We start from the raw sequence: 55,571 nt of genomic DNA, 5'->3' as shown, positions 1-55,571 counted from the left end.
GGCCTCCAGCACGGCGCCGGCCAGCGTGGCGATCTCCAGCCCGCCCAGGGCGGCGAGCGCGTCCATGGGCTCGGTGGCGCCGGCGTTGGCGTCCAGAGCCTCCTGCAGCACGGCGCGCTTGCGGGCGATGCCGGCATCGTCCAGGCCGGTGCCGGCACCCGTGCATTCGTCCAGGCCCACGCCGCACAGGCGCGCCAGCAGCAGCGCGGCGGCCGAGGTGTTGCCGATGCCCATCTCGCCCAGCAGCAGCGCGTTGCCGGGCAGCGAGCGCACCACGGCGCGGCCGTTGGCGATGGCCTGGGCGCACTGCGTGGCCGTCATGGCGGGGCCGGCCGACGCATCGGCCGTGCCGGCCGCCACGCGGCAGGCGACCAGGCGCGGCTCGCCCGGCAGATGGCGGCGCGGCGCGAATTCCCGCGCCACGCCGCAGTCGGCCACCGTCAGCGCCAGGCCGTGCTGGCGCGCCAGCACGTTCACCGCCGCGCCGCCGGAGAGGAAGTTGGCGACCATCTGCCAGGTCACGTCGCTGGGGTAGGCCGAAACGCCGCGCGCCGCCAGGCCGTGGTCGGCCGCGCAGACCAGCATCTGCGGCTGGTCGAGCACGGGCGTCTCGGTGCCCAGGATGAGGCCGATGCGCAGGGCCAGGGCCTCCAGCCGGCCCAGGGAGCCCAGCGGCTTGGTCTTCTGGTCGAGGCGGTGCTGCAGGCGGGCGGCGAGCGCCGCGTCGTCGATGTCTGCGAGGGTGTCGGTGGAACGCATATCGTGAGGGAAGGAGAAGGTGAAAGCGGCAGCGCAGGCACGGGCCGGCGCTAGTGGAAACGAAGCCGCACGCCCGGAAGGATCAAGCGCTGCAGCCCTTGGTTCCGGGTGCGGCGAGGCGGTCCAGCACGCCCGGCGCGAACCAGTCGTCCAGGCCCGCGGCCAGGCGGTCGAAGACCGTGTCCAGCGTGGGCGCGGCGGCGCCGAACAGGGCGCGCAGGGCCTGCGGATCTTCGAAGAGGCCGTGCAGGTAGAGGCCCAGCACGTTGCCCTGGGCGTTCTGCCAGGCGAGACCCGGGATGACTTCCCGCGCCACGTCGCCCGCGGCCGCCATGGCCGGGTGCTGCGCCGTCTGGCCGTGGTGGATCTCGTAGCCCGCCACCGCCACGCCGGACAGCGCCTGCCAGGCGCCCTGCACGGCGCCGAAGGCTGTGCGCGTGTGGCGCACGGTCTTGTCGGCCGCGAAGGCGGTGACCAGGGGCAGGAGGCCCAGGCCAGGGGCGTTGCCGTCCACGCCGTGCGTGTCGATCAGCGCCTCGCCCAGCATCTGCAGGCCGCCGCACACGCCCAGCACGCGGCCGCCGCGCGCCGCATGGGCGGCGATGGCCGCATCCAGGCCCTGGGCGCGCAGCCAGGCCAGGTCGGCCGCCGTGGCCTTGGAGCCGGGCAGCACGACCCAGTCGGCGCCGCCCAGGTCGGCCGGGGAGCGCGCCCAGAGCAGGCGCACGCCGGGCACGCCCTTGAGCGGCTGGAATTCATCGAGGTTGCTGATGCGCGGATAGGCCACCACCGCCACCGTGGTGTGCAGCACGCCCTGGGCGCCGGCGGCCGGGGTGTGGCGGGCGGCGTCGTCGAACACGCCGTCTTCCTCGGGCAGGCCGTGGCCCCACTGCATGGGCACGGTGGCCACCACGGGCACGCCGGTGCGCTCGCGCAGCATCTCGGGCGCGGGCGCGAGCAGGGCCGCATCGCCCCGGAACTTGTTGAGCACGAAGCCGTGGATCAGCGCCTGCTCCTCGGGCGGCAGCAGCGCCCAGGTGCCGTAGAGGTGGGCGAAGGCGCCGCCGCGGTCGATGTCGGCCACCAGCAGGCAGCGGGCGCCGGCATGCCGGGCCACGCGCATGTTGACCACGTCGCTGGCATGCAGGTTGATCTCGGCGGGCGAACCCGCGCCCTCGATCACCACCACGTCGTTCTCGGCGCGCAGCGCGTCCAGCGCGGCGGCGATCTGCGGCCACACGCGGGCGCTGCGGCCGCGCCACGGCAGGGCCGAGAGTTCGGCGCTGACCTGGCCCAGCAGCACGACCTGGCTGCGCGTGTCGGCCTCGGGCTTGAGCAGCAGCGGGTTCATGCGCACCTCGGGCGCGGTGCGCGCGGCCAGTGCCTGGAAGTACTGCGCGCTGCCGATCTCGCCCCAGGTGCCGGCGGCCTCGCCCTGCCTGGCGGCCACCACGCGGGCGTTGTTGCTCATGTTCTGCGCCTTGAAGGGCGCGACCTTCAGGCCCTGGTTGCTGTACCAGCGGCAGAGCGCCGTGGTCAGCCAGCTCTTGCCCGCCCCGCTGGACGTGCCCAGCACCATCACGCAGCGCGCGGCCATGTCAGCGCGCCCCTGCACGGGCACGGCGCGGGGCCGGCAATCGGAGGGAAGAGAGCGGTGGAGCGGCGGGCGGGCAGGCGTTCACGGGCGATGGGTGGGGCGCACAGGGGCAGAGCCCGCCATTGTCTCCCCTCGGCAGCCCTCCGCCGCGCTGCCCGGGCCCGGAAAGTGCCGTATCAGGCCTGCGATGGCTGGCCGTTGGAGGCCGACACGCCGCCATCGACCGGCAGGACCACGCCGGTGACGAAGCGCGCATCCTCGCTCGCCAGGAAGGCGATCACCGCGGCGATCTCCTCCGGCTCGGCGCCCCGGCCCAGCGGAATGCGTTCGGCGAACTTCGCCAGCAGTTCGGGGTTGCTCTTGATGTCTTGCGTCATGCCCGTGAAGGTGAGGCTGGGTGCCACCGCATTCACGCGCACGCCGTCCTTGCCGTGGTCCAGCGCCAGGGCCCGCGTGAGGTTGGAGACCGCGCCCTTGGAGGTGTTGTAGAAGCTCATGTCCCAGTCGCCGCCCAGGCCCGACACCGACGAGGTGTTGACGATGCACCCGCGCGAGCGGATGAGGTGCGGCAGCGCGGCGCGCGCGCCGTGGAACACGCCCGACACGTTGGTCGCCAGCACGCGGTGCCAGTCTTCGAGGCTGGCCTCGGTGGCCTTGCCCTGCACGGCGATGCCGGCGTTGTTGACCATCACGTCGAGTCGGCCGAAGCGCTCGACGGTGGCCTCGATCAGCGCCTGCACGGTCTCCCACTGCGACACGTCGGCCGGGTGGGCCAGCGTGCGGTCTTCGGGCAGATCGGCGCGAGTGGCGGCGAGCTTGTCGTCGCTCAGGTCGGCGATGGCGACCATCGCGCCTTCCTGCGAAAAGCGCCGCGCGGTGGCCGCGCCGATGCCGGAACCCGCGCCGGTCACGATGACGACCTTGCCGGCGAAACGCTGCGCCGCGAGCAGTGCGGCGGACGGGAAATCGGTGGTGCGGGTGGACGAGGTGGATGCAGAGCTCATGGGGCGGTTCCTGTCGAAGAAGCGTGGGACGGGGCCGGCCAGGGCGCGGCCTTGGCGGGCAGGGACGCTCCATCCTCTGCGGGCCCTGCCCCGCCCTGCGGCCGACAGCTCCCCATCGGGCTGTCAGCCGCCGCGCCATGGCGGCGTGCGCCCGGGCAGCGCTGCAGGGCGCTGTGCGCCCTCGCCCGCCCCCTCGCGCATACCCTGAAAGCATTCGATCAGCGAACGACCGCGCGCGATCATCGTTCGCAGGTGCTGCGTGCTGGATTGTGGGCAGGTGTATCCGGCTGTTAGCTTCCCGACCCGGGCGGCCCGGCACTGCCCGGCATGCCGACATCCATAACGACATCACAACGCAAGGAGCACCGAATGACATCCCTTTCCCCCCGGCCCGCACGCCGCCTGCCCTGGATCGCCCTGGCCGCGCTGGGCGCCGCCTGCAGCGCCCAGGCCCAGCAGGCCGCCACCTCCAGCGTCACGCTCTACGGCAGCATCGACCAGTACCTCAACTACATGCACAGCAGCTCCGGCGCCACCGTCAAGAGCCTGGAAGACGGCGCCCTGCTGCGCAGCCGCATCGGCGTGCGCGGCAGCGAAGACCTGGGCGGCGGCTATGCGGCCAGGTTCAACCTGGAAGGCGGCCTGAGCGCCGACACCGGCGCCAGCGCCGACAGCTCGCGCTTCTTCGACCGGCAGTCGTGGGTGGGCGTAGCCACGCCGGTGGGCGAATTCCGCCTCGGCCGCCAGAACGGCCCCATCCTCACGCGCGGCGGCTACATCGACTTCACCACGCGCACGCTGGGCTCCATGGTCAACAACTTCGGCGTGCCCTCGCGCTACGACAACGACATCGCCTACCTCTCGCCGCGCATCGGCGGCGTGGCCGGCGAACTGCACTTCGCGCTGCCCGAAGTGCCGGGCAGCGTGGCGCGCCAGTCGGTGATCCAGGGCGCCGTGGACTACATCAACGACTACATGCGCCTGGGCTACATCGGCCTGCGCGGCAGCGCCCCCGCCAACGCGCCCTTCCAGCGCGACGTGGTGTACGACAACCTGTTCGCCAACTGGATGTACGGCAAGGGCACGGTCTATCTGACCTACGTGCGCAGCAACAACAGCACGGGCAACGCCGTCAGCAACAACGCCGGCAGCATCCTGGGCAACGTGGGCGGCCTGGTCGCGGGCACCAACCCCGACGTGAACCGCTTCTACCGCATCTGGCAGGTCTCGGCCGACTACCAGGTCAGCGCCAAGCTGCGCGTGGGCGCGCTCTGGGGCCGCATCGAAGACACCTCCGGCAGCGGCCGCAACGCCAACGGCGGCGCCATCGGCGCCTACTACGACCTCTCCAAGCGCACCACCCTGGTCGCGCTGGTGGACACGCTGCGCAACGGCGCCAACGGCGGCTTCCGCCCCTCGGGCTCGGCAGGACTCAAGACCAACTTCGGCACGCCGAACGACGTCAACGGCCGCACCATCAACGGCGTGCAGCTGGGTGTGCTGCACCGGTTCTGATCGCAGCGATCAGCGGGCGGCCACCTGCCACGCCGCCCGCAGCGCCGCCTGCGATGCCGGCGGCAGCACGCCCAGCCGAACGCAGCCGGGCAGTCCGAAAGATGCACAGTCGCGCAGCTTGATGCCCTGGGCGCGCAGGGCGGCCAGCAGCGCCGGCACGTCGTGCGCGCAGGCCTGCGGCAGGCGGGCGGTGAAGTAGTTGGCCAGGCTTCCGGGCAGCACGGCCCAGCCGAGTTCTGCGCAGAGCGCGGCCTGCGCGGCCTTCCATTCCTGCAGCGTATGGCGGGTGGCGGCCAGCCATTGCTGGGTGGCCGGATCGGCCCAGGCCTGGAGCAGCGCGACGCCGTGCGCGCCCAGCGGCCACGAGGGGGCCAGGCGCTGCAGCGCCGCTGCATCGGCCGCTGCGGCATCGCCTTCCGGCGCGATGGCGTAGGCGGCGCGCACGCCCGTCAGGCCCAGGGCCTTGTTGGGCGTCCAGAGCTGCCAGGCGCGGGGCGGACAGGGGCGCGGGGCGGCGTGCAGGTTCAAGGGGCGGTAGGCGCAGTCGATCACCTGCCAGCCTGCGGCGGTGGCACCGCCATCGGCATCCAGCGCCGGATCGGCGCGGCCCAGCGGGCTGGAGGGCTCGCAGGCCCAGTGCAGCACGGGGCCGGCATCATCACTCCATTCAGCGCCCTGCCCCGCGCGATCCACCCGCAGCCCCCAGGCCTGGGCGGCGCGGGCGTAGTCGCCATAGCTGTGTTCAGGCAGCAGGGCGGCCTGCACGCCGCGCTGGGCCGCCAGGGCCGTGACGCGGTGGATGAACTCGCTGGCGCTGGCGGCGATCACGATGCGTTCTGGCGCCACGCCGTGGAAGGTGCCCAGGCGCTCGCGCAGCGCGGTGTAGGCGGGATCGGGGTAGCGCACGGCATCGGCCGCCTGCAGCGCGGCCAGGGCCTGCGGGCTGGGGCCGCAGGCGTTGGCGTTGGTGGAAAAGTCGTGCAGCGGCACGCCCAGCGCGTCGGGGCCGCCGTGCTCGGGGGACATGGCTAACGTCACCGCTTTCACGGCAGGCTCGCTATCAAGAAGATAGCTATCAGCGCAAGCGGGACAAGCGCCAGCACCACATTCGATGCCCAATGCGCGGCCTGGTGGGTGTCGGTGGGGCCGGCGGCGCGGCCGGGCCCGTTCAGCACATAGGCGCCGGGCTTGCCCAGCCGTACGCCCAGCGCCAGCGCCATGGCGGCCATGGGCCAGCCGCTGTTGGGCGAGGGGGTGAGGCGCGCCTGCGCCGCCAGCTGCGGCCAGCGGGCGCGCGGCAGCGGGCTGCGTGCCAGCGCCCACAGCAGCGCGGCGGTGAGCCGGGCGGGCAGCCACGAGAGCACGTCGTCGGCCCGCGCCGCCCATTTGCCGGCCCATTGCCACCAGCGCCCGCCGCGCTGGCCCGGGTAGCCCCACATGGCGTCGGCGGTGTTGGCGAAGCGGTAGAGCGCGGCGCCGGGCAGGCCCAGCAGCGCGAACCAGAAGAGCGGCGCGACCACGGAGTCGTTGAGGTTCTCGGCCAGCGATTCGATGGCGGACTCGCGCACCTGGACCGCGTCCAGCACCGCCACGTCGCGGCTGACCAGGCGCGAGAGGCGCTCGCGGCCCGCGTCGAGCGATTGCGCGAGCGCGGCCTCCACGGCCAGCACCTCGCCGCGCAGCATGCGCCAGGCCAGCAACGGCTTGAGCAGCAGGCCGATGGCGAGCGCCGCGCCCCAGGCCGGCGCATGGCGCAGCACGGCCCACTGCAGGCCCCAGGCCGCTACGGTCACGATAGCGGCCAGCGCGCACCAGGCCAGGGCTGCGAGCCAGAAAGTCTTCAGATCGCGGCCCGGCGGCGCGTGGGCGGCCTCGGGCGCCACGCGCTCGCCGGCCCACTGCAGCGCCTGGCCCATCCAGACCACGGGGTGACAGCGCACGGGCGGCTCGCCCAGCAGGCGGTCGATCAGCAGGGCCACGGGCACGGCGGCGGCCAGCGCCCAGGCGGTGTGAGCGGTGTGGGCGGCATCAGCCATGGCCAGCACCCTCCTCCTGGGACGGCGCGTCTTCTTCGGCGGGATCGGCCTGCAGCCAGGGCGCGGGCGCCCCCCAGGTGCCCTCGAACACCACCGAAGCCAGCGGCGCGCGGCGCGCCCAGCGTTCGCGCTGCAGCATGGGCTCTTCGTAGAAGCCCTGCACCGGCCCCAGCGAGATCAGCGCCACGGCCTGCGCGCCGGCCGGCAGGCCCAGCAGCTTGCCGACCGCGTCCGGGTCGAACATGGAGACCCAGCCCATGCCCAGCCCTTCGGCGCGGGCGGCCAGCCACAGGTTCTGGATGGCGCAGGCGACCGAGGCGAGGTCCATCTGCGGCAGCGTGCGCCGGCCGAAGACATGGGCCTCGCGCCCGTCGGCCAGAGCCACGGCGAGCAGCTCCGCCGCGTCGCACAGGCCTTCGACCTTCAGGCGCATGAAGGCATCGCGCCGCTGGCCCAGGGCGTCGGCGGTGCGCTGGCGCTCGGCCTCCACGGCGGCCTGCAGGCGCCGGCGCAGCGCCGCATCGGCCACGCGGATGAAGCGCCAGGGCTGCATGAAGCCCACGCTGGGCGCGTGGTGCGCGGCGGCCAGCAGGCGCGAGAGCACCTCGGGCGCGACCTGCCCGCCCGCGAAGTGGCGCATGTCGCGCCGCTCGCGGATGGCGCGGTAGATGGCGGCGCGGTCGGCGGCGCCGTAGGCCGTGCGGGCGGTGGCGTCTGCGGGGGTGGTCGGTTCGGGCATGGGCATGGGCGGCAGGGCGCGCTCGGGCACGCGGTCGTCGTTCTCCATCAGTCCTCGATGCCGCGCTGCGCGGGCACGCCGGCCTGATAGGCGTGCTTGACCAGCGCCATCTCGGTCACGGTGTCGGCCAGGTCGATCACTTCCTGCGGACAGCGCCGGCCGGTGAGCATGACGTGGACGTGTTCGGGCCGGGAGCGCAGCGTCTCCAGCACCTCTTCGAGCGGCACCCAGCCGTAGATCAGCGGATAGGTCACCTCGTCGAGCACCACGAGGAAGAAGTCGCCGCCCAGGATGGCTTCGCGCGCGCGCTGCCAGCCGGCGCGGGCCAGGTCGGCGGAATGGTCCAGGTCGCGGCTCTTCCAGGTGAAGCCGTCGCCCAGGCCTTCGATGGGAATGCCGATCTGCTCGAACATGCGGTGCTCGCCGAAGCGCGCCGTGGGCACCTTCATGAACTGGAAGATCTTCACCGCCTTGCCGCGCCCGTGCGCGCGCAGCGCGAGGCCGAAGGCCGACGTGCTCTTGCCCTTGCCGTTGCCGGTGTTGACCAGCACCAGGCCGCGGCGCTCGCCTTCGGGCTTGGCGGATCGTTTCTCGGCGGGTGGGGTTTCGATGTCCATGGGATGGGTCCGGAGTCGGTTGGAAAGAGAAAAGAAAAGAGGAGAGGAGAAGACGGAAACCGGGCTAGATGCAGGGCAGCGCGATCCACTGCCCTTCCACCTGCCGCACGCGGATGCGGTGGTCGAACACGGCCTCCAGCGCGGCATGCGTGGCGGCGTCGGCGCAGTCGCCCTGGTGGCGCACGCGGCCGTCCGCGACGATGACCAGCGCATCGGCCTGCAACGCCATGGTCACCTCGTGCAGCACGCTGACCACGGTGGCGCCGCCGGCGACCAGTTCGCGCACGATGCGCAGCCAGTCGGCCTGGTGCGGCGGGTCCAGGTTGGCCAGGGGCTCGTCCATGAGCAGCACGCCGGCCTGCACGGCCAGCGCCCGCGCCAGCAGCACGCGCTGGCGCTCGCCGCCCGAAAGCTGGGCCAGCGGCCGGTGGCGCCAGTCCCAGGCCTGGGTGGCGCGCAGCGCCCATTCGGTGGCGGCATGGTCGGCAGCCGAAGGCGGCGCCAGCCAGCCCTGGTGCGGCAGGCGGCCCAGCAGGGCCACTTCATAGGCGGGCAGGCCGTCGGCGGCGGCTTCTTCGTTCTGGCCCAGCCAGGCCAGCTGGCGGGCGCGTTCGCGCGCGGGCAGCTGCGCGATGGGGCGGCCGGCCAGCAGCACCTGGCCTTGCACCTGCACGCCACCGGCTCCGCTGCGCAGCACGCCGGCCAGCACCTTGAGCAAAGTGGATTTGCCCGCGCCGTTGGGGCCGACCACGGCCGTCCAGCGGCCGGCGGGCAGGTCCAGGCCGATGCCCTGCAGCACCGGGGTGCTGCCGATGCGCACGCCGATCTGGCGGGCGCTGAGAGCGATGCCGTCCTTCATGGCCTGCCGCCCCCCGCCATGGCGCGGCCGCGGTGCATCAGCCACAGCAGGTAGCTGCCGCCCAGCGCGGCCGTGAGCACGCCGACGGGCAGCTCCTGCGGCGCCAGCAGCCAGCGCGCCAGGATGTCGGCCGCCAGCAGCAGCACGGCGCCCATCAGCGCCGAGAGCAGCACATGCCCCCGGTGCGTCACGCGCACCAGGGAGCGCACCAGGTGCGGCGAGGCCAGCCCCACGAAGGCGATCAGCCCGGTCTGCGCCACGGCCGCGCCGGTGGCCAGCGCCAGCGCGGCGATGAGTCCGGCGCGCAGCGGGGCGAGCGGCAGGCCCAGGCTGGCGGCGGTGGCCTCGCCCAGCGTGAGGCCGTCGAGCGCGCGCGCCAGCGCCCAGGCGGCGAGCGCGCACGCGGCCAGGGCCGCGCCCATCAGCGCGCAGCCCGTCCAGCCGACGAAGCTGGTGCTGCCCAGCGTGAAGGCCTGCATGGCCTGCAGGATGTCGGGCGAGGCCAGTTGCACCAGATCGCGCACCGCGCCCAGCACCACGCCCACGATCACGCCGGCCAGCAGCAGCCGCAACGTGTGCTGCACGCCCCGCGCCAGCGCCAGCGTGAGCAGCACCGCCCCGGCCGCGCCGATGAAGGCCATGCCGGTCACGCCCAGCCGCGCCAGCCATGTGGCGCCCGCCGCAGCGGAAGCGCCCATCAGCACCATGGCCAGCGCCCCGCCCAGCGCCGCGCCCGAGGCGCTGCCCAGCAGGTACGGATCGGCCAGCGGATTGCGAAAGAGCCCCTGCGCGATGGCGCCCGCCAGCCCCAGCAGCGCGCCGGCGAGCCAGGCGCCCAGCGTGCGCGGCAGGCGGATCTGCGTCACGATCTGCAGCGCCACCGGGTCGGCGTCAGGCAGGCGCAGCACGCTGTCGAAGCCGGTGCTGCCCACGCTCGTGCCCAGCAGCGCGAGCATCAGGCTGGCGGCCAGCAGCGCGCAGGCCAGCAGCCAGGCGCGGCGCCCGCTGGCGGACGAGACAGCGGCAGCGTTCACGGCGCCTTCTCCGCCAGGCAGCGGGCCATGATCCGCGCCGCATCGGCCATGCGCGGGCCGGGGCGCACGAGCACGTCGGCCTCGTCGGGGCCGAAGACGCAGATGCGGTGGTCGCGCACGGCGGGCAGGCTCTCCCAGCCCGGGTACGGCGTCATCGCCTGCATGCTGCGGTTGCCGATGAGGATCACGTCGGGCCGCGCCCGCACGACGAATTCGGGATTGAGCTGCGGAAACGGCCCGAGGGCCGCCGGCACCACGTTGCGCGCACCCAGGCGCTGCAGCGTCTCGCCGATGAAGGAGGTCTCGCCCGCCGCATACGGGCCGCGGCTGACCTCGAAATACACGCGCACGCCGCGCGCACGCGCCGGCAGCGACTGCGCGGCCGCCTGCACGCCGGCCTCGATCACGCGCCAGAGCCGCTCGGCGCCCTGCTCCGGCGGCACGCCCAGCAACTGCCCCAGCGTGCCCAGCACGCGGTGCACGTCGGCCTGCGTCTTGGGCTCCAGCGCGACGACCTTGATGCCCAGCGCCTCCAGCCGGTCGCTGGCGCGCGAGCTGGTGGCCAGCAGCACCACGTCGGGCTTCAAGGCGACGATGGCCTCGATGTTCGGATCGATGCCGCCGCCCACCTGCGGCAGGCGCTGCACGGCGGCGGGCCAGTTGGAATAGCGGTCCACGCCGACGAGGCGCTGGCATTGGTCCAGGGCGCAGACGCTTTCGGTGAGCGAAGGCAGGAGGCTGACGATGCGTTCGGGAGGGCGGGTAAAGGTTTGGGTGCGGCCGCGGGCGTCGGTGATCTGGAGGGGGGCGGCTGCTGCGGCTGGGAGGGAGGCGGCGGCCAGGAGGATGAGGGTGGTCAGAAGGTGGATGAATTTGCGGGGCATGGGGTTCAGGCCTTCTGGATGTTGGTGGGGCTGACGAAGCGAGCTTGAGCCGGGCGGTTGTTTCCCGGGGATCGGGATGTGCGCCCGACAGCGCACTCACTTTCTTTTGCTTCGCCAAAAGAAAGTAAGCAAAGAAAAGGCGACCCCCAGTCTGCGACCCCTACGCATTCGCTACGGGGCAGACCTGCGTCGGGGCGCTTGCGGTGTGCCGCCGCAGAACTCACTGCGCGCTGCGCGCTTCGTTCGGACAGCTGCGGCGAGTCAGAGCACGAGGCATGCGTGTCCTTCGGCACGCATGCGCCCCCCGCAACCGCCCCGCCGCAGGCGCAGCCAGCAGGGGGGTGAACAGCCGCACACGGGCCATTGCTCCGCTCGGCCCATATCGCGCGCGCTTCGCGCTGCGCTGGGCTTTCCTCGTGCGAGGGCCGAGCGCAGCGATGGCCCGACTGGTTCCCCACTCCCTTCTGTGCGTGCCGAGAAGCGCAGGGCGGCGGGTGCGTGCGTGTGCCGAAGGACACACGCACTTCGTGCTCTGACTTGCCGCAGCATGTTTGAACGGAGCGCGCCAGCGCGTAGTGAGTTCTGCGGCAGCACTCGCCGACCGAGCATCGCAGGTTGCCCGTAGCGCAGCGGAGGGACACGCACAGTAGGGTCGCCTTTCTTTTGGGTACTTTTCTTTGGCGAAGCAAAGAAAAGTACCTCGCCCGCCGGGGCGAGACCCGGCCCCGGGACGCAACGCCACAACAAACGCCAAACCCGCGAGCGAAGAAAAGCATCAGGCCCCCTTCAAACACAACCCCACACCCGCAACCACCAACGTCACCCGCTCACATACCTCAGCCACCCGCTGATTCACCCCCCCCAACGCATCCACAAACGCCCTCACCTCCCGCCCCAGCGGAATCACCCCCAACCCGATCTCATTGCCCACCACGACGACAGGCCCGGCCGAACCCTGGATTGCTTCTGAAAAGAGAGCACACTGCCCTTGGAAATCCAGCGCCAGCGCCCGATTCACCTCCACATCGGACAGATCGGCCCCCAACGGCATCAGCCAGTTGGTCACCCAGAGCGTGAGGCAATCCACCACGATCAGCGTGCGCGCATCCGCATGCCGCGCCAGCGCGCCCGCCAGATCGCGGGGCTCCTCCAGCGTGGCCAGGCCCGGCACGCGCTCGGCGCGGTCGCGCTGGTGGCGGGCGATGCGTTCGCGCATCTCGTCGTCCCAGGGCTGGCCGGTGGCGATCAGCAGGGCCCGGTGATCGGGCGAGGCCTGCAGCCACTGGCGCGCCAGCAGTTCGGCGCGGCGCGACTTGCCGCTCTTCTGGCCGCCCAGGATGAATTCGCTGCGGGCGATCGGGGTCCGGGGCGTCATGCGGCAACCGCCGCGCCCAGCAGCCGCGCCGTGGCGCGCGGGCTGGAGGCGAACCAGGCGTGGAAATAGCTCGCGTGGACGCTGCCGTGGCGGTAGAGCGCCTCGCCGGCGTTCTCGGCCGGCCGCTGGCCCGGGCGCGCCGTGCGGGCGATGACCTCGGCCGGGCTGCGGCTGGTGGAATAGTGGAAGGTGTGGCCGCGCAGCAGATCGCCGCATTCGCCCTCACCCCCTGGCAGCTCCAGCTGCTGCGGGCCCAGCGCCGCCAGGCGCGGCTGCATGGTGACCTCGCCGGGCAGCAGGCCCCAGAGCGGCACGCTGCGGCCATCGCGCAGGGTGATCGATTCGAATAGCGCCATCATGCCGCCGCACTCCGCCCACACGGCCCGGCCGGCGGCGACGTGGTCGCGCAGGCTCTGCGCCATGCCCTGGTTGGCCGACAGCGCCTGCGCGTGCAACTCAGGGTAGCCGCCGGGCAGCCAGACGGCATCGCATTCGGGCAGCGCGGCATCGTGCAGCGGCGAAAAGCGCACCACGCGCGCGCCCAGTTCCGCCAGGGTCTGCAGATTGGCGTCATAGACGAAGCAGAACGCCTCGTCGCCGCCCACGGCCACCGTGCGGCCGGCCAGCAGCGGCGCAGCGGGCACTGCGGCATCGGCCGGCACCGAGAATTCGACGCGCCAGCGCTCCCAGTCGGCCGGCGCCATGCGGCCCAGCGGCGTGTGGGCGGCCAGCGCGTCGGCGGCGGCATCCAGGCGCTGCAGGGCGTCTTCCAGTTCGTGCGCGGCGACCAGGCCCAGATGGCGCTCGGGCAGCAGGCGCGGGCCGCTTTCGCCGGCCAGGGCCACGCGCGGCAAGGCGCCCAGCCAGTCGGCCGGGTCGGCGATGCCGGCGCGCAGCAGGCTGGCATGGCGTTCGGTGGCCACGCGGTTGGCGAGCACGCCCGCCCAGGGCAGGCCCGGGCGGTAGTGGCGCAGGCCGTAGGCGATGGCGCCCAGCGTGCCGCCCATGGCCGAGGCATCGACCACGGCCAGCACCGGGATGCCGAAGCGCTGGGCCAGGTCGGCCACCGGCCGCTCGCCGTCGAAGAGGCCCATCACGCCTTCGATGAGCAGCAGGTCGCACTCTTGCGCGGCGGCATGCAGGCGGCGCGCGCAGTCGGCCTCGCCGGTCATCCACAGGTCGAGCTGCTGCACCGGCGCACCGCTGGCCAGCTGCAGCCAGTGGGGGTCGAGAAAGTCCGGCCCGCACTTGAAGACGCGCACGCGCCGGCCCTGGCGCGCATGCAGGCGGGCCAGCGCGGCGGTGACGGTGGTCTTGCCCTGGCCCGAGGCCGGCGCGGCGATGACGATGGCCGGACAGGAAGCCGTGGCCGTGGCGGCATCGCCGGTGTTCTCACGCAGGCTCATTGAGGCGCCCATTTCAGTGCCACGTACAGCGTGCGGCCGGCCGTGGCATAGGTGCTGGCCGTCTCGTAGCGCTTGTCGTTCAGGTTGTCCACGCGGGCCAGCAGGGTGAAGTCGCGCGCCACGCGGGTGCTGGCGTAGAGGTTGACCAGCCCGTAGCCGCCCAGCACCTTGGTGTTGGCGGCATCGTCGTAGCGGCGGCCCGAGGCCTGCAGCTCGGCGCCCCAGGTCCAGCCGGCGAGCTGCGTGTCGGCACCCAGCACGGCGTGGTGCTTGGCCCGGCGTGCGAGCTGGCGGTCGCGGGTCAGGTCACGCGGGTCCTGCCAGTCGATGGAGCCGCGCAGGTTCACGCGGCCCAGGCGGTGCGTGCCGGTGAGGGTGATGCCGCTGTATTCGCCGCGGCCCACGCTTTCGTAGCAGCCGAAGTCGCTGGCGCAGGTGCCGGGCGCGCCGAAGTTGATGAGGTTGCGCACGCGGTTGCGGTAGGCCACCACGCCCACGCTGCTCGCGCCCTCGGTCCAGCGCAGGCCGGCCTCGACGTTGCGGCCGCTTTCGGGCTGCAGCGTGGCCACGCCGTATTCGCTGAAGCGCTGGTAGAGCGTGGGCGCACGGAACGACGTGCCGGCCGACACGGTGGCGCGCCACTGCGGCGTGACGGCGAAGCCGTAGGCCAGGCTGCCGGTGGTCTTGCCGCCGAATTCGCTGTCGTCGTCATGCCGCAGGTTGGCCTGCAGCGAATGCGCGCCCGCGCTCACACCGTAGCCCAGGGCCAGCGCGTTCTGCGAGCGCTTGCCGCGCAGGTCGGTGGTGAAGTCGGTGGCGGGGTTGTGCAGTTCGTCCTCGCGGCGCTCCAGCGCGGCGGTGAAGGTCTGCGCGCCCAGGCGCCATTCGTTCTGGAAGAGGTAGTTGCGCAGCGTGGTGTCGGTGCGGTACGTGTCCGGCGCGGTGCCGTAGCTGCTGCGCGACGCGGTGGCCTGCACGCGGGTGGTGTAGGCATCGCTCCAGCGCGACGTCCAGGTCAGGCCGCCGGTGCGCAGCTGCTGGCGGCTGACGTCGTCGGCCCCGGGGGTGAAGCCGTCGTACTGCGACCACAGGTTGCTGGCCAGCAGCGTGCCTTCGATGCGGTTGCGCGCATCGATCTGCAGGCCCACGCGGGCGTTGCCCGAGCTGCGGCGGTAGCCGTCGTCGTCAGGGTTGGCGGTGGGGATGGGGCGGGCGTTGAAGCCGTCGCTGCGCTCGTGCGAGATGCCGAGCGAATAGTCCAGCGCGCCCGCGCCGCCGCTCACGCCGGCCTGTGCCGTGCGCGTGCCGTGGCTGCCCAGGCCGACCTGGGCGTAGGGCGCGGCCGGGCCTTCGCCCTTCCTGGTGAAGAGCTGCACCACGCCGCCGATGGCGTCGGAGCCATAGACGGCGGCCGCCGGGCCGCGCAGCACTTCGATGCGATCGATCTGCGCGAGCGGGATCTGCTCCCACTGCGCGCCGCCGGTGGTCTGCGTATCGACCCGCACGCCGTCGATATAGACGGCCGTGAAGCGGCTCTCCGCCCCGCGCAGGAAGACGCTGGTGGTGCCACCGATGCCGCCGCTGCGGGCGAACTCCACGCCCGGCAGGCGTGCCAGCAGGTCGGCCACGCCCACGGCGCCGCTGCGCTCGATGGCGTCATGGTCGAGCACGGAGACGTCGGCCACCAGGTCGGCGAGCGGACGCTCGGTGCGCGTGGCGGTCACCACGGTCTCGCGCAGCTGCGAGGTGGTGGCGGCTTGCGCCAGCAGGGTCTGGGAAAAGGAAAGCGCGGGCCAGGCAGCGCCCAGCAGCAAGGGCAGCGCGGCCAGGCGCGCAGGGATCGAACGATGGTTCTTCATGGGAAAGGGGCACAGAGGGAATCACCCTGACCGGCCTCCCCGCCGGTCCTTGGGCATCACGGCCGCCCGCTCGACGCCCTGGGGCGGATGAGTTCGGGTGGCCACCGTGTTGGCCGGTATCCGGGCTGGCGGCACGCATTCCACACGCCTTCCCAGGCGCTTGTTCAACGCGCCCAGTGGCTTCGTGCGTGGAGTGGGAAGCGCCCTGTGCCGCTTCGTCGCTACCGCAGGGCGATTCGTCCGCTGACCGTTGCGGGGGCAGCGCAGGCACGGCGGGCCTGGCGGGAGACGTCTTCACGACCCCGGCGGCGCACCTCCCTGCTTCCCGTTGAACTGCGGCATGCGAACCACGCCGCGAGCACCAACGGCGCGGATTTTACGGCCCCGGCGGCCCAACCCTACAATCCCAGGCTCTATGGCACACACCACCTCCATCGATGAGATCGCCGAGCGGGTCGAGCGGCTGCTGCAGCGGCACGCCGAACTCCATCGCGCCAACACGCTGCTGACGCAGCAGGTGACGGAACTCACGCGCGAGCGCGACTCGCTCAGGTCGCGGCTCAGCGCGGCGCGCGCGCGCGTCGATGCCCTGCTCGACCGCCTGCCCCCTGCCACCGACGCGAAGGACGCCCCATGAAGCAGATCGAGGTCCGCATCCTGCAGCAGAGCTATCTGCTAGTCTGCCCCGAAGGCCACGAGCCGCGCCTGATGGCCGCGGTGGAACGCGTGGACGCGGCCATGACGCGCATCCGCGACGCCGGCAAGGTGCGGGCGCGCGAGCGCATCGCCGTGCTGGCCGCGGTGAACATGGCCTTCGAACTGGGCGACCGCGAGGCCGCAGACCAGGCCGCCGCCAGCGAGCGAGCGCCCGCGCCCGGCCAGGGCACGCTGGCGCTCGAAGATGTGCAGGCCGGCTCCGGCCAGGCGCCGGAAGACACCGCGCAGCAGCAGGAGCGCCTGCAGTCGCTGCTGCAGCGGCTCGACGCGGCCCTGCACGAAGAGCAGCATCAGCAGCCGCAGCCGCAGCACCAACAGCCGGCCTGATCGCCCTGCGCCGCCCGGTCGCGCATGCGGCGGGCGCGCGCCTTATCGCGCCAATCGCGCGGGCATGCAAGCCGCAGCGCTTCGCCAACACAAGCCGGTGGGTTTTGCGCCGCGGGCCCGCCGCGGCAGGCCTACAATCGAGGCGTCTGCGGTGCTGCTGGGCTTTATATTTCCTTGAACCAATGCTCCCTGAGCAAGGGCTTGGTACATTGCCCGGTGAGCGTGATCATCTCGCGTCAGATGAACCCAACGCCTGGCTGCCCTCGCCCCCCTGAACCCCCGGTTCAGGATGACGGCTCGGTGGCATTCGCAGACACCTTATTCCCCCGCCACCCCACCCGCTGAACCTGCTTTCAGAGTTCAGCCGGGTGCCGATGTCGCTTTCGACGGTCCCGCCAGCGCAGGCGCGGGCGTCCAGGCGCCCCCCTTCAGGCCCGCGAGCCAGGTGCGCATCTCGGTCGCCGGCAGGCCCGGCGCGCAGAGAAACCCCTGGAAGTACTCGCAGCCCATGCGCTCGAGCGCTGCGCGCTGCTCCAGCGTCTCCACCCCTTCGGCGATCACCTCGATGTGCAGCGCGCGCCCCATGCTGATGATGGCGGCGACGATGCCGCAGTCGCCCTCGTCGTCCGGCAGGCCGCGCACGAACGACTGGTCGATCTTGAGCTTGTGGATGGTGAGCTTCTTCAGATAGGCCAGGCTCGAATAGCCGGTGCCGAAGTCGTCGATGGACAGGCCCGCGCCGAGCTGCGCCAGCGCGCTCACGCGCTGCTCCATCTCGCGGGCGTCCTGCAGCAGGATGGTCTCGGTCAGCTCCAGCTCCAGCAGCGTGGCCGGCAGGCCGTGCCGCTCCAGCAGCATGGTCAGCCGCTCGACGAAATCCGGCTGGCGGAATTCGAGCGCCGACACGTTCACGGCCATGACCAGCGGCGTGCCGGCCCGCATCCAGCGCGCGGCTTCTTCGATGGCGCGTTCGAGCACCCAGGCGCCCAGCGTGACGATGAAGCCCGACTCCTCGGCCAGCGGAATGAACACACCCGGCGAGACCGGCCCGAACTCGGGGCTGGTCCAGCGCACCAGCGCCTCGGCGCCGACGATGCGGCCGGTGGCCATGCAGACCTGCGGCTGGTAGTGCACCGCCATCTCGCCCAGGCCCAGGGCCTGGCGCATGCCGTGTTCCATCTGCATGCGCGAGAGCAGGTTGGCGTTCATCTGCGGCTGGTAGAAGCCGTAGCTGCCGCGCCCCCGCTCCTTGACGCGGTACATGGCGGTGTCGGCCTGCTTGATGAGTTCGTCCAGCGTGGTGCCGTCCTGCGGGTAGAGCGCCACGCCGATGCTGCACTGGATGGAGAACGCCATGCCGTCGAGCACGAAGGAGCGCAGCATGTCGTCGAGGATGCGGCGCGCCACGCTCTGGGCGATCGTGGCCTCGCTGGCATGCAGGTAGATGACGAATTCGTCGCCGCCCAGCCGGCAGAGCATGTCGGTCGCGCGCAGGCTGGACTGCAGCCGCTCGGCCACCAGCTTGAGCACGCGGTCGCCGAAGGGATGGCCCAGCGAGTCGTTGATGATCTTGAAGCGATCCAGGTCGAGGAACAGGACCGCGAAGCGCGTGTCCGGCTGCTGCTCGGCCACGGCGATGGCGGACTGCACCCGGCGCGCCAGCAGCAGCCGGTTGGGCAGGCCGGTCAGCACGTCGCTGAAGGCCAGCTGCTCGATGCGCTTTTGCGCGGCGCGCTCGGAGGTGAGGTCGCGCATGAAGCCGATGCTCTGCATGATCGCGCCGGCATCGTCGCGCAGCGCCACCCAGGAGAGGTGCACCGCGCAGGGCTCCCCCTGGCTGCGCAGCAGTTCCAGGTCGCCCTCCCAGAAGCCCTCCAGCTCCCAGCCGGCCTGCACCTGCCGCATCAGCGCGGCGCCATCGTCCTCGCTGCGGAACAGGGCCTGCGCGGGCAGCTCCAGGCGCAGCCGGGGGCCCACGCCCACCAGCCGCTCGCAGCCCGGGTTCATGCGGACGATGCGGTGCTGGTGGTCGGCGATGAAGATCGCGTCCAGGCTCGATTCGAAGACGCCCGCCGCCAGGCGCAGGCCGGCCTGCGTCTCGGACTGGCGCGTGATGTCGCGGAACGAGAAGACGCGCCCCGTCGGCCGGCCGTGCACGCGCTGCGGCACCGAACGGCGCTCCATCAGCAGGCCGCTGCGCAGGCGGATCACGTCGCTGGTTTCCTCCAGCGGCTGCCGGGCGATGGCCGCCAGCCGCGCGCGGTAGGCCGGCACGTCGGAGACCTGGGACTCGAGGTGGGCGTGGACCGCATCGTCGTCGCGCTGCAGGAGCAGCTCGCGCGGCAGGTTCCAGAGCAGCGCCAGCCGCTGGTTGAAGGCGCGCACCCGGCCCTGCAGGTCGCACACCATGATGCCGTCGGCCGCGGAATCGAGCGTGGCGCGCAGTTCGGCCAGCAGGGTTTCCAGCTCGTGCTCGGCCGCGGTTTCGCGGGAGCGGTTCACCATGGTCAGCAGCAGCAGCCGCTCGCCCGAAGGCAGGTTGACGGCCACGGCGCGCCGGTCCACCGGCAGCAGCCGCCCGTCGCGGTGCAGCACGCAGGTGCGCGAATCCAGGCCTTCCAGGATGGCCTCGGCCGGCTGGCTCCAGAAGATCTGGTCCTCGGGCGTGGCCGCGAGCTGCAGCACGGACTGGCCCACCATGCCTGCCACCGGCAGGCCCGTCAGCTCCGCCGCAGCCTGGTTGGCATGCAACACGCGCTGCGTGGCCGGGTCCACCAGCCATACGGCTTCGGCCAGGCCATCGGTGATGGCGAACCAGCCGCCCGTGGCGCGTGGCAGCCCTGTCACGGCGCGGCCTCGCCAGAGCTGGGTTCGGCCGCTCGCTCGAAGAAGTAGCAGATGCGCTGGCGCGGCGCGAGGTAGTCGAGGGCGTCGCGCGGCAGCTGCGAGGGCCTCAGGCTGCGGCGGATGCCGAGTTCGGGCACCGTTTCCAGGTCGAGCACCAGCGCCTCGTCCTTGGGCACGCGGGGGTCGTGCACCAGCACCCGGGGGCGCAGCGGGCGCGACGAATTGACCGACATGACGAGTGCGTAGCGGTCGTTCACCAGCTGCACCACCGAACCCGGGGGATAGACGCCCATCATGCGGATGAAGGCCCCCAGCACGATGGCGTCGAACCGCATCTTGTGCTGGGCGTAGATGACCGAGAGCGCCTCGTGCGGGGTCAGCGCCGTGGCGCCGTGCAAGGGGTTGCAGGCCCGGTCGTAATGGTTGACCAGGGCCACGATCTGGCCGGCGCGGCTCAGGTCCTCGGCATGCAGGCCCAGGGGGAAGCCGCTGCCGTCGGCCATCTCATGGTGCTGGGCGATGGCCACCTGCACGGGGCCGGGCAGCCCCATGCTGCGCACCGCATTGACCGATTCCGCGACGTGGCTCTGGTAGCGCTGGCAGTCGGGCGGCGAGAGCGGGCTGGCCGGCTCCGCCAGGTGCAGGGGCAGCACATGCTTGCCCACATCGTGGAGCAGGGCCGCCTTGCCGATGTCGAGCAGGCCGTCGCGAGCCACGCCCAGCGCGCGGCCCAGCAGCAGGGAAAGCACCATCACGTTGACCGCATGCATGGCGGGCTGCGCACCCACGCCTTGCGAGAGCAGCTGGATCGCCGAGTCGCCGTTGTCGAGCACTTCGGCCACGCTGCTGCCGACCAGGGAATCCGCCAGCGTCCGCGCCTCGCGCGGGTCGGACGGCAGCTTGGCCGTGAGCTGCTGGTAGCCGCGGGTGACTTCGGAAAAGCGCTGGTCGCAGCGATCCACGGCCACGCGCTGGGCGTTGACCAGGGCCAGGGCCGCGAGGCGCCGGGCGCGCAATGCGGAGATGCCGGTGAGCGGCGCCGCTGCCGCGCCGGCGGGCTGCGCCGATGGCGCCGGCGCGGGCTCGCCGGCCTGAGGCGGTGCGTCGTTCTGGAGCGCTGCCTGCGCGGCGGCGAGGTCGCTCTTGGCCGGAACGTAGCGGATCTGCGGCACGCCCAGCGAGCGCAGCTGCTGGATCTGCTCGGGGCTGGTCAGCTTGAAGCTGCTGGTCGGAAACGGATGGCGCAGCCAGCCCACATCGAGCTGGATGTACATACCGACCCGTAGCTGACGAATGTCGATGAGGACGCTGCTGTTGTTCACGAGATGGGGGCCGCGCAACGCGTCGCGTTGAAGGAGACCGCTGAATATATCGCCAGCTGGGAGCTATCGTTAACAATTGTGCCCTGCGTATCGCATGGCAACAACATCCGGCCTCAAGGCCGATAGCCGCGCCCTATGGAAGGCACCACAAACCGGGGGCGGAATGGCTCAGATCCAGCCACAGCGCCCAGGCCGCGACGCCGCACAGCAGCAGCCCGGCCAGACGCGTTCCCCAGCCGCCGCGAGCCCGGTCGAGCCGGCTGCGCAACCGGCCCCATGCCCAGGGCCCGGCCAGCAGCCACACGGTGCCGCCCAGGCCGAAGAGCGCCATGGTGGCCGCCCCGGCCGCCACGCTGCCCGAGAGCGCGGCCACGAGCAGGGCCGAGTAGAGCAGGCCGCAAGGCATGAGCGCCCAGGCGCTGCCCGCAGCCAGCGCCCCGCCCGGGCGCGCGATCACCGGGGCCACCTGGCGCCAGGCGCCCCGCCCTGCCCGCTCGATCCAGGCCGGCTGGCGCGCCTGCAGCATCATCAAGAGGCCCCAGGCCAGCACGGCGACGTGCAGCAGCGTCCAGGCAGGCTTGAGCGCGGAGGTCTGCTGGGTCAGCCAGGCGAGCCGGTCCATGGCCAGCGCTGCCAGCGCGCCGGCCGCCGCATAGCCCGCGATGCGCCCGGCATGGAAGAGCGCGGTGCGCGCGAGCGACGGGCGCTCCAGGCGACGCAGTACCTGTTCACCCGCAGGTGCCGCCACGGCCACATGGGCGGGCAAGGGCGAGCGGGTGATCGCGCCGCACGGGGCGGCGCACATGGCCAGGCAGTGCGGCCCGCCCAGAAGGCCCATGGCCAGGGCGGTCCAGGCGGTGGCGGCCAGCATGGCGGGGGGGCCGTCAGATGATGCGGGAGAACCGCGCGCGGTTGCGATCCACCTGCAGATGGCGGTCGAACACCATGGCCACGCCGCGCACGAAGAACCAGCCCATGGGCGTGACGGTGATGGCGTCGTCCGTCACCGTCGCCAGCCCCTGCTCCTGCAGGTCGTGCAGATGCTCGATCTCGGCAGAGAAGTACCGGCGGAAGTCGATCAGCCAGGACTGCTCCATGGGCTCGAACAACACCTCGCCCTGGCACATCAGCGCCATGATGACGGCGCGCCGCACCAGGTCGTCGCGGGTGAGGGCCAGGCCCCGCACCACGGGCAGCCGGCCCTGGTCGAGGAAGTCGTAGTACTCCTCCAGCGTCTTGGCGTTCTGGCTGTAGGTGGCGCCCACGCGGCCGATGGCCGATACGCCCAGGCCGATCAGGTCGCAGTCGGGCTGGGTGCTGTAGCCCTGGAAGTTGCGGTGCAGCCGGCCCTGCCGCTTGGCCACGGCCAGCGGGTCGTGCGGCAGCGCGAAATGGTCCATGCCCACATAGACATAGCCCGCCTCGCCGAAGGCCTGGAGCGAGCGCGAGAGCATCGACACCTTGGCCGAGGCTTGCGGCAGCTCGGCCGTGACGATGCGCCGCTGCGGCTTGAAGCGCTCGGGCAGGTGGGCGTAGGCGTAGAGCGCGATGCGGTCCGGCCGCAGCAGGGCGATCTGCTCCAGCGTGCGGTCGAAGGATTCGGGCGTCTGGCGCGGCAGGCCGTAGATCAGATCGACGTTGATCGACTCGAAGCCCAGGCGCCGCGCGGCCTCCACCAGGCCGAACACCTGGGCGGCCGGCTGCACGCGGTGGACGGCCTTCTGCACCTCGGGGTCGAAGTCCTGCACGCCGAAGCTCAGGCGGTTGAAGCCCAGCTCGGCCAGCAGGGCCAGGCGCTCCTCGGTCACGGTGCGCGGGTCCACCTCGATCGAGTATTCGCCGCCCGGCACCAGCGCGAAGCTGCGCCGCAGCATGGCCATGAGCTCGCGCAGCGCGGCATCGGACAGGAAGGTGGGGCTGCCGCCGCCCAGGTGCAGCTGGCTCACGGGCTGGCCCACGCCGCATTGCGCGGTGTGCAGGTCGATCTCGCGGCTCAGATAGCGCAGGTAGGTGGTGGCACGCTCGGGGTGGCGCGTGATGATCTTGTTGCACGCGCAGTAGTAACAGAGCGATTCGCAGAACGGAATGTGCACATAAAGGGAGAGCGGCAGGGCCATGGAGGCCGTTCCGGCGCGCCGCTGCTGCAACGCGAGGACATACTCGTCCTGCCCGAACGCTTCGACGAACCGGTCTGCCGTCGGATAGGAGGTGTAGCGTGGCCCTGGCACGTCGAAGCGACGCAATAGCTCGGGAGTGACAGCATTCATGAAGGGATTCCTTGGGGTCCGGCTCCGGACTCTGCCGCAGCGCCCCTCGGCCGTCCTTGATATGCATCAAGCGATGTCTGCAAGCGGGCTGACACAATCGGCAGAGACATCAATGAATTGAAACCTCTTGTGCGATATGGACCCTGCGCCATGCCGCACGATCGTCGCCGGTTCGCCCGATGCGACGCAGCCACCACAGGAGCTCCGTGCATATGAATCCGCAAACCATCAAAGTGGCCTGCTCCAACTGCAACCTGCGCGAACTGTGCATGCCCATGGGCCTGAACGAACAGCAGCTGCAGCGGATCGACGAGATCGTCGCCGTGCGCCGCAAGGTCAAGCGCGGGGGCACGCTGTTCCGCAATGGCGAGACGTTCACGTCGCTCTTCGCGATCCGCACCGGCTTCTTCAAGACCTGCGTGGCCACCGAGGACGGCCGCGACCAGGTGACGGGCTTCCAGATGGCCGGCGAGATCATCGGCCTGGACGGCATCGTGAACGACCACCACAGCTGCGACGCGGTGGCGCTGGAGGATGCCGAGGTCTGCGTCATGCCCTTCGACCGCATCGAGGAGCTTTCGCGCGAGGTCACGGCGCTGCAGAACCACGTCCACAAGATCATGAGCCGTGAGATCGTGCGCGAGCACGGCGTGATGCTGCTGCTGGGCAGCATGCGCGCCGAGGAGCGGCTGGCGGCCTTTTTGCTGAACCTGGTGCAGCGGCTGCATGCGCGCGGCTTCTCGCAGTCCGAGCTGGTGCTGCGCATGACGCGCGAGGAGATCGGCAGCTACCTGGGCCTGAAGCTCGAGACCGTGAGCCGCACCTTCTCGAAGTTCGTCGAGGAAGGCATCGTCGAGGTGAAGCAGCGCCACGTGCGCATCCTCGACACCGAGGCGCTCAAGCGCATCGTCAACAGCCAGAGCCAGGCCTGCCACTGAGGCTGAACCGCGCCTGGCACCGCCCGGCAGCTCGCTGCGCGGGCGGCGCGCCGGCCCCGCTAGCGCGGGTATTTCGCGCAGTCGGCGGGTCGCTCGCATTCCGGCACCGGACAACGGTTGATCTCGAAGGGCGAGAGCGACAGCAAGGTGGTAAGCGCGCCGGACAGCATGATGATGGCCCAGAACACGAAGAAGGCCAGGGTATAGACCCCTTCGCGCGAGAGCGCGAGCGGCTGGTCCGCCCAGTGCAGCGCCTGCGGATCGACGCAGGCGAAGACGACCATTTCCATCACGCCCGCCATCAGAAAGGCGGGCCAGGCGATCCACATCAGGCGCTGTTTCAGCATGGTGTCGTGCTCCTCGGGGCGGGGGGCCGGCTCAGGGCCGGTCCTGCGCGGGCGTGGCCGCATGGTTGCGGCCCTTGAGGGCCGGCGCCATGGCGGCGGCGTCGTGGCGCAGCGTCTTGTTGATGTCGAGCCCGCGCTGGTAGTAGTCCTCGGCCAGCACCGGATCGGGCCGGCTCACGGCCAGCCAGAGCGTGATGAAGCCGGCCACCACCACGATGGCGGGCCCGGCGATGATGAGCCACACATGGCCGTAGCGCCACCAGGGCTGGGGCACGGGGCCGGCGGGCTGCGCGGCCGATGGAACGACGGGGGTCATGCTCACACTCCTTCGCGGCGCACGGCCGCTTCACCAAGAACCGTAGAAAACCCGGGCGCCGCTGCCATCAGCGCGGCACCAGGAACACCGACTTTTCGGACACCTGCGCTGCCGCTCCCTGGGCGCGCACCTCGAAGTACACCGGGTGCGAACCCGGCTCGGCCGAGCCGTAGGGCACCTGCAGCCGCACGGCCACCCAGCGCGCCTCGGCCGGGCCCACCTCCACCTCGGGCTCGGAGGCGACCTCCAGCCCCGCCAGGCCGCGCGCGCCGATGCGGTAGCGCTGCGGCCCTTCGGTGGCGTTCATGATCTGCAGGCGATAGACGTTCTCCAGACGGCCGCCCGCCACGATGCGCGAGAGCGCCGCGCGGTCGCGCACCACGTCCACCTTCAGCGGCGTGCGCACCACCAGGCTGGCCAGCATGCCGATGCACAGCAGCACCAGCACCGCGCCGTAGATCAGCACGCGCGGGCGCAGCACGCGGCGCAGCATCTGCGGCTGGCTCCAGCGCTGCTCCACGCCGTTCTGGGTGGAAAAGCGGATCAGGCCCGGCGCATAGCGCATCTTGTCCATCACGTTGTTGCAGGCGTCCACGCACAGGCCGCAGCCGATGCACTCGTACTGCAGGCCGTTGCGGATGTCGATGCCCACCGGGCAGACCTGCACGCACAGGGTGCAGTCGATGCAGTCGCCCAGCCCCTGCGCGCGCGGGTCGGCCACCGACTTGTTGCGCGGGCCGCGCGGCTCGCCGCGGGCCTGGTCGTAGGTCACGATCAGCGTGTCGCTGTCGAACATGGCGCTCTGGAAGCGCGCATAGGGGCACATGTACTTGCACACCTGCTCGCGCATGAAGCCGGCGTTGCCGTAGGTGGCGAGGCCGTAGAACGCCACCCAGAAGATCTGCCACGAGCCCTGCAGCGCCAGCAGCTCCGCGCCCAGCAGGCGGATGGGCACGAAGTAGCCCACGAAGCTGAAGCCCGTCCAGCCCGCGATGGCGATCCACAGCAGCTGCTTGGCGCTCTTCTTGGCGATCTTCTCGGCCGTCCAGCCGCCGCGGTCCAGCCGCAGGCGGGCGCTGCGGTCGCCCTCCACGCGGTGCTCGATCCACATGAAGATCTCGGTATAGACCGTCTGCGGGCAGGCGAAGCCGCACCACAGCCGCCCCGCCACCGCGGTGAAGAGGAACAGCGACAGCGCCGAGATGACGAGCAGGCCGGTGAGGTAGATGAAGTCCTGCGGATAGAGCACCAGCCCGAACAGGTAGAAGCGGCGCGCGCCCAGGTCGAACAGCACCATCTGGCGCTCGCCCCACTGCAGCCACGGCAGGCCGTAGAACACCAGCTGCGTGAGCACGACCATGAGCCAGCGCCAGCGCGCGAACACGCCGCTGATCGCACGCGGGTAGATCTTCTGCTGCGCCTCGTAGAGCGACTGGCTTTCTGCGGGGACGGGCGTGATCGGGATGACCTTGGCCGGGGGGCCTTCGGCGGGCTTCATGGTGGGGGCCTGTGGCGGGGCCCGGATGGGTTCCGGGTCTTGTGGTGAGGGGAAGAAGTCATTCGGTGCAGCCGGCGCCGGGGCGCCGGCTCAGGACGTGGGCACGGGGGGCAGGCGTGCGCCACGTTCTTCGGGGCCCGCTCAGCGCACGGCGGCGCCGGGCTTGCCGTTCGACAGGCCCCAGACATAGGCCGTCAGCACGTTGATCTGGCTGTCGGTCAGCTTGCCGGCCTGCGCGGGCATCTGGTTGGTCTTGCCGTTGTTGATCATCGCGGTGATGGCGGCCTCGCCCCAGCCGTGCAGCCAGATGTCGTCGGTGAGGTTGGGCGCGCCCAGGGCGGTGTTGCCCTTGCCATCCATGCCGTGGCAGGCGGCGCAGGCCGTGAACTTGGACTTGCCCAGCGACGCGCGCAGCGAATCGTGCGGGCTGCCCGAGAGGCTCAGCACGTACTGCGCGAGGTTGCGCACGTCTTCGGGCGAGCCCACGGCGGCGGCCATGGGCGGCATCACGCCGATGCGGCCATCGTGGATAGTCTGGTGGATCTGCTCGGGCGCGCCGCCATGCAGCCAGTCGCCATCGGTCAGGTTGGGAAAGCCCTTGCTGCCGCGCGCGTCGGAGCCGTGGCATTGCGCGCAGTTGTTGAGGAAGAGGCGTTCGCCGATGGCCATGGCCTGCGGGTCGCGCGCCATCTCTTCGGGCTTCATCTGCGCGAAGCGGGCGTAGAGCGGCTGCAGCTCGGCATCGGCCTTGGCCATCTCGGCCTCGTACTCGCCGCGCTGCGTCCAGCCCAGGCGGCCGGCGAAGGCGCCCAGGCCCGGATAGGCCACCAGGTAGGCCACGCCGAAGACCATGGTGATGATGAACAGCCACATCCACCAGCGCGGCAGCGGGTTGTTCATCTCGCGCAGGTCCTCGTCCCAGACGTGGCCGGTGGTGTTGTCGGCCGTGGCCTCCACCTTCTTGCGCGAGGTGATCCACAGCAGCAGGGCGCAGGCCAGGATGCCGGCCAGCGTGACCCCGGCCACATAGAGGGACCAGAAATGGTTGGTGAAATCGCTCATGGGTTCTCTCGTTTCTTGTGCGTGCGGCCGCCCGGTCGGTCCGTGGGACCGGCGGCGAGGCCGGCAGTGAGTCCGTCAGTCCTGCACGAAGGGCAGCTGCGCCGCCTCCTCGAAGCGGGCCTGGTTGCGGCGCAGGAACGCCCAGACCCAGATGCCCAGAAAGCACGCCAGCGATGCCAGCGTGGCCACGATGCGCATGGTGGTGATGTCCATAGCAGACTCCTTGGTTGCGGTGTGCGGCGCAGGCTTGCCTACTTGAGCGCGCGGCCCATGACCTGCAGGTAGGCGATGAGTGCGTCCAGCTCGGTCTTGCCCTTGACCTCGTCGGCGCCGCCGGCGATCTCGGCATCGGTGTAGGGCACGCCCACGATGCGCAGCGCCTTCATGCGCGGTGCGACCACGGTGGGATCGACCTGGGTCTTCTCCAGCCACGGGTAGGCGGGCATGTTCGATTCGGGCACCACGTCGCGCGGGTTGTTCAGGTGGATGCGGTGCCACTCGTCGCTGTACTTGCCGCCCACGCGCTGCAGGTCGGGGCCGGTGCGCTTGCTGCCCCACTGGAAGGGGTGGTCATAGACGAATTCGCCCGCCACGGAGTAGTGGCCGTAGCGCAGCGTCTCGGCGCGGAAGGGGCGGATCATCTGCGAGTGGCAGTTGTAGCAACCCTCGCGCAGATAGATGTCGCGGCCGATCAGCTGCACCGCCGTATAGGGCTTGACGCCGTCCACGGCCTCGGTGGTGGACTTCTGGAAGAAGAGCGGCACGATCTCGACCAGGCCGCCCACGGCCACGACGAGCAGGATCAGCACGATCATCAGGAAGTTGCTGGTCTCCACCTTTTCATGGGTGAAGCCGGCGGATGCGGTGCGGGGGGTATCAGACATTCAATCGCTCCTTCAAGCTCAGGCGTGGGCCGGCTGGACCATGGGGATGGCCACCTTGACCGAACGCCCGCCGACGGCCGTCATCCATACGTTCCAGGCCATCACGGCCATGCCGCCCAGGTACATCAGGCCGCCCACGAAGCGGATCACGTAGAACGGATAGGTCGCCTTCACGCCTTCGACGAAGGTGTAGGTGAGCGTGCCGTCCGGGTTGATGGCGCGCCACATCAGGCCCTGCATGACGCCGGCGATCCACATGGCGGCGATGTAGAGCACGATGCCCACGGTGGCCATCCAGAAGTGCAGCTCGATGGCGGGCACCGAATGCATCTTGTCCTTGCCGAAGAGGCGCGGAATCAGGTAGTAGAGCGAGCCCATGGTGATGAGGCCGACCCAGCCTAAAGCGCCGGAATGCACGTGGCCGATGGTCCAGTCGGTGTAGTGGCTCAGCGCGTTGACGGTCTTGATGGACATCATCGGACCCTCGAACGTGGACATGCCGTAGAACGACAGCGACACGATCAGGAAGCGCAGGATGGGGTCGGTGCGCAGCTTGTGCCAGGCGCCCGAGAGGGTCATGATCCCGTTGATCATCCCGCCCCAGCTGGGGGCCAGCAGGATCAGCGAGAACACCATGCCCACCGATTGCGTCCAGTCCGGCAGCGCCGTGTAGTGCAGATGGTGGGGGCCGGCCCACATGTAGGTGAAGATCAGCGCCCAGAAGTGCACGATGGACAGGCGATAGCTGTACACCGGGCGGCCGGCCTGCTTGGGGATGAAGTAATACATCATCCCCAGGAAGCCCGTGGTGAGGTAGAAGCCCACGGCGTTATGGCCGTACCACCACTGCACCATCGCGTCCTGCACGCCGGCATAGGCCGAATAGCTCTTCATCCAGCCCGCAGGCACGGCCGCGCTGTTGACGATGTGCAGCAGCGCCACGGCGATGATGAAGGCGCCGAAGAACCAGTTGGCCACGTAGATGTGGCGCACGCGCCGCTTGCCCACCGTGCCGAAGAACACGATGGCGTAGGAGACCCACACCACCGCGATCAGGATGTCGATGGGCCACTCCAGCTCGGCGTATTCCTTGCCGGAGGTGTAGCCCAGCGGCAGGCTGATGGCCGCGGCCAGGATGACCAGCTGCCAGCCCCAGAACGTGAACTTGGCCAGCGGCCCGGCGAAGAGCCGCGTCTGGCAGGTGCGCTGCACCACGTAGTAGCTGGTGGCGAACAGGCCGCAGCCGCCGAAGGCGAAGATCACCGCATTGGTATGCAGCGGCCGCAGGCGGCCGTAGCTGAGCCAGGGAATGCCGAAGTTGAGTTCGGGCCAGGCCAGCTGCGCGGCGATGACCACGCCCACCAGCATGCCGACCACGCCCCACACCACCGCCATGATCGAGAACTGCCGCACGACCGAATCGTCGTAATGCGCAGCACGGGTTTGAGAAGAATCCATCGGGCACCTCTTGTATTGCGGGGCCAGTGTGTTGCAGGTGCCGCCCCGGCCCGTTGACGCACATCAACCGGGTTTCAGAAGGTTTCCAGGAAGGTGCGCCGCATCACTGAGTGCCGCGCGCGCGGCTGTGCACGCCGAACGGACGCACCGATTCCTGCGCGGGCCGCAGCGCCCCCACAGCGTTGCCGGCACGCCCGGAGCGCTCCGTGCGCTCAGCGCGTCTCGTCGTCGAGGATGCGCTCGCCCTCTTGCTCCACGTTCTCGAACTGGCCGCGGTCCACGGCCCACCACAGGCCCGCGAGCACGGCCAGCACCAGCACCACCGAGAGAGGGATCAGCAGGTAGAGGATGTCCATGTCACACCGCCTCCAGCACGGCAGCGGGTGCGGCGGGCGTTGCAGCGGCCTGTGCAGTGGCCGGCGCCTCGCCCGGCCAGCGCGCCAGGCGTGCGGCGTTCATCACCACCAGCAGCGAGCTGGCCGCCATGCCCAGCCCCGCGAGCCAGGCCGGCATCCAGCCGGCCACGGCCAGCGGCACGCACAGCGCGTTGTAGGCCGCGGCCCAGGCCAGGTTCTGGCGCACCACGCGCATCGTGCGGCGCGCCAGCAGCAGGGCCTGCGGCACGCGCACGAGCCGCTCGCCCAGCACCGCGAAATCCGATTGCGCCTGCGCCAGCGGCACGGCGCGCCCGAAGGCGAACGAGACATGCGCGCCCGCCAGCACCGGCCCGTCGTTGAGGCCGTCGCCCACCATCGCCACGTACCGGCCCTGCGCCTGCAGCGCCTGCAGCCGCTGCCACTTGTCCTGCGGTGCGCAATCGCCCGCCGCATCCACGATGCCCGCGAGCGCGGCCACGCGCTGCGCGGCGGCATCGCGGTCGCCCGAGAGCAGCAGCACCTGCACGCCCGCTTCGCGCAGCTGCGCGATGGCTGCGGCGGCATCGGGCCGCAGGGCCTCGCTGAGCGCGAAGCGCGCCAGGCACTGCGGCACGCCCTGCCCGCTCTGGCGCGACAGCACCACCACCGGCCCGGCGTCTTCGCCCGGCACGGGCGCCACGCCGGCGAAGCGCGCCGAACCCAGCCACAGCACGGCGCCATCGGCCGCCCGCGCCTGCAGGCCGCGGCCGGGCAGCTCCTGCACATCGGCCAGCTCCGGCGCCGCGCCGCCGGATGCTGCAGCCCCCGCCGCCTGCACGATGGCCTGCGAGGCCGGATGCAGCGAATGCCGCGCCAGCGCCGCCGCCAGGGCCAGCGCGCCGGCCGCGTCCAAGCCGCTGCCGGGCGCGGGCCGCACGGCATCCAGGCCCAGCCCGCCTTCGGTCAGCGTGCCGGTCTTGTCGAAGACGATGGTGTCCACGCCGGCCAGCGCTTCCAGCCCCTGCAGGTTGCGCACCAGCACGCCCTGGCGCGCCAGCGTGCCGGCGGCCGTGAGCATGGCCACGGGCGTGGCCAGCGACAGCGCGCACGGGCAGGTGACGATGAGCACGGCCACCGCCACCATCAGCGCATGGCCCGGGTCCGTGGGCCACCACCAGGCGGCAGCCAGGCCCGCGGCCAGCAGCACGGCCACGAGGAACGGCCGGGCGATGCGGTCGGCCAGCTGGGCCAGGCGGGGCTTTTGCAGCGCTGCGCTTTCCATCAGCGCCACGATCTCGCCGAAGCGCGTCTGCGGGCCCAGGCGCTCGATCAGCACGTCCACGGCGGCCAGCAGGTTGTGGCTGCCCGCCGCCACGGCGCTGCCCTCGGCCCGCAGCACAGGCGTGGATTCGCCCGTCAGCAGCGCCTCGTCGGCCTGCGTGCTGCCGCGCACGATGCGGCCATCGCCCGGAAAGGCCTCGCCGGGCAGCACGCGCACGGTGTCGCCCACGGCCAGGCGGCGCGCGGCGATGCGCGTGAAGCCGCCGTCGGCGCCGCGCCGCAGCACGCTGTCGGGCAGGCGGTTCATCACCGACTCCAGCGCGCCGGCGGTGCGGCTGCGCAGGCGCAGCTCCAGCCACCGGCCGGTGAGCAGGAAGAAGACGAACATGGTGAGGGAGTCGTAGTACACCTCGTGCCCGAACGGGCCCGCCGCATCGAAGGTGCCGGCCGTGCTGACCGCGAAGCTGATGGCGATGCCCAGCGCCACCGGCAGATCCATGCTGATGCGGCCGTGGCGCACGTCGCGCAGCGCGCTGGAGAAGAACGGCCCGCAGGCGAACAGCATCACCGGCAGGCTGATGACCCACGAGGCCCAGCGCAGCAGCTGCTCCATCTCGGGCGTGAGATCGCCCGGCATGGCGTGGTAGGCGGGCCACGCATACATCATCACCTGCATCATGCAAAAGCCCGCCACCAGCCAGCGCCACAGGGCGCGGCGCTGCTCGCGCTGGCGCTGCTCGCGCGCGAAGGCGTCGAGCGCCGGCACCGCCCGGTAGCCGGCGCGCATCACCGCGCCCATCCACTGCGAAGGCCGCACCTGCCCGGCCTGCCAGACCACGCGGGCGCGCTGGGCGGCGGCGCTCACATCGGCCTGGGCCACGCCGGGCACGCTGCGCAGCGCCGCCTCGATGGCGAGCGCGCAGGCCGCGCAGTGCATGCCTTCGAGCACGACGTGCGATTCCCAGCAGGCATCCTCTGGCACGCCCACGGGCCGGCTGAAGGCCTGCCACTCCTGCGGATCGTCGATCAGGGCGGCGGCCTCCGGGGCCTGGGCGGGTTCCGGCGGCGCGGCGCGAGGTGGAGACGACAGCATGCCGCCAAGGCTAGGCGCCCTGCCCCGCCCGCGCATTGACCTGCATCAAGCCCGGGGGCCACGGTCCTTCGTAAGCTGCAGGCTCGGGCCCGGCACATAGCCGCGGCCCATCCAAGGAGGCATTCCATGTACCAACGCATCCTGATCGCCACCGACGGCTCCCCGCTTTCGGACAAGGCCATCGAACACGGGCTGGGCCTGGCCGCGCTGTGCGGCGCCACCGTGGTGGCCCTGCATGTCGTGCCGCGCTACCCGCGCAGCTATTTCGAGGGCGGCCTGTCGATCGACAACGCCGAGATCAAGCGCATCGAGGCGCAATGGGCCGCTGCCGCCAAGGCGATGGTCGAGGGCGTCAAGGCCCTGGGGCGCGCCCGCGACGTGACGGTCAAGCCCGTGGTCAGCAAGTCCGACCTGGTCGCGGAAACGGTGATCGCCGCAGCCGCCAAGCACCATTGCGACCTGATCGTCATGGCCTCGCGCGGACGCAAGAGCCTGCAGCGCCTGCTGCTGGGCAGCGAGACGCAGTACGTGCTGACGCACTCGAAGATTCCGGTGCTGGTGCTGCGCTGAACCCGTTCTCAGACCTGGTCGAGATCCGCGCGCGGGATCGCCGCGGCCTCGCGCTGCGTGATCCGCAGCTCCTCGACGAAGATCGGCGCGCAAAGGCCCGCGATGATTTCGCCCAGGGCATGGTCGGCATGCCGGTACGCCTGCGCATGGCTCAGGAGATTGAGGGAGCCGACCACCCGCCCCTCATACCGCACCGGCAGATTGAAGGCGGAGCACAGCCCGCGATCGATCAGCATCTGCGCTTCGGAGAACACCGTGCGCACGTCGCCCGCATCGTGCGCAACGTAGATCCGGCCCTGCTCCAGCACGTGGCGCGACCAGGGTCCGTTGCCCGTGGATTTATAGCCTCCGAGCGGGCTGATCGCGCCGTCGGAGGTGTAGAGCCGCCGCATGATCTGGCGCTCGTGCAGATACGACAGCGCGGTGAACAGGCGGTGGCCGAAGGCCTGCTCCAGCAGGGCCGAAATGGCCGCCCACTGCGCGGGCCGGTCGGCGGCCAGGGCCAGGCGGCGGGCATGCCCGGCCAGGGCGGACAAGGCCGGCAAGGCCTGCTCCGCCGCGGGCGCGGCGCCACCTTCCGGGGCGTGCGGAGCTTCGTGGCCCGTCATGCGTTGATGTCCTCGAGCGACACGCCGCGGGTGTTCTTGCCGAACAGCAGGATGCCCAGGCCGCCCACCAGCAGGATCGACGTCATCATCACGAACACCCCGGCGAAGCCGAGCACCGGGTAGGCGACGCCCACGATGGTCGGCGAGGCGATCGAGCCGATGCGCGCGAACGCCGATGCCGCGCCCATGCCGGTGGCCCGGATGGAGGTGGGATAGATCTCGGCGGTATAGGTGTACTGCCCGGCGATGACGCCGTTCATGCCGAACGACAGCAGCATGCTCAGCGCGATGATCTGCGTCTCGTTCTGGGCCAGCGCCAGCCCCAGCGCCGCGAGGCAGGACACCAGCATGTACGCCAGGATCGTATATTTGCGGCCGAAGCGGTCGTTGAAATAGGCCGCGGAGTAGTAGCCCGGGATCTGGGCCAAGTAGATCAGGATCGTGAACGAAAAGCTCTTCGTGATGGTGAAGCCCTTGGCGACCAGCAGGCTCGGGATCCACACCAGGAAGGCGTAGTAGCAGAACAGCACGGTGATCCACAGCAGCCAGATCAGCGCCGTGGTGCCCCGGTAGGCGGGCGAGAAGAGCGCCGCCAGCTTGCCCCAGACGCCCTGCTCTGCGGCCACGGTGCTGGCCGCCTTGCGGCTGGCCACCGGCTGCGGCAGCGGCCGGCCGAGGTGCCTCTCGACTTCGCTTTCGATGGCGCTGCAGGTCTGGCCCGCCTCCTGCGTGCGTCCCGTCATCTCGAGCCAGCGCGGCGACTCGAAGAGCGACTTGCGCCACCACAGCAGCAGCAGCACGGGGACCGACGCGATGATCATGATCCAGCGCCAGCCGTCGTCGCTCAGCGGCACGATGAAGTAGCCCAGCAGCGCCGACAGCACGAAGCCGAAGGAGAAGAAGCCCGCCAGAGCGCCGGTGAAGCGGCCCCGGTAGCGGCTGCTGACGAATTCGGCCAGGTAGGGCGCGATGATGGCGCCCTCCGCACCCATGCCCACGCCGGCGATCATGCGCAAGATGTAGAACTCGTGGAAGTTGCTGGCGAAGGCGTTGCAGAAGGTGGCCACGCAGAACAGCAGCAGCGCCCACATCATGACCTTCTTGCGGCCGAAGCGGTCGCCGATGATGCCCGAGAGCAAGGCCCCGACCAGAAAGCCGACATAGGTGCTGCTGGCGATCCAGCCCACCTCGCCGCCGCTCAGGCCCCACTGCGCGCGCAGCGACGGGATGATGAAGGCGATGATGCCGGCATCCAGCGCCTCGAACGCCAGGCCCAGCCCCCCGATCATCAGCAACTTGAAATGAAAGCGGCTGAAAGGCAGCCGCTCCAGACGTTCCGACACTGTGTACATGGTGGAGATTCCGAATGGGTGGAGGGGAGCCGGCGGATCAATCGGCGTGCTTGTGGATGTCGCCGCGCACCAGGATCAACTTGATGGATTCCGCACGGGTCAGCAACGCGATGTCGTCGAGCGGATTGCCATCGACGAGCAACAGGTCTGCGTAGGCGCCTTCGCTCACCTCGCCCAGCAGCCCCTGCTGATTCAGGATCTCGGCGCCGATCAGCGTCGCCTGCTGGATCACCTTGGCGGTGCCCAGCACCTGGCTGCGCAGCAGCAGTTCGCCGGCCTGCATGCCATGCGTTTCGCCCAGCAGATCGCTGCCGAAGCCCATGCGCACGCCGGCCTGGTCGAGCACCCGCAGCGCCTGCTGGCCGTGCGTGCGCACGTCGGCGATCTTCTTGACCGATGCGGCCGGCAGGCCGTAGCGCTCGCCCTCGTTGGCCAGGCCCTCGTAGGTGATGAGCGTGGGCACCATGAAGGCGCCGCGCTCGGCCATCAGGTCGGCCGTGGCGGCATCGACCAGGTTGCCGTGCTCGATGGTGCGCACGCCGCATCGCACGGCGCGGGCGATGGCGCGCGGCGTGTAGGCATGGGCCATCACGTAGGTGTTGGCGTTGTCGGCCTCTTCGACGATGGCGCGCAGCTCGGCCTCGGAATAGCCCAGGTTGCCGATCGGATCGTTGGGCGAGGCCACGCCACCCGAGGCCATGACCTTGATCTGCGTCGCGCCCTTGAGGATCTCCTCGCGCACCGCGAGGCGGCAGGCATCGACGCCATCGACCACGCGGCCGATGTTGCCCAGCTTGTAGGCGCACGAGCACACGTCCAGGTCGTCGCTGCGCTGGCGGAAGTCCGCATGGCCGCCCGTCTGCGACAGCGCCTTGCCCGAGGGGAAGATGCGCGGGCCCTGCACCAGCCCCGTGCGCACCGCCTCGGCCAGCGACCAGTCGGCGCCGCCCGCGTCGCGCACCGTGGTGAAGCCACGGTCCAGCATGCCTTTCATGATGGGCAGCGAACGCATCATGGTGAACACGTTGGGCAGCTTCGCCACCGCGCCCAGGTTGAAGGACGAGGCCACGACGTGGACGTGGCAGTCGATCATGCCGGGCATCAGCGTCATGCCCTTCGCATCGATCCGGCGCGTGCCTTCGGGCACCTGCAGGCCCGTGCCCACGGCGGCGATGCGGCCGTCCTGCACATGGACGGAGAGCCCGGGGCGCAGCACGAGGGCATGCACGTCCAGCACTTGGCAGTTGTCGATCAGCAAGGAGGTCATCGGAGGGCTTTCGGATAAGGCAGGTTCGAAAATACTCATGACTCAGGCAAAGCACCCCCGGGCGCCTCACCCCAGGGCATGGCGTCACGGGCATGGTGCAGCGCAGCATTTCCCAGAGAGGAAATGCCTTGATTCACCTGTCACGGGATGCATTTAACGGGCCAAATGCGGCCCTGGGCAACGGCCTAAAATCTCACCCACCCATGACCAGGACTCATACCCCGCCATGCGACGCCTGTGCCCGACCATCTCGGAACTGAACGCCTTCCACTCCGCGGCCAAGCACCAGGCCTTCACCATGGCCGCGCGCGAGCTGTGCGTGACGCAGAGCGCCATCAGCCGCCACATCGCATCGCTGGAGGACTACCTGGGCCAGAAGCTATTCATCCGCAAGGCGAGCGGGCTGGAGCTGACCGATGCGGGCGCCACCTACCTCAACGCCACGCGCCCGGCCATGGCCGCGCTGGAATCGGCCACCGCGCAACTCATGTCCTATGGGGGCGATGGCGGCGCGCTCAACTTCTCGGTGCCGCCCACCTTCGCGGCGCAGTGGCTGTTCCCACGGCTGGGCCACTTCAAGCGCACGCTGCCGCAGGTGTCGCTCAACTTCGTGCGCTACCAGCACGCGCACGACTTCGCGGTGCCGCACGAATTCGACGCCGCCATCCAGTACGGCTACGGCAACTGGCCCAGCGCCAATGCCCGCTACCTGATCGGCAAGGAAACCAGCATCGTCTGCAGTCCGCAGCTGCGCGATGCGCTGCCCCTGCGCACCAAGGCCGACCTGCAGCAGGCCACGCTGCTGCAGCACATCGAGGTGCCGCTGGCCTGGCACGACTGGATGGCCGCCAACGGCTGCGACACCAGCGGCAGCCGCTTCGGGCCGGGCTTCAACCTGTATTCGCTCATCATCCGCGCGGCGGTGTCGGGCTTCGGCGTGGGCATCGTGCCCACCTGCCTGGTGGAGGACGAACTGCAGGCCGGCTCGCTGGTGGAGCCGCTCGGCCAGCGCTTCGAGAGCCCGCTGGGCTACTACCTCTGCGCACCCACGGCCCGCACCAACCTGTCGGTCTACCGGCTGGTGGCCGCATGGCTGGAGCACTGCTGCAGCCACGCTCCGGCGGCGCCTGCCGCTGCCGGTTGCATCTTCTGCACCGGCGAGCCGAAGACCGCCTGAGGCACCACGGCGGGTTCAGTGCCAGAGCGAAGGCCGTGCGTGGACGCCGGCTCGAACATCAATCCTGACCACGGTCCTGCGCGGGCTGTGGCTTCGCAGCGGCAGGTGCCGGTGCCGGTGCCGTGGCCGCGGGGGCAGGAAAACCGTTGCGGTCCAGAAACTCCGCCACGCGCGGCTGCCAGACCTGCGGGGCGCGGTAGAAGGTCGCGTGCCCGTCCTCGCCCTGCGGAGGAAATTGGGTGAACTCCCCGGTGCCTCCGGCGGCGCGGAAGGCTGCGAACCATTCCTTGGGATAGGTGGGGCCGAAGTAGCGATCGTTCTCGGTATAGAGCCAGAGCGAGGGCATGCGCAGCGTGGCACCGTAGCCGGCGAACAATTTCTCCAGCCGCTGCGGCCCGCAGGGCCTGCCCGGCTGGGTGACCGGGTTGCCGCCGCCACCGCCGGCAAAGTTGATCACGGCCTGCACTCCGGCGGGCTGCATGGCGCCTACCGTGATGGCAGCGGTGCCGCCGTAGGACTGGCCCACGACGACGGCCCGGTCCTTGGCCGCATCCGGCCTTGCGGCGCGCACGGCATCGAGCACTTGCAGCGTCTCCCGGGCCGCAGCGGCGTAGCCGGGCGGGTAGTTCTTGTCCTGGCAGGTCCCGCTGTCCTCCACATCCTCGCCGCCGCTTACGCCGTAGCCTATCCGCGTGGGGACTGCCACGATGAATCCGCGCCGCACGAAGAACGCCGACGCGTCCGAAAAGCGCGCCCGACCCATGCCCGCGCGCTGGTCGGCATGGGCGGAGCGGCCATGCCCGAAGACCAGCACGGGCGCCGGAGCGGGGTTCGCATCGTCGGACCATACGGTGACGCGGATGGGCTGGGCGATATGCTTGCCATACGCATCGACGACCTCGACCGGCACGTCCATCTGCGACTCGTGCAGCCGCGCATGCGCGGGAACGGCGGCCATCCCTGCGGCCAGCGCGGCGATGGCGAAGAGGTAGGGACGCAGGCGGATGTGCATTACGGGCATGGCGCGGCTCGGTCGGGTGGCAAGGCGGTGCGCGCGACTGTAGCGCACCGATCTGTCAGAACGTGTCGACGTTCTCAGGCGAACAGCCCCTTGTGCTGCTCGCGCAGCAGGTTCTTCTGCACCTTGCCCATGGTGTTGCGCGGCAGCTCCGTGGCGACGAAGCAGCGCTTGGGGATCTTGAAGTTGGCCAGCTGAGTCTTGAGCTTCGCCACGATGGCGTCGCCATCGAGCTGCGCGCCGGGTTTGGCGATCACCACGGCCACGCCCACCTCGCCGAAGTCCGGGTGGGGCACGCCGACCAGGGCGCTTTCGGCCACGCCGGGCATGTCGTTGATGTAGCCCTCGATCTCGGCGGGATAGACGTTGTAGCCGCCGCTGATGATCAGGTCCTTGCTGCGGCCCACGATGGTGACGTAGCCGCGCTCGTCCACGCGGCCCACGTCGCCGGTCTTGAACCAGCGGCCGCCGTGCGCGTCGGTGCTGAATTCTTCCGCCGTCTTCTCCGGCATGCGCCAGTAGCCCTGGAACACGTTCGGGCCCTGCACCTGAATGTTGCCGATCTCGCCGGCGGGCACGGGCTGGCCGGCGTCATCGACCACGCGCAGGCTCACGCCGGGCAGCGGGAAGCCCACCGTGCCGCCGCGCCGCTCGTCCTGCCCGCCGTGGCGCGCATCGGCCGCATAGGGGTTGCTGGTGAGCATGATGGTCTCGCTCATGCCGTAGCGTTCCAGGATGGTGTGGCCGGTGCGCTGCTGCCATTCCTTGAAGGTCTCGATCAGCAGCGGCGCGGAGCCGGAGATGAAGAGGCGCATGGAGCGCGCCGCTTCCTTGGTGAGCCCGGCATCGGCCAGCAGGCGCACGTAGAGCGTGGGCACGCCCATGAACACGGTGGCGCGCGGCAGCGCGGCGATGACGGCCTTGGGATCGAACTTGTTCAGCCAGATCATCTTGCTGCCGTTGATGAGCGCGCCGTGGATGGCGACGAAGAGGCCATGCACGTGGAAGATGGGCAGCGCATGGATCAGCACGTCGCCCCGGCCTTCGGGGCCGCCGCTGGCCGTCCAGCCCCAGTAGTCCTTGAGCACCTGCGCGTTCGACAGCAGGTTGCCGTGCGTGAGCATCGCGCCCTTGCTGCGGCCGGTGGTGCCGCTGGTGTAGAGGATGGCGGCCAGGTCATCGGCACTGCGCGGCACGGGCGTGTGCTCGTCGCCGTGGTGCGCGGCGCGGTCCAGCAGGCTGCCGGTGCGGTCGTCGCCCAGGGTGAAGACGTGCTGCGTGCCGGCCGTGAAGGCGATTTTCGACACCCAGCCGAAATTGCCCGGCGTGCAGACCACCACGGCCGGCTCGGCATTGCCGACGAAGTATTCGATCTCCGCGCTCTGGTAGGCGGTATTGAGCGGCAGGAAGACGTAGCCCGCGCGCAGCGTGGCCAGGTAGAGCATCAGCGCCTCGACCGACTTTTCCACCTGCACGGCGATGCGGCTGCCCTCGGGCAGCTGCAGCGACGCGAGCAGGTTGGCCATGCGGGCGCTGGCGTGCTCCAGGTCGCGCCAGGTGTAGTGGAGCGGCGAGCCATCGGCCGCATGCGCCTCGACGGCGACGGCGTCCAGGTCGGCAGGGAAGGCGGCGCGCAGCGCGGCGAAGAGGTTCTGGCTGGAAGAGGTGGCACTCATGGCGAAAGGTGTCGAAGAAAAGGGTGGAGGAAGAGTCCGGAAAGGAAAGAAGGAGGATCGTCAGAAGACCGGCTTGCGCTTGGCGAGGAAGGCGGCGATGCCTTCGCGGTGCTCGGCACTGTCGGCATAGGCATACGGGTCGAAGCCTATGTCCGCTATTAAATCGATAGCTGAATGCGCGCTCCCGTCCTGGGCTGCAGGCCATTTTTCTTCATGGCCGCCAGCGGAGAGCGCGCGCAGCGTGCGCTTGTTGAGCCGCGCGGCCTGGGGGGCCAGCGCGGCGATGCGCTGCGCCGTGGCCAGCACCTGGGCCTGCAGTTCGGCGGCCGGCACCACGCGGCTCAAAAAGCCGCGCTGCGCCATCTCGTGCGCGTCGAAGGTGGCGGCCTCCAGCAGCATCTGGCGCGCGGTCATCGCGCCCACGGCGCCGGCCACGAGCTGCGCCTCGCGCGGCGCCATCGGAAAGCCCAGCCGGGCGATGGGCGCACCGAAGCGCGCAGCCGGCTCGGCGATGCGCAGGTCGCAGCAGCTGGCGATCTCCACGCCCGCGCCCATGCAGGCGCCGGCGATGCCCGCGACGATGGGCACGTCGCAGGCCTGCATGGCGGCGAGGCCGCCCCAGACATCGCCTTCGTGGAAGTCGCGCAGCTGGTCGGCGTCGAAGCGGAACAGCGGGTATTCGGAGATGTCGCCGCCCGCGCAGAAGGCTGCCGGCTCGCCGAGCGTGCTGGCGGCGCCCTCCACGATCACGCAACGCACGTCGGCGCGGGCCTGCACTTGCTCGAAGACGGCGCGCAGCTGCCGCCACATGGCGCGCGACATGGCGTTGAGCCGCCCCGGGTGGCTGAGGGCCACGCGCCACACGCCGGCCGCGCCGGCATCGCCTGCGGCCGGGGCCGCGATCACTTGCGCTGCGGCCGTCATCGGCACCCTTTCGCTCGTTGCCGCATCGTTCATTCCAGCGTGGCGCCGGAAGCCTTGACCACCTGCGCCCAGCGCTTGACCTCGGCGCTCACGAAGGCGGCGTATTGCGGCTGCGTGAGGCTGCCGAACTCGGCGCCGTTGGCGGCCCAGGCGGTCTTGATCTCGTCGGCCGCGCCCAGCTTGCGCACCTCGCCCACGATGCGCGCCTGCATGTCGGCCGGCGTGCCCTTGGGCGCCCAGAGGCCGTACCAGGTGGTGACGTTGTAGTCGCGCAGGCCCACCTCGGCCGCGCAGGGCACGTCGGGGAAGGCCGGGTTGCGGTGCCCGCCGGCCACCATCAGCGCGCGGATGCGCCCGGCCTTGATGTGCGCGGCCGACGAGCCCAGGCCGTCGAACATCATGTCCACGTTGCCGCCGATCAGGTCCTGCAGCGCCGGGCCCGCGCCCCGGTAGGGGATGTGCGTGATGAAGGTGCCGGTCTGCAGCTTGAACAGCTCGCCCGCCAGATGGTGGGCCGAGCCCGAGCCGGCCGAGGCGTAGTTGAGCTTGCCCGGGTTGGCGCGCAGGTAGTCGAGGAACTGCGCCATGGTGGTGGCCTTGACCACGCGCGGATTCACCACCACCACCTGCGGCACGCTGGCCAGCAGGGCGAGCGGGATGAAGTCGCGCTCGATGTCGTAGTCGAGCCTGGGATACATGGCCGGCGCGATGGCGTGGTGCGTGCCGCCCATGAAGAGCGTGTAGCCGTCGCCCGCCGCCTTGGCCGCGTAGCTCGCGCCCACCGTGCCGCCCGCGCCGCCCCGGTTGTCGATGATCAGGCTCTTGCCGGTGGATTTGCTGAACTGCGCGGCCAGCGGCCGGGCGAAGGCGTCGGTGCCGCCGCCGGCCGGGAACGGCACGACCAGCGTGACCGGCTTGGCGGGCCAGCCGGCCGCCCCGGGCTGCCCCTGCGCCCAGGCGCTGGGCACCGCGCCGGTGGCAGCGAGCCCCGCGGCGCCGGCCGCCTGCAGCCAGGCGCGGCGGGAAAGCGAGCGCGCGGGCGGGCCCGCGGGGGCCGCGGACGGGTCCGCCAGGCCGATGCTTGCGAGAGATGGCTTCATTTCCTTTTGTCTCCTGTCGTCGTGGTTGTAGTGAACGCTCTGGAAGGAATGGAATGGAACGCAGAAGGCGCGCGGTGGCCCTGCGCCACGCGCCGCGCCAGCGGGCCTGTGCCTGGGCTCAGCCCCGGCACAGGCTTTCGATGTCGCTGGACATGGGCACGCGCCCGTCGGCCAGCAGGCTGCGGTGCTTGTCTATGCGCTTGAGGTCGTAGAGATAGTTGACCATGAGCCCGAAGGACTGCTTGACGCCCTTGGCCGACGGGTCGCCGGCCCAGTTCAGGCGCTCCACGCGCGCGCCGTTGCCCAGGTGGAAGCGCGCCACCGCATCCAGCGGCTTGCCGTCCTGCAGCTCGCGGCCCAGGTACTGCGCGGCGCACTGCAGCAGCAGCTGGCGCACGGGTGACTTGATCGGCAGGTCCAGCGCCTTGTCGGCGGCGGCCAGCACGTGCGCGGCCTGCGGCGGCTCGAAGCCCACGGCGCGGCCCAGCTCGGCGCGGCGCTTGTCGTCCAGGCCCTCGATGGCGGCGGCGCACTGCTTGTTGAACCAGGCGCGGAAGCCCGGAATGGGCGAGAGCGTGGCGAAGGTGCGCAGGCGCGGGAATTCTTCGGTCAGCGTCTCCACCACGTTCTTGATGAGCGAATCGCCGAAGCTCACGCCGCGCAGGCCGGTCTGGGTGTTGCTGATCGAATAAAAGATGGCGGTGGTGGCGCGCGCAAGGTCGGCCGGCGCGGCCGATTCGTCCAGCAGCGGCGTGATGCTGCTGGAGAGATCGGCCAGCAGCGCCACCTCGACGAAGATCAGCGGCTCATTGGGCAGGCGCGGGTGGAAGAAGCCGTAGCAGCGCCGGTCGCTGTCGAGCCGGTTCTTCAGGTCGGCCCAGCTGCGGATGTCGTGGACGGCCTCGTACTTGATGAGCTTTTCCAGCAGCGATGCGGGCGAATCCCAGGACAGGCGCTTGAGCTCCAGAAAGGCCACGTCGAACCAGGTGGAAAAGAGATGCTCCAGCTCGGCGTCGAGCGGCAGGAGGCGCTTGTCGGCCTTGAGGTGCGGCAGCAGCTCGGCGCGCAGGTCCACCAGAAAGCGCATGCCCTGCGGGAAGACGGAAAAGCGCTGCAGCAGGCGCGTGCGCGGCGAAACCAGCGCGCGGCGCAGGTGCATCTCGGCCTGCGGCTCGTCGGCCGTGCCGGCGGCGGCTTCGTGGCGCTGGCGGGCGCTCTTGACGCGCTCGGCATCGGCCGCGAACTGCTCGCACATCAGCAGCCACATGTCGCGGCGCTCCTCGGGCTGGGCCTGGGCATACCAGGCGGCCACGGCCTCGGCGCGGCGGCCGCCCTCCACCTCGCTCACGCGGGGCGCCACCACTTCCTGCAGATCGGCCAGCAGGCGGCGCAGCGCGCGTGGCGACAGGGCTTCGTTGCCGCGGCGCAGCGTGGCGGCCAGCCGCTCGGCGGTGGTGCGCGGCACGGCGGCCTTCGCGGGCTTCGTTGCCGCGCCGGCGCCGCTGCCCTCGGCGGCCTCCGCCTTGGGGTCGAGGGGGCTCAGGCGCGAGACCTTGCGCGAGATCCAGGTGGTGGCTGCGTTCATGGTGCGATCCGTGAATGGTGGTTGCGGGCGATGTCGCGCAGCGCGTCGCGCTGGGCGAGGACGTGTCGGCGCATGGCCTCTTCGGCGGCGGCGGCGTCGCGGCGCTGCAGCGCGGCGAAGACGGCCAGATGCTCGTGCAGGCTCTGCTGCAGCCGGCCGGGCACATGCAGCGTCTGGTGGCGCGCCAGGCGCAGGATGCGGCGCAGGTCGCCGATCACCTGGGCCAGCCAGCGGTTGTCGGCCAGGGTGATGAAGGCCTCGTGGATGGCGTAGTTGGCCTCGTAGTAGGCGTCGATGCGGCCGGCCTCGGCATGCTCCTGCAGGCGCTGGTGCAGCACCTGCAGCGCGGCGATGTCGGCGCTGCCGGCGCGCTCGGTGGCCTCGTGGGCGGCGCGCCCTTCCAGCAGCGCGATCACGGGGAAGATCTCGTCCAGGTCGCGCTCGGTCACCTCGGCCACGAAGCAGCCGCGCCGCGGCTCATGGCGCAGCAGGCCTTCGGCCACCAGCACCTTCAGCGCCTCGCGCAGCGGCGTGCGGGAGATGGCGAGGCGCTCGCAGAGCGCCGCCTCGTCCAGGAAGCTGCCGGGCGGCAGCGCGCCCGCGAAGATCTGCCCGCGCAGCCGCTCGGCCACCTCGGCATGCAGCGAAGGCGACGGGGAACGCGGGGCGGCGGCAAGCGCGGGGGGCATGGCGGTCCTTGGGTCGGCGAATGATGGACGGGCGGAGCGGGCAGGCTGGGCGGCGGGTCTTGGCTCCCCATCTCCCCTCATCCGCAAGGCCTCGGCAGGTCTCCTGGGCGCCCATCATTTCGCATGATTTTGCGTAATTATGGCTTTGCCGGCGGGATCAGGCTCTACGCAACAACCCGAACGGAGAAGGCTTCCATCGCCTGCCCGATCCGGCAATTCACCGGGATTGGCACGGCTCGGCGCGAGCTGAGGGGCAAGCTGCGGGGTGAGCGAAAAGGCAGACCTTCCTGTCCTCTGCCATCCAGGAAAGTGGCCGAAAAAGTGGGGCCATTGTCATTGCAGCCACGGGCGCATCGCCGGACACTTCCCCGCATGCCCCTGCCGCCGCCTCGTCGCACCTTCGCCTGCCTGCTCTACCCCGGCTTCATGAGCCTGGACGTGGTCGGACCCATGCAGGTCATGGCTTCGGCCAACGACGAGCTGGCCCGCCAGGGCCGCGCGCCCGCCTATGCGCTGCGCCTGCTGGCCGAAGCGCCCGGGCCGGTGGCCTGCTCGGCAGGCTTCGAGACGCTGGCACAGGCCGCCTATGCCGACGAACCGCTCGCGGGCCTGCACACGCTGCTCGTGCCCGGCGGCCAGGGCGTGGCCGCGCAGCTGGGCAATGCGGCGCTGCTGGACTGGCTGCGCCGTGCCGAGCCGGTGGTGGCGCGGCTGGGTTCCGTCTGCTCCGGGGCGCTGCTGCTCGCGCAGGCCGGCCTGCTGGACGGGCGCCCCGCCACCACGCACTGGGAACGCATCGCCGAGCTGCGGGAGCGCCATCCGCAGGTGCGCCTGCAGGGCGAGCGCCTGCACACCTACGACCCGGCCGGGCTGCAGGGCGACGCGCATGTCTTCACCTCGGCCGGCGTCAGCTCGGGCATCGACCTGGCGCTGGCGCTGCTGGAGCACGACCTGGGCCGCTCGCTGGCGCTGGCCGTGGCGCGGAGGCTGGTGATCTACCTGCGCCGGCCCGGCGGGCAGACACAGTTCAGCCGGCTGGTCGCGCCCGATGCGCAGCACGCGCCACGCCTCACACCGCTGCTGGAATGGATTCCCGGCCACTTGGGCGAAGACCTGTCGCTGGACGCGCTGGCCGAGCGCTCGTGCATGCCGCCGCGCACGCTCACGCGCGTGTTCCAGCGCGAGCTGGGCACCACGCCCGGCCGCTACGTGGAACGGGTGCGCGTGGAAGCAGCCTCCGCCCTGCTCTCGCACGGACAGGCGTCGGTGGCGACCGTGGCGCGGCTTTGCGGCTTCCAGCACGCCGAGACGCTGCGGCGCGCCTTCCACCGCCAACTGGCCGTGAGCCCCCAGGCCTTCGCCCAGCGCTTCGGGCCCGAGGCGGCCGACGGCTCCGGCTGACACCGCCTTTTTCCGCCCCCGCCCCGCTCGAACCGGTTCCGCCGCCGCTGCACCGCAGTGCAGGCCGCGCCGTGCCCTGCTCTTTCCGCTTTCGACGCTCCATCCATCTCCAACCACTGCCAGCCCTCAGACGCCATGCTCTTGCTCAACCCCACCATCCGCCTGCTGTTCGCCGCCCAGGCGCTCTACTGGTCGTGTTCCATCATCGGCATCACGCTCACCTCGCTGGCCGGGCTGCGGCTCGCGTCCACGGCCGCGCTGGCCACGCTGCCGCTGGCCCTGCTGGTGCTGGGCAACCTGCTGGCAGTGATGCCGCTGTCGGCGGCCATGCAGCGCCATGGCCGCCGGCCGGGTCTGATGCTGGGTGCGGGGCTGGGCGTGGCGGGCGGACTGGTCTGCGCGCTGGCGCTGCAGCGGGGCAGCTTCGCGCTGCTGTGCCTGGGGGCGGCGGGCATCGGCGTCTATCAGGCCTCGTCAGGCTTCTACCGCCATGCCGCGCTCGAAGCCGTGCCGCCGCAGCGCCGTGGCCGGGCCGCGGCCTGCGTGGTGGGGGGCGGCCTGTGCGCGGCGCTGCTGGCGCCGCCGCTCGCGGTCTGGTCGCGCGACGCGCTCGCCACGCCATTCACCGGGGCCTATCTGGCGATCGCCGTGCTGGCGGCGCTGGGCGTGGCCACGGTCTCGCGGCTGCCCGCCGGCACCGCCGGCCTGCCGCGGCCCGCGCCCGGGGCCTTGCGCGCCCTGCTGGCGCGGCCCGCGCTGCGTGCGGCCGTGCTGATGACGGCCATCGGACACGGGCTGATGATCCTGGTGATGAACGCCACGCCGCTGGCCATGGACGGCTGCGGCTTTTCCACCGCATCGGCGGCGCGCGTGATCCAGTGGCATGTGGTGGGCATGTTCCTGCCGGCCTTCTTCGCCGGCGCCCTGGTGGACCGCTGGGGCACGCGCCGCGTGGCGGCCACGGGCGCCGCGCTGATCGCGGCCAGCGCCTGCATCGCCCTCTCGGGCGTGGAGATGGTGCAGTTCTTCGTCAGCTCGCTGCTGCTGGGCCTGGGCTGGAACCTGATGCTGGTGGCCGGCACCACGCTGCTGGCCGAAAGCCATGCGCCGGAGGAGCGCGGCGCCGCGCAGGCGTTGATGGAGCTTTGCAACGGCGCGACGGCGGTGGCGATGTCGTTCGGCTCGGGCGCGCTGCTCGCGGGCATCGGCTGGACGGCGATCAATATCGCCGCCCTGCCCTTGCTGGCGCTGGCGGCCCTGGCGCTGCGGCCTCAAGCGGCGCCGCGCGCCTGAGTGCGCCTATCTAGCCCGAATGCCGCGCCTGCGGCGCAGGGCTGTGCCGCTGCGCCCAGACCCAGAGCGCCACGCCGCCGGCGATCATGGGCAGGCAGAGCCACTGGCCCATGCTCATGCCCAGCGACAGCAGGCCCAGGAAGGCGTCGGGCTCGCGGAAGTATTCGGCGATGAAGCGGAAGCACCCGTAGCCGACCAGGAAGGCCGCCGCCACCTCGCCCTGGCGCCGTTCGCGGCGCGCGTAGAGCCAGAGCAGCACGAAGAGCAGCAGCCCTTCCATCAGGAACTGGTAGATCTGCGAGGGGTGGCGCGGCTGCATGGAGCCGCTTTGCGGGAACACCATGGCCCAGGGCAGCGACGGGTCGGCGAAGCGCCCCCACAGCTCGCCGTTGATGAAGTTGCCGATGCGGCCGGCCGCCAGGCCCGTGGGCACGCAGGGCGCCACGAAATCGGCCACCTGCAGCCAGGGGCGATGGCGCGAGCGCGCGAACCAGAGCATCGACAGGATCACGCCCAGCAAGCCGCCGTGAAAGCTCATGCCGCCTTGCCAGATGTAGAAGATCTCGAGCGGGTGCGAGAGGTAGTAGCCGGGCTTGTAGAAGAGGCAATAGCCCAGCCGGCCGCCGACCACCACGCCGAGCACGCCGAGGAAGAGGATGTCCTCCACGTCGCGCCGGCTCCAGGCCTGCGCGCCGGTCATCGAGGCATAGGGCTGGTGCCGCAGGCGCAGCGTGCCCAGCAGCATGAAGAGGCCGAAGGCGGCCAGATAGGTCAGGCCATACCAGTGAATGGCGAGCGGCCCCAGTTTCAGGGCGATGGGATCGATATGCGGGTACATGAGCATGGTGCGGCTATTGTGCCCGGCCCCTGCGACCGTCCGCGGCAAAGTCCGCAGGGCCGCGCAGGCCCCGCCCGCCCCGCCCTCACTCGGTGGTGCTGGGGCTCCAGAAGGCTTGGCGCACCTCGGTCATGGCGACCATGCGGTTGATGAGCTGGTCCAGCGTCTCGCTGTCCACCGAGGTAGCGGCCAGGGTCAGCTCGATCTCCACCTCCTCGGGGCCGAAGGCATGCACCTTCACGTCCTGCGCGGGCTGGCTCAGGCGCTCCAGTTCCTTTTCGAGCTGCGCCATCACGACCTTCTGCCGCGAGCGGTCGGCGATCACATAGACCATGTGCGTGACTTCGGCCGAATGCACGTCCAGCGGCTGGCGGTTGATGGCATTCACGATGGGCCGCAGCAGCGTGTTGGCCGCCAGCACGAAGACCGCGCCGAGCGCCGCCTCCAGGATCAGGTCGGAGCCGCAGGCCGCGCCCACGGCCGCCGAGCACCACAGCGTGGCGGCAGTGTTAAGGCCGCGTACGTTGCCCTCCTCGCGCATGATGACGCCCGCGCCCAGGAAGCCGATGCCCGAGACCACATAGGCGATCACCCGCACCGCGCCGTCGGCACCGTGCAGGCGGTTGGCCATGTCCACGAACATGGCCGCGCCCAGGGCGACCAGCACGTTGGTGCGCAGCCCCGCCGTGCGCTGGCGGTGCTGGCGTTCGAAGCCGATCATGCCGCCCAGCACGAAGGCCGCGGCCAGGCTCACCAGCGTGTTGGCCAGCGACGCGAGGTTGATGTTGATGATGGCGTCCATGGCGCGCTCCCTCGGTGGTGCTCTCGTTGTGTTCGTCCTGCGGCCTGTTGGGGCCGCGGCATCGGCCATGCGCCTGCAACGCGGCGGAAACCGCCGCTGCGCATGGAACCGGCGATTCTCGCCGCTGCGCGTGACGCCGCTGACGGAACCGCCCCGCACGCCCGCGAAATCGCTCCATCGCCCCTCGCTCCAATTGAGAACGCTTCTGATCCACGTATGCATGCAGAACGGCGCCAGGGGGGCTTGGCGCCCGAAACACGACAAAGCCGCGCGCGAAGGCGATACTTACGCACTCACAAAAACAAGGAAAGCAAATGCAGGGAAACCCACAAGTCGTCGAATATCTCCGGGATCTGCTGCGCGGCGAACTGGCCGCGCGCGATCAGTATTTCGCCCACTCGCGCTTCTACGAAGACATGGGCCTGGAACGGCTCTACACGCGCCTGAACCACGAGATGGAAGAAGAGACGCAGCATGCCGACGCGCTGCTGCGCCGCATCATCTTCCTGGGTGGCCGCCCGGACATGCGCCCCAAGGAATTCACGCCCGGCGAGACCGTGCCCGAGATGCTGCGCAAGGATCTGGACACCGAATACGAAGTGCGCGCCGCGCTGCAGAACGGCATGGCCCTGTGCGAGAGCGTGGGTGACTACGTGAGCCGCGACATCCTGCTCGCCCAGCTCAAGGACACCGAAGAAGACCACGCCTACTGGCTCGAAAAGCAGCTGGGCCTGATCGACAAGATCGGCCTGCCGAACTACCTGCAGTCCCAGATGGGCCACGGCCCTTCGGCCTGAAACCCCACCAGCGCCCGCAGCAAGGGCGCCGGCAGCTATCAAGAAGATAGCAAGATTCGAGAGAGTGGCTCCACGATAGAAAGTACGCGTCTGACGTACTGCGATGAAAAAGCCCAAGAAAGAAGAAAGCCGCACCCTGTCACGGGGTGCGGCTTTTCTTTTGGCTGCCTCGCTCGGGCGGCGCTGCCTGGGCGAGGCAGCACCGCCGGGGTCGGTTTAGTCGTCCAGCAGGGACAGGTCGCGCACGGCGCCCTTGTCGGCCGACATCACCAGCTTGGCATAGGCCTTGAGCGCGGCCGACACCTTGCGCGGGCGCGGCTTCGCGGGCTTCCAGCCCTTGGCGTCCTGCTCGGCGCGGCGGCGGGCCAGCTCTTCGTCGCTCAGCAGCACGTTGATCGTGCGGTTGGGAATGTCGATGCGGATGCGGTCGCCGTTCTGCACCAGGCCGATGGCACCGCCCGCGGCGGCTTCGGGCGAGCAGTGGCCGATCGACAGGCCCGAGGTGCCGCCCGAGAAGCGCCCGTCGGTCAGCAGCGCGCAGGCCTTGCCCAGGCCCTTGGACTTGATGTAGCTGGTCGGGTAGAGCATTTCCTGCATGCCGGGGCCGCCCTTGGGGCCTTCGTAGCGCACGATGACGATGTCGCCGGCCTTGACCTTGTCGGCCAGGATGTTCTCCACCGCCTCGTCCTGCGACTCGGTCACGTGGGCCGTGCCTTCGAACACGTGGATGGATTCGTCCACGCCCGCCGTCTTGACCACGCAGCCGTCCAGCGCGATGTTGCCGCGCAGCACTGCGAGGCCGCCTTCCTTGGAGAAGGCATGCTCGACGGAGCGGATGCAGCCTTCGGCGCGGTCCAGGTCCAGGCTGGGCCAGCGCGTGTTCTGGCTGAAGGCCACCTGGGTGGGAATGCCGGCCGGGCCCGCCATGTAGAAGTGGCGCACGGCCTCGTCCTGCGTGCGGGAGATGTCCCACTGCGCCAGCGCGTCGCCCAGCGTGGGGGCATGCACGGTGGGCGCATCGGTGTGCAGACGGCCGGCGCGGTCCAGCTCGCCCAGGATGGCCATGATGCCGCCGGCACGGTGCACGTCCTCGATGTGGTACTTGTTGGTGTTGGGCGCGACCTTGCACAGCTGCGGCACCACGCGCGAGAGGCGGTCGATGTCGGCCATGGTGAAGTCGATCTCCGCCTCGCGGGCGATGGCCAGCAGGTGCAGGATGGTGTTGGTGGAGCCGCCCATGGCGATGTCCAGCGTCATCGCGTTCTCGAAGGCCTTGAAGCCGACCGAGCGCGGCAGGATGCGTTCGTTGTCCTGCTCGTAGTACTCACGGGCCAGCTCGACGATGCGGCGGCCGGCGCGCTTGAAGAGCTGTTCGCGGTCGGCGTGCGTGGCCACCACCGTGCCGTTGCCGGGCAGCGACAGGCCCAGGGCCTCGGTCAGGCAGTTCATGGAGTTGGCGGTGAACATGCCCGAGCAGGAGCCGCAGGTGGGGCAGGCGGAACGCTCCACCTCGGCCACGTCGGCGTCGGAATAGTTCTGGTCGGCGGCGATCACCATGGCGTCCACCAGGTCGAGCTTCTTGAACTCGATGGTCTTGGTGATGGGGTTGGCCAGGCGCGTCTTGCCGGCTTCCATGGGGCCGCCCGAGACGAATACCACGGGAATGTTCAGGCGCATGGCGGCCATCAGCATGCCGGGCGTGATCTTGTCGCAGTTGGAGATGCAGACCATCGCGTCGGCGCAGTGCGCGTTCACCATGTACTCGACCGAGTCCGCGATGATGTCGCGGCTGGGCAGCGAATACAGCATGCCGTCGTGGCCCATGGCGATGCCGTCATCGACGGCGATGGTGTTGAATTCCTTGGCCACGCCGCCGGCGGCCTCGATCTCGCGGGCCACGAGCTGGCCCAGGTCCTTCAGGTGGACGTGGCCGGGCACGAACTGGGTGAACGAGTTGACCACCGCGATGATCGGCTTGCTGAAGTCTTCGTCCTTCATGCCGGTGGCGCGCCAGAGGGAGCGGGCGCCGGCCATGTTGCGGCCGGCGGTGGAAGTTTTGGAACGGTATGCGGGCATCGTGGTGGGCTCGGAAGAGAGAAACGAGAAACGCGGGATGTGTGATGGAAAAGGGCCGCGAATGGCGGCCGCGCACGCCCATGCGAACAACCTCTTGAGCCGCGCCCTGGGCAGACGGGAAAGTGCCTGGGATTATCTACGAGGCCCACGGCAGGCCGGGCGCGGGGGCCGCCATCCCCACGGCGGGGGCAATGGCGTTCGCCGGCCTGTCAGCGCGGCTTGCGGGGGCGGATGCCCAGCACGTTCTTCTGGCGCTCCAGGCGCTTGTGCTTGCGCTGTTCCATGGCCTGCATGGCCTTGCGGGCCGTGCGGCCGGAATAATCGGCCCAGGCCCACCAGGCCAGGGCCACGGCGAAGGGCGAGAGCACCCACCACCAGGGCCAGGTCGCCACGAAGCCGACCTCCAGGCTCTTGAGCAGCACCAGCAACAGACCCACACCCAACGCGTACATGGCGGATTCCCCCAGCGGTGCGGCTGGCAGGGCCGGAGAACCCCTACCTGAGCGCCGTCAACCGCAAGCCCTACAATTTCATTGAACCCAATATAACCCCAAGGACAACCGATGAAGCGCTCCCTGATGACTTTGGCCCTGGCCCTGTCGGCCAGCGTGCCCGCGCTGGCCGACCAGGCGCTCGCCACTTCCAAGAACTGCATGGCCTGCCATGCCGTGGACAAGAAGCTGGTCGGCCCCGCCTTCAAGGACGTGGCCGCCAAGTACGCCGGCCAGGCCGGCGCGGCCGACAAGCTGGCGACCAAGATCATCAAGGGCGGCTCGGGTGTCTGGGGCCCGGTGCCCATGCCCGCCAACTCGCAGGTCAACGAAGCCGAAGCCAAGAAGCTGGCGGCCTGGGTGCTGAGCCTGAAGTAAGGGCCTGACACTGACGCCGCGAACCCTCGCGGCCCACGAAAAAGCCGCCGGATGCATCGCTGCATCCGGCGGCTTTTTCATTCGCGTCGTGGCCCGCCTCATCAGGCGGGCACGGCGGCGGTCAGACCCGCAGCTCGGGGTCGGCGCGCAGCGTGGGGTCGGCATAGGCCGGCACCGCGGACGTGCCCGTGCCGCGATGGCGCAGCTGGTCTTCCAGCTGGCCGACATAGGCTGCGGTGGTGTTGTCGGATTCCTGGGCGCGGGCGGCCAGGCGCGATTCCAGCGTGTCGATGCGGGCGATCAGCGCATCGTGGCCGTTGCGATGCTGGCCTTCGAGGAAGGAGCGCAGCTCGGTCAAGCGCGAGGCCTCGGCCTTGTCGGCCAGTTCGCGCTGCGCGGCCATTTCCTTGGCGTGGCGGCGCGTTTCGAGCAGCACCGAGCCCTGCAGCGACAGCACATAGGCGATGAAGAACACGCCCAGCAGGATGGTCAGCGCCAGCATGATCACGCCCAGCGGCGCCTGGATCGAGGTGATGCCCAGCGAGATCAGCGTGGGCGTGGCCAGCGCGGGCCAGTTGAGCGCCGCCAGCGCGGCGATGGCGGCCACGATGACGACGAGGATGATGGTTCGGAAGTTCATGGTTGTCGGACTTTCATGCGTTTGAGGCCAGAAATCACGCCATCTGTCGCCAAAAGGCTTCACAACGGCTGCTGAATTGGAGTTGTACTCCAGGCCGGTGCCGATCCACGGTTCGGCACGGCCGTTCCCGGCGCCGTCCTACAGGGGCGCAAGGTTCCGAAATGCAAACAGCCGCCCGGAGGCGGCTGTTGGGAGAGACCGAGGCTCTGTCGATCGGCTGCAGCGACTCAACCTCTGCGGCGCTGCTGGATCAGTTGGCTTCGGCCAACTGGTCCAGGATGGCGGGATTTTGGTGATCACATCACGTCGCTGCGCGACATGAGTGCTCCCCTATCCCGCCGCCAGCTTCGCTGGCCGGCGCCTGCGGCGCTGCTGGATCAATTGGCTTCGGCCAACTGATCCAGGATGGCGGGGTTTTGGTGATCACGTCACGTCGCTGCGCGACATGAGTGCTCCCCTATCCCGCCGCCAGCTTCGCCGGCCAGCGCCTGCGGCGCTGCTGGATCAGTTGGCTTCGGCCAACTGATCCAGGATGGCGGGGTTTTCCAGGGTGCTGGTGTCCTGGGTGATGGCTTCGCCCTTGGCGATGGAGCGCAGCAGGCGGCGCATGATCTTGCCGCTGCGGGTCTTGGGCAGGTTGTCGCCGAAGCGGATGTCCTTCGGTTTCGCGATGGGGCCGATCTCCTTGGCCACCCAGTCGCGCAGTTCCTTGGCGATGGCCTTGGCCTCGTCGCCCGTGGGGCGCGGGCGCTTGAGGACCACGAAGGCGCAGATGGCCTCGCCGGTCAGGTCGTCCGGGCGGCCCACCACCGCGGCTTCGGCCACGAGGTCGGTCTTGGCGACCAGGGCGGATTCGATCTCCATCGTGCCCATGCGGTGGCCCGAGACGTTGAGCACGTCGTCGATGCGGCCGGTGATGCGGAAGTAGCCCCTGTCGGCGCTGCGCACCGCGCCGTCGCCGGCGAGGTAGTAGCCCTTGAGCTCTTCGGGGAAGTAGCTCTTCTTGAAGCGCTCCGGGTCGTTCCAGATGGTGCGGATCATGCTGGGCCAGGGGCGCTTGATGACCAGGATGCCGCCCGTGCCGTTGGGCATGTCGTTGCCGGCCTCATCGACGATGGCGGCGGTGATGCCCGGCAGCGGCAGCGTGCAGGAGCCCGGCACCAGCGGCGTGGCGCCCGGCAGCGGGGTGATGACGTGGCCGCCGGTCTCGGTCTGCCAGAAGGTATCGACGATGGGGCAGCGCTCGCCGCCCACGTTCTTGTAGTACCACATCCAGGCTTCGGGGTTGATGGGCTCGCCCACGCTGCCCAGGATGCGCAGGCTGGAGAGGTCGGAGCTGCTCGGATGCACGGCCTTGTCGGCCTCGGCCGCCTTGATGAGCGAGCGGATGGCGGTGGGCGCGGTGTAGAAGATAGAGACCTTGTGGCGCTCGATCATCTGCCAGAAGCGGCCGGCGTTCGGGTACGTGGGCACGCCCTCGAAGACGACCTGCGTGGCGCCCGCGGCGAGCGGGCCGTAGGCGACGTAGGTGTGGCCGGTGATCCAGCCGATGTCGGCCGTGCACCAGAAGACGTCTTCGGGCTTGAGGTCGAAGGTCCAGTCCATGGTGAGCTTGGCCCACAGCAGGTAGCCGCCGGTGGCATGCTGCACGCCCTTGGGCTTGCCGGTGGAGCCGCTGGTGTAGAGGATGAAGAGCGGGTGCTCCGCGCCCACGGGCACCGGCGCGCATTCGGCGCTCTGGCCGGCCAGCGCTTCTTCGAAGGTCTTGTCGCGGCCTGCCACCATGTTGCAGGGCGTGGCCGTGCGCTGGAAGACGAGGATGCTGCGGATCGTGTCGCAGCCGCCCATGGCGAGGCCCTCGTCCACGATGGCCTTCAGCGGCAGTTCCTTGCCGCCGCGCATCTGGTAGTTGGCGGTGACGACGGCCACCGCGCCCGCGTCGATGATGCGTTCCTGCAGCGCCTTGGCCGAAAAGCCGCCGAAGACCACGCTGTGCGTGGCGCCGATGCGCGCGCAGGCCTGCATGGCGACCACGCCCTCGATGGTCATGGGCATGTAGATCAGAACCCGGTCGCCCTTCTTCACGCCCTCGGCCTTGAGGGCGTTGGCGAAGCGGCCCACGCGATCGAGCAGTTCCTTGTAGCTGACCTTGGTGACGGCGCCGTCGTCGGCCTCGAAGATGATCGCGGTCTTGTTCTCGATGGGCGTGCCGATGTGGCGGTCCAGGCAGTTGGCGCTGGCGTTCAGCTCGCCGTCGGCAAACCATTCGAAGAACGGGGCCTTGGATTCATCCAGCGTGCGGGTGAAGGGCTTGGTCCACTGCACGTTGTCGCGCGCCAGGCGGCCCCAGAAGCCTTCGAAGTCGCGCTCGGCCTCGGCGCAGAGGGCTTCGTAGCCGGCCATGCCCGAGATGCGCGCCGCGCCGGCCAGCGCTGCAGGGGGTGGAAAGACACGGTTTTCGACCAGCACGGATTCGATCGCGGACGTAGGCG

51 protein-coding genes and 1 riboswitch (2 of these 52 cut by a window edge) are annotated in these 55,571 nt (G+C 70.5%); of the genes, 10 read left to right on the top strand and 41 right to left on the bottom strand.

The window, feature by feature from the left end:
- The 3 genes from cobT to budC all read right to left on the bottom strand — a co-directional run.
- Positions 1-759 carry the 5' portion of a nicotinate-nucleotide--dimethylbenzimidazole phosphoribosyltransferase gene (gene cobT, locus BM070_RS16355; protein ID WP_092940399.1) on the bottom strand. The gene continues 294 nt to the left of window position 1, outside the view, so the window shows 759 of its 1,053 coding nt (coding positions 1-759); its start codon is at positions 757-759; the stop codon falls past the left edge of the window.
- Between the two features lie 82 nt (positions 760-841).
- Positions 842-2,356, bottom strand: coding sequence for a cobyric acid synthase (locus BM070_RS16350; RefSeq protein ID WP_092940418.1), 1,515 nt, complete (start codon positions 2,354-2,356; stop codon positions 842-844).
- 176 nt (positions 2,357-2,532) lie between these two features.
- Positions 2,533-3,360: a meso-2,3-butanediol dehydrogenase gene (budC, locus tag BM070_RS16345; protein ID WP_245785256.1), complete on the bottom strand. Its 828-nt coding sequence runs from the start codon at positions 3,358-3,360 to the stop codon at positions 2,533-2,535.
- A gap of 369 nt (positions 3,361-3,729) precedes the next feature.
- On the opposite strand from budC, the gene BM070_RS16340 reads away from it, so the two are divergent.
- On the top strand, positions 3,730-4,875 hold the full coding sequence (locus BM070_RS16340) for a porin (protein ID WP_092940398.1): 1,146 nt from the start codon (positions 3,730-3,732) through the stop codon (positions 4,873-4,875).
- Positions 4,876-4,884: 9 nt separating this feature from the next.
- On the opposite strand, the gene BM070_RS16335 is transcribed toward BM070_RS16340, so the two are convergent.
- The 10 genes from BM070_RS16335 to BM070_RS16285 all read right to left on the bottom strand — a co-directional run bounded on the left by BM070_RS16335 (position 4,885) and on the right by BM070_RS16285 (position 15,684).
- Positions 4,885-5,901, bottom strand: a complete 1,017-nt coding sequence (locus BM070_RS16335; RefSeq protein ID WP_092940397.1) for an aminotransferase class I/II-fold pyridoxal phosphate-dependent enzyme — start codon at positions 5,899-5,901, stop codon at positions 4,885-4,887.
- Positions 5,902-5,918: 17 nt separating this feature from the next.
- On the bottom strand, positions 5,919-6,911 hold the full coding sequence (gene cbiB, locus BM070_RS16330; protein WP_092940416.1) for an adenosylcobinamide-phosphate synthase CbiB: 993 nt from the start codon (positions 6,909-6,911) through the stop codon (positions 5,919-5,921).
- Positions 6,904-7,650, bottom strand: coding sequence for a 5,6-dimethylbenzimidazole synthase (bluB, locus tag BM070_RS16325; protein WP_092940415.1), 747 nt, complete (start codon positions 7,648-7,650; stop codon positions 6,904-6,906). The genes cbiB and bluB overlap by 8 nt, the downstream gene beginning before the upstream one ends.
- Positions 7,651-7,697: 47 nt before the next feature.
- Entirely contained in the window at positions 7,698-8,267 is a 570-nt protein-coding gene (gene cobO, locus BM070_RS16320; protein ID WP_092940396.1) for a cob(I)yrinic acid a,c-diamide adenosyltransferase, read from the bottom strand.
- Between the two features lie 64 nt (positions 8,268-8,331).
- On the bottom strand, positions 8,332-9,126 hold the full coding sequence (locus BM070_RS16315; RefSeq protein WP_092940395.1) for an ABC transporter ATP-binding protein: 795 nt from the start codon (positions 9,124-9,126) through the stop codon (positions 8,332-8,334).
- Positions 9,123-10,082, bottom strand: a complete 960-nt coding sequence (locus BM070_RS16310; protein ID WP_092940414.1) for a FecCD family ABC transporter permease — start codon at positions 10,080-10,082, stop codon at positions 9,123-9,125. Before BM070_RS16310 ends, BM070_RS16315 begins: the two co-directional genes overlap by 4 nt.
- A 74-nt stretch (positions 10,083-10,156) precedes the next feature.
- Positions 10,157-11,053 (bottom strand): ABC transporter substrate-binding protein, encoded by an 897-nt coding sequence (locus BM070_RS16305; RefSeq protein WP_434803194.1) that lies wholly within the window; start codon positions 11,051-11,053, stop codon positions 10,157-10,159.
- A gap of 766 nt (positions 11,054-11,819) precedes the next feature.
- On the bottom strand, positions 11,820-12,419 hold the full coding sequence (locus BM070_RS16295) for a bifunctional adenosylcobinamide kinase/adenosylcobinamide-phosphate guanylyltransferase (RefSeq protein ID WP_092940392.1): 600 nt from the start codon (positions 12,417-12,419) through the stop codon (positions 11,820-11,822).
- The gene (locus BM070_RS16290) at positions 12,416-13,837 is read right to left on the bottom strand and encodes a cobyrinic acid a,c-diamide synthase CobB (protein ID WP_092940391.1); all 1,422 of its coding nucleotides are present in this window, start codon (positions 13,835-13,837) and stop codon (positions 12,416-12,418) included. The genes BM070_RS16295 and BM070_RS16290 overlap by 4 nt, the downstream gene beginning before the upstream one ends.
- Positions 13,822-15,684: a TonB-dependent receptor domain-containing protein gene (locus BM070_RS16285; RefSeq protein WP_092940390.1), complete on the bottom strand. Its 1,863-nt coding sequence runs from the start codon at positions 15,682-15,684 to the stop codon at positions 13,822-13,824. The genes BM070_RS16290 and BM070_RS16285 overlap by 16 nt, the downstream gene beginning before the upstream one ends.
- Before the next feature lie 94 nt (positions 15,685-15,778).
- Positions 15,779-16,065: riboswitch (cobalamin riboswitch) on the bottom strand.
- Between the two features lie 34 nt (positions 16,066-16,099).
- Here BM070_RS16285 and BM070_RS16280 point away from each other — a divergent pair.
- Both BM070_RS16280 and BM070_RS16275 read left to right on the top strand, forming a co-directional pair.
- Positions 16,100-16,321 (top strand): DUF904 domain-containing protein, encoded by a 222-nt coding sequence (locus BM070_RS16280; protein WP_092940389.1) that lies wholly within the window; start codon positions 16,100-16,102, stop codon positions 16,319-16,321.
- The gene (locus BM070_RS16275; RefSeq protein WP_092940388.1) at positions 16,318-16,728 is read left to right on the top strand and encodes a cell division protein ZapA; all 411 of its coding nucleotides are present in this window, start codon (positions 16,318-16,320) and stop codon (positions 16,726-16,728) included. Before BM070_RS16280 ends, BM070_RS16275 begins: the two co-directional genes overlap by 4 nt.
- Positions 16,729-17,088: 360 nt before the next feature.
- Here BM070_RS16275 and BM070_RS16270 read toward each other — a convergent pair whose 3' ends face one another.
- From BM070_RS16270 to hemN, 4 genes are all read right to left on the bottom strand, one after another.
- A complete protein-coding gene (locus tag BM070_RS16270) occupies positions 17,089-19,566 on the bottom strand; it encodes a sensor domain-containing protein (RefSeq protein WP_092940413.1) in 2,478 nt (825 codons plus the stop codon).
- A 5-nt stretch (positions 19,567-19,571) separates the two neighbouring features.
- The gene (locus BM070_RS16265) at positions 19,572-20,897 is read right to left on the bottom strand and encodes a cyclic di-GMP phosphodiesterase (protein ID WP_353615608.1); all 1,326 of its coding nucleotides are present in this window, start codon (positions 20,895-20,897) and stop codon (positions 19,572-19,574) included.
- Between the two features lie 133 nt (positions 20,898-21,030).
- On the bottom strand, positions 21,031-21,768 hold the full coding sequence (locus tag BM070_RS16260) for a sulfite exporter TauE/SafE family protein (RefSeq protein WP_092940386.1): 738 nt from the start codon (positions 21,766-21,768) through the stop codon (positions 21,031-21,033).
- Positions 21,769-21,781: 13 nt separating this feature from the next.
- A complete protein-coding gene (hemN, locus tag BM070_RS16255) occupies positions 21,782-23,164 on the bottom strand; it encodes an oxygen-independent coproporphyrinogen III oxidase (RefSeq protein WP_092940385.1) in 1,383 nt (460 codons plus the stop codon).
- Positions 23,165-23,376: 212 nt separating this feature from the next.
- Between hemN and fnr the strand changes: the two genes are divergently transcribed.
- Positions 23,377-24,102: a fumarate/nitrate reduction transcriptional regulator Fnr gene (gene fnr, locus BM070_RS16250; RefSeq protein ID WP_092940384.1), complete on the top strand. Its 726-nt coding sequence runs from the start codon at positions 23,377-23,379 to the stop codon at positions 24,100-24,102.
- Positions 24,103-24,161: 59 nt separating this feature from the next.
- On the opposite strand, the gene BM070_RS16245 is transcribed toward fnr, so the two are convergent.
- The 9 genes from BM070_RS16245 to BM070_RS16205 all read right to left on the bottom strand — a co-directional run bounded on the left by BM070_RS16245 (position 24,162) and on the right by BM070_RS16205 (position 32,397).
- Positions 24,162-24,449, bottom strand: coding sequence for a hypothetical protein (locus tag BM070_RS16245; protein ID WP_092940412.1), 288 nt, complete (start codon positions 24,447-24,449; stop codon positions 24,162-24,164).
- 31 nt (positions 24,450-24,480) lie between these two features.
- Positions 24,481-24,765 carry a FixH family protein gene (locus tag BM070_RS16240; protein ID WP_092940383.1) on the bottom strand — a complete coding sequence of 95 codons (285 nt, stop codon included), beginning with the start codon at positions 24,763-24,765 and terminating at the stop codon, positions 24,481-24,483.
- Between the two features lie 67 nt (positions 24,766-24,832).
- Positions 24,833-26,263, bottom strand: coding sequence for a cytochrome c oxidase accessory protein CcoG (gene ccoG / locus BM070_RS16235; RefSeq protein ID WP_092940382.1), 1,431 nt, complete (start codon positions 26,261-26,263; stop codon positions 24,833-24,835).
- Between the two features lie 141 nt (positions 26,264-26,404).
- Entirely contained in the window at positions 26,405-27,325 is a 921-nt protein-coding gene (gene ccoP, locus BM070_RS16230; RefSeq protein ID WP_092940381.1) for a cytochrome-c oxidase, cbb3-type subunit III, read from the bottom strand.
- A 75-nt stretch (positions 27,326-27,400) separates the two neighbouring features.
- Positions 27,401-27,538 (bottom strand): cbb3-type cytochrome oxidase subunit 3, encoded by a 138-nt coding sequence (locus BM070_RS16225; RefSeq protein WP_092940380.1) that lies wholly within the window; start codon positions 27,536-27,538, stop codon positions 27,401-27,403.
- Between the two features lie 38 nt (positions 27,539-27,576).
- A complete protein-coding gene (gene ccoO, locus BM070_RS16220; RefSeq protein ID WP_092940379.1) occupies positions 27,577-28,209 on the bottom strand; it encodes a cytochrome-c oxidase, cbb3-type subunit II in 633 nt (210 codons plus the stop codon).
- A gap of 18 nt (positions 28,210-28,227) precedes the next feature.
- Positions 28,228-29,667, bottom strand: a complete 1,440-nt coding sequence (gene ccoN, locus BM070_RS16215) for a cytochrome-c oxidase, cbb3-type subunit I (RefSeq protein WP_092940378.1) — start codon at positions 29,665-29,667, stop codon at positions 28,228-28,230.
- 212 nt (positions 29,668-29,879) lie between these two features.
- On the bottom strand, positions 29,880-30,023 hold the full coding sequence (ccoS, locus tag BM070_RS16210; protein WP_092940377.1) for a cbb3-type cytochrome oxidase assembly protein CcoS: 144 nt from the start codon (positions 30,021-30,023) through the stop codon (positions 29,880-29,882).
- Between the two features lies 1 nt (position 30,024).
- On the bottom strand, positions 30,025-32,397 hold the full coding sequence (locus tag BM070_RS16205; protein ID WP_092940376.1) for a heavy metal translocating P-type ATPase: 2,373 nt from the start codon (positions 32,395-32,397) through the stop codon (positions 30,025-30,027).
- Positions 32,398-32,523: 126 nt separating this feature from the next.
- Here BM070_RS16205 and BM070_RS16200 point away from each other — a divergent pair, with 126 nt between their 5' ends.
- Positions 32,524-32,967, top strand: coding sequence for a universal stress protein (locus tag BM070_RS16200; RefSeq protein ID WP_092940375.1), 444 nt, complete (start codon positions 32,524-32,526; stop codon positions 32,965-32,967).
- A gap of 8 nt (positions 32,968-32,975) precedes the next feature.
- On the opposite strand, the gene BM070_RS16195 is transcribed toward BM070_RS16200, so the two are convergent.
- From BM070_RS16195 to BM070_RS16185, 3 genes are read right to left on the bottom strand one after another with little or no spacing between them, the layout of a single operon-like run.
- Positions 32,976-33,575 (bottom strand): GAF domain-containing protein, encoded by a 600-nt coding sequence (locus BM070_RS16195; protein ID WP_245785254.1) that lies wholly within the window; start codon positions 33,573-33,575, stop codon positions 32,976-32,978.
- Positions 33,572-34,927 carry an MFS transporter gene (locus tag BM070_RS16190; RefSeq protein WP_092940374.1) on the bottom strand — a complete coding sequence of 452 codons (1,356 nt, stop codon included), beginning with the start codon at positions 34,925-34,927 and terminating at the stop codon, positions 33,572-33,574. The genes BM070_RS16195 and BM070_RS16190 overlap by 4 nt, the downstream gene beginning before the upstream one ends.
- A 37-nt stretch (positions 34,928-34,964) precedes the next feature.
- Complete coding sequence (locus tag BM070_RS16185; protein ID WP_092940373.1) at positions 34,965-36,194, bottom strand: metal-dependent hydrolase family protein; 1,230 nt, start codon at positions 36,192-36,194, stop codon at positions 34,965-34,967.
- 226 nt (positions 36,195-36,420) lie between these two features.
- Between BM070_RS16185 and BM070_RS16180 the strand changes: the two genes are divergently transcribed.
- A complete protein-coding gene (locus tag BM070_RS16180) occupies positions 36,421-37,371 on the top strand; it encodes a LysR substrate-binding domain-containing protein (RefSeq protein WP_092940372.1) in 951 nt (316 codons plus the stop codon).
- A 58-nt stretch (positions 37,372-37,429) separates the two neighbouring features.
- Here the strand turns inward: BM070_RS16180 and BM070_RS16175 are convergent, their stop codons facing one another.
- From BM070_RS16175 to BM070_RS16150, 6 genes are all read right to left on the bottom strand, one after another.
- Positions 37,430-38,392, bottom strand: coding sequence for an alpha/beta hydrolase family protein (locus BM070_RS16175; RefSeq protein ID WP_175518525.1), 963 nt, complete (start codon positions 38,390-38,392; stop codon positions 37,430-37,432).
- A 74-nt stretch (positions 38,393-38,466) separates the two neighbouring features.
- Positions 38,467-40,065 (bottom strand): malonate--CoA ligase, encoded by a 1,599-nt coding sequence (locus BM070_RS16170; protein WP_092940371.1) that lies wholly within the window; start codon positions 40,063-40,065, stop codon positions 38,467-38,469.
- A gap of 60 nt (positions 40,066-40,125) precedes the next feature.
- Positions 40,126-40,989, bottom strand: a complete 864-nt coding sequence (locus tag BM070_RS16165; RefSeq protein ID WP_092940410.1) for an enoyl-CoA hydratase/isomerase family protein — start codon at positions 40,987-40,989, stop codon at positions 40,126-40,128.
- Positions 40,990-41,018: 29 nt separating this feature from the next.
- Complete coding sequence (locus BM070_RS16160; RefSeq protein ID WP_092940370.1) at positions 41,019-42,089, bottom strand: Bug family tripartite tricarboxylate transporter substrate binding protein; 1,071 nt, start codon at positions 42,087-42,089, stop codon at positions 41,019-41,021.
- 118 nt (positions 42,090-42,207) lie between these two features.
- The gene (locus tag BM070_RS16155; protein WP_092940369.1) at positions 42,208-43,674 is read right to left on the bottom strand and encodes a malonyl-CoA decarboxylase; all 1,467 of its coding nucleotides are present in this window, start codon (positions 43,672-43,674) and stop codon (positions 42,208-42,210) included.
- Positions 43,671-44,363, bottom strand: coding sequence for a GntR family transcriptional regulator (locus BM070_RS16150; protein ID WP_092940368.1), 693 nt, complete (start codon positions 44,361-44,363; stop codon positions 43,671-43,673). The genes BM070_RS16155 and BM070_RS16150 overlap by 4 nt, the downstream gene beginning before the upstream one ends.
- 372 nt (positions 44,364-44,735) lie before the next feature.
- Here BM070_RS16150 and BM070_RS16145 point away from each other — a divergent pair, with 372 nt between their 5' ends.
- Together BM070_RS16145 and BM070_RS16140 are read left to right on the top strand one after the other, a co-directional pair.
- Entirely contained in the window at positions 44,736-45,764 is a 1,029-nt protein-coding gene (locus BM070_RS16145; RefSeq protein WP_245785253.1) for a GlxA family transcriptional regulator, read from the top strand.
- 135 nt (positions 45,765-45,899) lie between these two features.
- A complete protein-coding gene (locus tag BM070_RS16140) occupies positions 45,900-47,057 on the top strand; it encodes an MFS transporter (RefSeq protein WP_092940367.1) in 1,158 nt (385 codons plus the stop codon).
- A gap of 10 nt (positions 47,058-47,067) precedes the next feature.
- Here the strand turns inward: BM070_RS16140 and lgt are convergent, their stop codons facing one another.
- The gene (gene lgt, locus BM070_RS16135; protein WP_092940366.1) at positions 47,068-47,901 is read right to left on the bottom strand and encodes a prolipoprotein diacylglyceryl transferase; all 834 of its coding nucleotides are present in this window, start codon (positions 47,899-47,901) and stop codon (positions 47,068-47,070) included.
- 79 nt (positions 47,902-47,980) lie between these two features.
- Positions 47,981-48,697, bottom strand: a complete 717-nt coding sequence (locus tag BM070_RS16130) for an MgtC/SapB family protein (RefSeq protein WP_092940365.1) — start codon at positions 48,695-48,697, stop codon at positions 47,981-47,983.
- A 314-nt stretch (positions 48,698-49,011) separates the two neighbouring features.
- Between BM070_RS16130 and bfr the strand changes: the two genes are divergently transcribed.
- Positions 49,012-49,494 carry a bacterioferritin gene (gene bfr / locus BM070_RS16125; protein ID WP_092940364.1) on the top strand — a complete coding sequence of 161 codons (483 nt, stop codon included), beginning with the start codon at positions 49,012-49,014 and terminating at the stop codon, positions 49,492-49,494.
- A gap of 216 nt (positions 49,495-49,710) precedes the next feature.
- Here the strand turns inward: bfr and ilvD are convergent, their stop codons facing one another.
- On the bottom strand, positions 49,711-51,570 hold the full coding sequence (ilvD, locus tag BM070_RS16120; RefSeq protein ID WP_092940363.1) for a dihydroxy-acid dehydratase: 1,860 nt from the start codon (positions 51,568-51,570) through the stop codon (positions 49,711-49,713).
- Between the two features lie 209 nt (positions 51,571-51,779).
- Complete coding sequence (locus BM070_RS16115) at positions 51,780-52,022, bottom strand: TIGR04438 family Trp-rich protein (RefSeq protein ID WP_092940362.1); 243 nt, start codon at positions 52,020-52,022, stop codon at positions 51,780-51,782.
- A gap of 111 nt (positions 52,023-52,133) precedes the next feature.
- On the opposite strand from BM070_RS16115, the gene BM070_RS16110 reads away from it, so the two are divergent.
- Entirely contained in the window at positions 52,134-52,439 is a 306-nt protein-coding gene (locus tag BM070_RS16110) for a c-type cytochrome (protein WP_092940361.1), read from the top strand.
- 121 nt (positions 52,440-52,560) lie between these two features.
- On the opposite strand, the gene BM070_RS16105 is transcribed toward BM070_RS16110, so the two are convergent.
- A complete protein-coding gene (locus tag BM070_RS16105) occupies positions 52,561-53,079 on the bottom strand; it encodes a Signal transduction histidine kinase (protein WP_092940360.1) in 519 nt (172 codons plus the stop codon).
- Positions 53,080-53,583: 504 nt separating this feature from the next.
- Positions 53,584-55,571, bottom strand: partial view of an acetate--CoA ligase gene (gene acs / locus BM070_RS16100; protein ID WP_092940359.1) — the 3' portion only. Its footprint extends 7 nt past the window's final position; only the last 1,988 of its 1,995 coding nucleotides appear in the window; its start codon lies beyond the right edge, outside the window; its stop codon occupies positions 53,584-53,586.

The sequence above is a fragment of the Paracidovorax wautersii genome, assembly GCF_900113035.1.
In the GTDB taxonomy this organism is placed as follows: Bacteria; Pseudomonadota; Gammaproteobacteria; order Burkholderiales; family Burkholderiaceae_C; genus Paracidovorax; species Paracidovorax wautersii.
This window is presented reverse-complemented; position numbering and strand designations above follow the sequence as displayed.

Excerpts from the sequence above, each read along its gene's own strand:
- BM070_RS16350 (WP_092940418.1), bottom strand. The coding sequence starts at position 2,356 with ATGGCCGCGCGCTGCGTGATGGTGCTGGGCACGTCCAGCGGGGCGGGC.
- budC (WP_245785256.1), bottom strand. The coding sequence starts at position 3,360 with ATGAGCTCTGCATCCACCTCGTCCACCCGCACCACCGATTTCCCGTCC.
- BM070_RS16340 (WP_092940398.1), top strand. The coding sequence starts at position 3,730 with ATGACATCCCTTTCCCCCCGGCCCGCACGCCGCCTGCCCTGGATCGCC.
- BM070_RS16335 (WP_092940397.1), bottom strand. The coding sequence starts at position 5,901 with ATGTCCCCCGAGCACGGCGGCCCCGACGCGCTGGGCGTGCCGCTGCAC.
- cbiB (WP_092940416.1), bottom strand. The coding sequence starts at position 6,911 with ATGGCTGATGCCGCCCACACCGCTCACACCGCCTGGGCGCTGGCCGCC.
- bluB (WP_092940415.1), bottom strand. The coding sequence starts at position 7,650 with ATGCCCGAACCGACCACCCCCGCAGACGCCACCGCCCGCACGGCCTAC.
- cobO (WP_092940396.1), bottom strand. The coding sequence starts at position 8,267 with ATGGACATCGAAACCCCACCCGCCGAGAAACGATCCGCCAAGCCCGAA.
- BM070_RS16315 (WP_092940395.1), bottom strand. The coding sequence starts at position 9,126 with ATGAAGGACGGCATCGCTCTCAGCGCCCGCCAGATCGGCGTGCGCATC.
- BM070_RS16310 (WP_092940414.1), bottom strand. The coding sequence starts at position 10,082 with ATGCTCGCGCTGCTGGGCACGAGCGTGGGCAGCACCGGCTTCGACAGC.
- BM070_RS16295 (WP_092940392.1), bottom strand. The coding sequence starts at position 12,419 with ATGACGCCCCGGACCCCGATCGCCCGCAGCGAATTCATCCTGGGCGGC.
- BM070_RS16290 (WP_092940391.1), bottom strand. The coding sequence starts at position 13,837 with ATGGGCGCCTCAATGAGCCTGCGTGAGAACACCGGCGATGCCGCCACG.
- BM070_RS16285 (WP_092940390.1), bottom strand. The coding sequence starts at position 15,684 with ATGAAGAACCATCGTTCGATCCCTGCGCGCCTGGCCGCGCTGCCCTTG.
- BM070_RS16280 (WP_092940389.1), top strand. The coding sequence starts at position 16,100 with ATGGCACACACCACCTCCATCGATGAGATCGCCGAGCGGGTCGAGCGG.
- BM070_RS16275 (WP_092940388.1), top strand. The coding sequence starts at position 16,318 with ATGAAGCAGATCGAGGTCCGCATCCTGCAGCAGAGCTATCTGCTAGTC.
- BM070_RS16260 (WP_092940386.1), bottom strand. The coding sequence starts at position 21,768 with ATGCTGGCCGCCACCGCCTGGACCGCCCTGGCCATGGGCCTTCTGGGC.
- hemN (WP_092940385.1), bottom strand. The coding sequence starts at position 23,164 with ATGAATGCTGTCACTCCCGAGCTATTGCGTCGCTTCGACGTGCCAGGG.
- fnr (WP_092940384.1), top strand. The coding sequence starts at position 23,377 with ATGAATCCGCAAACCATCAAAGTGGCCTGCTCCAACTGCAACCTGCGC.
- BM070_RS16245 (WP_092940412.1), bottom strand. The coding sequence starts at position 24,449 with ATGCTGAAACAGCGCCTGATGTGGATCGCCTGGCCCGCCTTTCTGATG.
- BM070_RS16240 (WP_092940383.1), bottom strand. The coding sequence starts at position 24,765 with ATGACCCCCGTCGTTCCATCGGCCGCGCAGCCCGCCGGCCCCGTGCCC.
- ccoG (WP_092940382.1), bottom strand. The coding sequence starts at position 26,263 with ATGAAGCCCGCCGAAGGCCCCCCGGCCAAGGTCATCCCGATCACGCCC.
- ccoP (WP_092940381.1), bottom strand. The coding sequence starts at position 27,325 with ATGAGCGATTTCACCAACCATTTCTGGTCCCTCTATGTGGCCGGGGTC.
- BM070_RS16225 (WP_092940380.1), bottom strand. The coding sequence starts at position 27,538 with ATGGACATCACCACCATGCGCATCGTGGCCACGCTGGCATCGCTGGCG.
- ccoO (WP_092940379.1), bottom strand. The coding sequence starts at position 28,209 with ATGTCTGATACCCCCCGCACCGCATCCGCCGGCTTCACCCATGAAAAG.
- ccoN (WP_092940378.1), bottom strand. The coding sequence starts at position 29,667 with ATGGATTCTTCTCAAACCCGTGCTGCGCATTACGACGATTCGGTCGTG.
- ccoS (WP_092940377.1), bottom strand. The coding sequence starts at position 30,023 with ATGGACATCCTCTACCTGCTGATCCCTCTCTCGGTGGTGCTGGTGCTG.
- BM070_RS16205 (WP_092940376.1), bottom strand. The coding sequence starts at position 32,397 with ATGCTGTCGTCTCCACCTCGCGCCGCGCCGCCGGAACCCGCCCAGGCC.
- BM070_RS16200 (WP_092940375.1), top strand. The coding sequence starts at position 32,524 with ATGTACCAACGCATCCTGATCGCCACCGACGGCTCCCCGCTTTCGGAC.
- BM070_RS16195 (WP_245785254.1), bottom strand. The coding sequence starts at position 33,575 with ATGACGGGCCACGAAGCTCCGCACGCCCCGGAAGGTGGCGCCGCGCCC.
- BM070_RS16190 (WP_092940374.1), bottom strand. The coding sequence starts at position 34,927 with ATGTACACAGTGTCGGAACGTCTGGAGCGGCTGCCTTTCAGCCGCTTT.
- BM070_RS16185 (WP_092940373.1), bottom strand. The coding sequence starts at position 36,194 with ATGACCTCCTTGCTGATCGACAACTGCCAAGTGCTGGACGTGCATGCC.
- BM070_RS16180 (WP_092940372.1), top strand. The coding sequence starts at position 36,421 with ATGCGACGCCTGTGCCCGACCATCTCGGAACTGAACGCCTTCCACTCC.
- BM070_RS16175 (WP_175518525.1), bottom strand. The coding sequence starts at position 38,392 with ATGCCCGTAATGCACATCCGCCTGCGTCCCTACCTCTTCGCCATCGCC.
- BM070_RS16170 (WP_092940371.1), bottom strand. The coding sequence starts at position 40,065 with ATGAGTGCCACCTCTTCCAGCCAGAACCTCTTCGCCGCGCTGCGCGCC.
- BM070_RS16165 (WP_092940410.1), bottom strand. The coding sequence starts at position 40,989 with ATGACGGCCGCAGCGCAAGTGATCGCGGCCCCGGCCGCAGGCGATGCC.
- BM070_RS16160 (WP_092940370.1), bottom strand. The coding sequence starts at position 42,089 with ATGAAGCCATCTCTCGCAAGCATCGGCCTGGCGGACCCGTCCGCGGCC.
- BM070_RS16155 (WP_092940369.1), bottom strand. The coding sequence starts at position 43,674 with ATGAACGCAGCCACCACCTGGATCTCGCGCAAGGTCTCGCGCCTGAGC.
- BM070_RS16150 (WP_092940368.1), bottom strand. The coding sequence starts at position 44,363 with ATGCCCCCCGCGCTTGCCGCCGCCCCGCGTTCCCCGTCGCCTTCGCTG.
- BM070_RS16145 (WP_245785253.1), top strand. The coding sequence starts at position 44,736 with ATGCCCCTGCCGCCGCCTCGTCGCACCTTCGCCTGCCTGCTCTACCCC.
- BM070_RS16140 (WP_092940367.1), top strand. The coding sequence starts at position 45,900 with ATGCTCTTGCTCAACCCCACCATCCGCCTGCTGTTCGCCGCCCAGGCG.
- lgt (WP_092940366.1), bottom strand. The coding sequence starts at position 47,901 with ATGCTCATGTACCCGCATATCGATCCCATCGCCCTGAAACTGGGGCCG.
- BM070_RS16130 (WP_092940365.1), bottom strand. The coding sequence starts at position 48,697 with ATGGACGCCATCATCAACATCAACCTCGCGTCGCTGGCCAACACGCTG.
- bfr (WP_092940364.1), top strand. The coding sequence starts at position 49,012 with ATGCAGGGAAACCCACAAGTCGTCGAATATCTCCGGGATCTGCTGCGC.
- ilvD (WP_092940363.1), bottom strand. The coding sequence starts at position 51,570 with ATGCCCGCATACCGTTCCAAAACTTCCACCGCCGGCCGCAACATGGCC.
- BM070_RS16115 (WP_092940362.1), bottom strand. The coding sequence starts at position 52,022 with ATGTACGCGTTGGGTGTGGGTCTGTTGCTGGTGCTGCTCAAGAGCCTG.
- BM070_RS16110 (WP_092940361.1), top strand. The coding sequence starts at position 52,134 with ATGAAGCGCTCCCTGATGACTTTGGCCCTGGCCCTGTCGGCCAGCGTG.
- BM070_RS16105 (WP_092940360.1), bottom strand. The coding sequence starts at position 53,079 with ATGAACTTCCGAACCATCATCCTCGTCGTCATCGTGGCCGCCATCGCC.